This window comes from Spirosoma endbachense (genome assembly GCF_010233585.1).
Lineage (GTDB): Bacteria > Bacteroidota > Bacteroidia > Cytophagales > Spirosomataceae > Spirosoma > Spirosoma endbachense.
This window is the reverse complement of record NZ_CP045997.1, coordinates 6,029,001-6,086,360: the sequence shown is the minus strand read 5'-3', so window position 1 is coordinate 6,086,360 and position 57,360 is coordinate 6,029,001. Positions and strand designations below refer to the sequence as shown.

Annotated in this window: 61 protein-coding genes; 58 read left to right on the top strand and 3 right to left on the bottom strand. The window is 46.1% G+C overall.

The window, feature by feature from the left end:
* The first annotated feature begins 211 nt into the window (after window positions 1-211).
* The 5 genes from GJR95_RS41880 (at window position 212) to GJR95_RS24665 (ending at window position 4,977) form a co-directional block, all read left to right on the top strand.
* Window positions 212-592 (top strand): hypothetical protein, encoded by a 381-nt coding sequence (locus GJR95_RS41880; RefSeq protein WP_198424740.1) that lies wholly within the window; start codon window positions 212-214, stop codon window positions 590-592.
* 96 nt (window positions 593-688) lie between these two features.
* Window positions 689-1,459, top strand: a complete 771-nt coding sequence (locus GJR95_RS24680) for an alpha/beta hydrolase (RefSeq protein ID WP_162388412.1) — start codon at window positions 689-691, stop codon at window positions 1,457-1,459.
* 146 nt (window positions 1,460-1,605) lie between these two features.
* Window positions 1,606-1,788, top strand: coding sequence for a hypothetical protein (locus GJR95_RS24675; protein WP_162388411.1), 183 nt, complete (start codon window positions 1,606-1,608; stop codon window positions 1,786-1,788).
* A gap of 59 nt (window positions 1,789-1,847) precedes the next feature.
* Window positions 1,848-4,064, top strand: a complete 2,217-nt coding sequence (locus GJR95_RS24670; RefSeq protein ID WP_162388410.1) for a penicillin acylase family protein — start codon at window positions 1,848-1,850, stop codon at window positions 4,062-4,064.
* A gap of 547 nt (window positions 4,065-4,611) precedes the next feature.
* Window positions 4,612-4,977: a hypothetical protein gene (locus tag GJR95_RS24665; RefSeq protein WP_162388409.1), complete on the top strand. Its 366-nt coding sequence runs from the start codon at window positions 4,612-4,614 to the stop codon at window positions 4,975-4,977.
* A 65-nt stretch (window positions 4,978-5,042) separates the two neighbouring features.
* On the opposite strand, the gene GJR95_RS24660 is transcribed toward GJR95_RS24665, so the two are convergent.
* The gene (locus GJR95_RS24660) at window positions 5,043-5,807 is read right to left on the bottom strand and encodes a cupin domain-containing protein (RefSeq protein WP_162388408.1); all 765 of its coding nucleotides are present in this window, start codon (window positions 5,805-5,807) and stop codon (window positions 5,043-5,045) included.
* 89 nt (window positions 5,808-5,896) lie between these two features.
* Here GJR95_RS24660 and GJR95_RS24655 point away from each other — a divergent pair, with 89 nt between their 5' ends.
* The 48 genes from GJR95_RS24655 (at window position 5,897) to GJR95_RS24420 (ending at window position 46,707) form a co-directional block, all read left to right on the top strand.
* Window positions 5,897-6,898, top strand: a complete 1,002-nt coding sequence (locus GJR95_RS24655) for a helix-turn-helix transcriptional regulator (protein WP_162388407.1) — start codon at window positions 5,897-5,899, stop codon at window positions 6,896-6,898.
* A gap of 452 nt (window positions 6,899-7,350) precedes the next feature.
* On the top strand, window positions 7,351-7,899 hold the full coding sequence (locus tag GJR95_RS24650) for a tudor domain-containing protein (RefSeq protein ID WP_162388406.1): 549 nt from the start codon (window positions 7,351-7,353) through the stop codon (window positions 7,897-7,899).
* 635 nt (window positions 7,900-8,534) lie between these two features.
* The gene (locus GJR95_RS24645) at window positions 8,535-9,602 is read left to right on the top strand and encodes a cobalamin-independent methionine synthase II family protein (protein ID WP_162388405.1); all 1,068 of its coding nucleotides are present in this window, start codon (window positions 8,535-8,537) and stop codon (window positions 9,600-9,602) included.
* A gap of 57 nt (window positions 9,603-9,659) precedes the next feature.
* Entirely contained in the window at window positions 9,660-10,214 is a 555-nt protein-coding gene (locus tag GJR95_RS24640; protein ID WP_162388404.1) for a carboxymuconolactone decarboxylase family protein, read from the top strand.
* A gap of 123 nt (window positions 10,215-10,337) precedes the next feature.
* Window positions 10,338-10,916: a carboxymuconolactone decarboxylase family protein gene (locus GJR95_RS24635; protein WP_162388403.1), complete on the top strand. Its 579-nt coding sequence runs from the start codon at window positions 10,338-10,340 to the stop codon at window positions 10,914-10,916.
* A gap of 10 nt (window positions 10,917-10,926) precedes the next feature.
* Window positions 10,927-12,156: a DUF3179 domain-containing (seleno)protein gene (locus GJR95_RS24630; RefSeq protein WP_162388402.1), complete on the top strand. Its 1,230-nt coding sequence runs from the start codon at window positions 10,927-10,929 to the stop codon at window positions 12,154-12,156.
* A 47-nt stretch (window positions 12,157-12,203) separates the two neighbouring features.
* Entirely contained in the window at window positions 12,204-12,389 is a 186-nt protein-coding gene (locus tag GJR95_RS24625; RefSeq protein ID WP_162388401.1) for a hypothetical protein, read from the top strand.
* A gap of 417 nt (window positions 12,390-12,806) precedes the next feature.
* A complete protein-coding gene (locus GJR95_RS24620; protein ID WP_162388400.1) occupies window positions 12,807-13,349 on the top strand; it encodes a hypothetical protein in 543 nt (180 codons plus the stop codon).
* Window positions 13,350-13,673: 324 nt separating this feature from the next.
* Window positions 13,674-15,932 carry a CRTAC1 family protein gene (locus GJR95_RS24615; RefSeq protein ID WP_162388399.1) on the top strand — a complete coding sequence of 753 codons (2,259 nt, stop codon included), beginning with the start codon at window positions 13,674-13,676 and terminating at the stop codon, window positions 15,930-15,932.
* A gap of 417 nt (window positions 15,933-16,349) precedes the next feature.
* Window positions 16,350-16,607: a hypothetical protein gene (locus GJR95_RS24610; RefSeq protein WP_162388398.1), complete on the top strand. Its 258-nt coding sequence runs from the start codon at window positions 16,350-16,352 to the stop codon at window positions 16,605-16,607.
* A 46-nt stretch (window positions 16,608-16,653) separates the two neighbouring features.
* Window positions 16,654-16,968, top strand: coding sequence for a hypothetical protein (locus tag GJR95_RS24605; RefSeq protein ID WP_162388397.1), 315 nt, complete (start codon window positions 16,654-16,656; stop codon window positions 16,966-16,968).
* 267 nt (window positions 16,969-17,235) lie between these two features.
* Complete coding sequence (locus GJR95_RS24600; RefSeq protein ID WP_162388396.1) at window positions 17,236-17,688, top strand: hypothetical protein; 453 nt, start codon at window positions 17,236-17,238, stop codon at window positions 17,686-17,688.
* Between the two features lie 78 nt (window positions 17,689-17,766).
* The gene (locus tag GJR95_RS24595; protein WP_162388395.1) at window positions 17,767-20,682 is read left to right on the top strand and encodes a hypothetical protein; all 2,916 of its coding nucleotides are present in this window, start codon (window positions 17,767-17,769) and stop codon (window positions 20,680-20,682) included.
* Window positions 20,683-20,712: 30 nt separating this feature from the next.
* Window positions 20,713-21,120 (top strand): hypothetical protein, encoded by a 408-nt coding sequence (locus GJR95_RS24590; RefSeq protein WP_162388394.1) that lies wholly within the window; start codon window positions 20,713-20,715, stop codon window positions 21,118-21,120.
* Window positions 21,121-21,153: 33 nt separating this feature from the next.
* The gene (locus tag GJR95_RS24585) at window positions 21,154-21,576 is read left to right on the top strand and encodes a hypothetical protein (protein WP_162388393.1); all 423 of its coding nucleotides are present in this window, start codon (window positions 21,154-21,156) and stop codon (window positions 21,574-21,576) included.
* Window positions 21,577-21,582: 6 nt separating this feature from the next.
* Window positions 21,583-21,807: a hypothetical protein gene (locus GJR95_RS24580; protein WP_162388392.1), complete on the top strand. Its 225-nt coding sequence runs from the start codon at window positions 21,583-21,585 to the stop codon at window positions 21,805-21,807.
* A 35-nt stretch (window positions 21,808-21,842) separates the two neighbouring features.
* Complete coding sequence (locus tag GJR95_RS24575) at window positions 21,843-22,259, top strand: single-stranded DNA-binding protein (protein WP_162388391.1); 417 nt, start codon at window positions 21,843-21,845, stop codon at window positions 22,257-22,259.
* A gap of 408 nt (window positions 22,260-22,667) precedes the next feature.
* Complete coding sequence (locus GJR95_RS24570) at window positions 22,668-22,898, top strand: hypothetical protein (RefSeq protein WP_162388390.1); 231 nt, start codon at window positions 22,668-22,670, stop codon at window positions 22,896-22,898.
* Window positions 22,899-22,901: 3 nt separating this feature from the next.
* Window positions 22,902-23,117: a hypothetical protein gene (locus GJR95_RS24565; RefSeq protein WP_162388389.1), complete on the top strand. Its 216-nt coding sequence runs from the start codon at window positions 22,902-22,904 to the stop codon at window positions 23,115-23,117.
* Window positions 23,118-23,250: 133 nt separating this feature from the next.
* Entirely contained in the window at window positions 23,251-23,661 is a 411-nt protein-coding gene (locus GJR95_RS24560; protein ID WP_162388388.1) for a hypothetical protein, read from the top strand.
* A 1-nt stretch (window position 23,662) separates the two neighbouring features.
* Window positions 23,663-23,965: a hypothetical protein gene (locus GJR95_RS24555; RefSeq protein ID WP_162388387.1), complete on the top strand. Its 303-nt coding sequence runs from the start codon at window positions 23,663-23,665 to the stop codon at window positions 23,963-23,965.
* A gap of 145 nt (window positions 23,966-24,110) precedes the next feature.
* On the top strand, window positions 24,111-24,551 hold the full coding sequence (locus GJR95_RS24550) for a response regulator transcription factor (RefSeq protein ID WP_162388386.1): 441 nt from the start codon (window positions 24,111-24,113) through the stop codon (window positions 24,549-24,551).
* 72 nt (window positions 24,552-24,623) lie between these two features.
* A complete protein-coding gene (locus GJR95_RS24545; RefSeq protein WP_162388384.1) occupies window positions 24,624-24,863 on the top strand; it encodes a hypothetical protein in 240 nt (79 codons plus the stop codon).
* 606 nt (window positions 24,864-25,469) lie between these two features.
* Complete coding sequence (locus GJR95_RS24540) at window positions 25,470-25,994, top strand: hypothetical protein (RefSeq protein ID WP_162388382.1); 525 nt, start codon at window positions 25,470-25,472, stop codon at window positions 25,992-25,994.
* A gap of 51 nt (window positions 25,995-26,045) precedes the next feature.
* Window positions 26,046-26,642 (top strand): hypothetical protein, encoded by a 597-nt coding sequence (locus GJR95_RS24535; protein WP_162388381.1) that lies wholly within the window; start codon window positions 26,046-26,048, stop codon window positions 26,640-26,642.
* Window positions 26,643-26,659: 17 nt separating this feature from the next.
* Window positions 26,660-28,486: an SGNH/GDSL hydrolase family protein gene (locus GJR95_RS24530; protein WP_162388380.1), complete on the top strand. Its 1,827-nt coding sequence runs from the start codon at window positions 26,660-26,662 to the stop codon at window positions 28,484-28,486.
* A 110-nt stretch (window positions 28,487-28,596) separates the two neighbouring features.
* A complete protein-coding gene (locus GJR95_RS24525) occupies window positions 28,597-29,496 on the top strand; it encodes a S49 family peptidase (RefSeq protein WP_162388379.1) in 900 nt (299 codons plus the stop codon).
* A gap of 56 nt (window positions 29,497-29,552) precedes the next feature.
* Complete coding sequence (locus tag GJR95_RS24520) at window positions 29,553-29,996, top strand: hypothetical protein (RefSeq protein WP_162388378.1); 444 nt, start codon at window positions 29,553-29,555, stop codon at window positions 29,994-29,996.
* Between the two features lie 72 nt (window positions 29,997-30,068).
* Complete coding sequence (locus GJR95_RS24515; RefSeq protein ID WP_162388377.1) at window positions 30,069-31,055, top strand: hypothetical protein; 987 nt, start codon at window positions 30,069-30,071, stop codon at window positions 31,053-31,055.
* An 88-nt stretch (window positions 31,056-31,143) separates the two neighbouring features.
* Entirely contained in the window at window positions 31,144-31,839 is a 696-nt protein-coding gene (locus GJR95_RS24510) for a hypothetical protein (RefSeq protein WP_162388376.1), read from the top strand.
* A gap of 173 nt (window positions 31,840-32,012) precedes the next feature.
* On the top strand, window positions 32,013-32,612 hold the full coding sequence (locus tag GJR95_RS24505; RefSeq protein ID WP_162388375.1) for a hypothetical protein: 600 nt from the start codon (window positions 32,013-32,015) through the stop codon (window positions 32,610-32,612).
* Window positions 32,613-32,675: 63 nt separating this feature from the next.
* Window positions 32,676-33,107, top strand: a complete 432-nt coding sequence (locus GJR95_RS24500) for a hypothetical protein (RefSeq protein WP_162388374.1) — start codon at window positions 32,676-32,678, stop codon at window positions 33,105-33,107.
* A gap of 10 nt (window positions 33,108-33,117) precedes the next feature.
* Entirely contained in the window at window positions 33,118-33,570 is a 453-nt protein-coding gene (locus GJR95_RS24495) for a hypothetical protein (protein WP_162388373.1), read from the top strand.
* Window positions 33,571-33,802: 232 nt separating this feature from the next.
* A complete protein-coding gene (locus GJR95_RS24490; protein ID WP_162388371.1) occupies window positions 33,803-34,330 on the top strand; it encodes a hypothetical protein in 528 nt (175 codons plus the stop codon).
* Window positions 34,320-35,894, top strand: a complete 1,575-nt coding sequence (locus tag GJR95_RS24485) for a hypothetical protein (RefSeq protein WP_162388369.1) — start codon at window positions 34,320-34,322, stop codon at window positions 35,892-35,894. Before GJR95_RS24490 ends, GJR95_RS24485 begins: the two co-directional genes overlap by 11 nt.
* 299 nt (window positions 35,895-36,193) lie before the next feature.
* On the top strand, window positions 36,194-36,514 hold the full coding sequence (locus GJR95_RS24480) for a hypothetical protein (RefSeq protein ID WP_162388368.1): 321 nt from the start codon (window positions 36,194-36,196) through the stop codon (window positions 36,512-36,514).
* A 1-nt stretch (window position 36,515) separates the two neighbouring features.
* A complete protein-coding gene (locus GJR95_RS24475; protein WP_162388367.1) occupies window positions 36,516-37,823 on the top strand; it encodes a phage portal family protein in 1,308 nt (435 codons plus the stop codon).
* Window positions 37,804-38,790, top strand: a complete 987-nt coding sequence (locus GJR95_RS24470; RefSeq protein WP_162388366.1) for a DUF6712 family protein — start codon at window positions 37,804-37,806, stop codon at window positions 38,788-38,790. Before GJR95_RS24475 ends, GJR95_RS24470 begins: the two co-directional genes overlap by 20 nt.
* Before the next feature lie 36 nt (window positions 38,791-38,826).
* Window positions 38,827-39,639, top strand: coding sequence for a PRKR-interacting protein 1 (locus GJR95_RS24465; RefSeq protein WP_162388365.1), 813 nt, complete (start codon window positions 38,827-38,829; stop codon window positions 39,637-39,639).
* The gene (locus tag GJR95_RS24460) at window positions 39,558-40,229 is read left to right on the top strand and encodes a hypothetical protein (RefSeq protein ID WP_162388363.1); all 672 of its coding nucleotides are present in this window, start codon (window positions 39,558-39,560) and stop codon (window positions 40,227-40,229) included. The genes GJR95_RS24465 and GJR95_RS24460 overlap by 82 nt, the downstream gene beginning before the upstream one ends.
* Before the next feature lie 195 nt (window positions 40,230-40,424).
* Window positions 40,425-40,667, top strand: a complete 243-nt coding sequence (locus GJR95_RS24455; protein WP_162388362.1) for a hypothetical protein — start codon at window positions 40,425-40,427, stop codon at window positions 40,665-40,667.
* The gene (locus GJR95_RS24450; RefSeq protein ID WP_162388361.1) at window positions 40,664-41,065 is read left to right on the top strand and encodes a hypothetical protein; all 402 of its coding nucleotides are present in this window, start codon (window positions 40,664-40,666) and stop codon (window positions 41,063-41,065) included. Before GJR95_RS24455 ends, GJR95_RS24450 begins: the two co-directional genes overlap by 4 nt.
* 285 nt (window positions 41,066-41,350) lie before the next feature.
* Complete coding sequence (locus tag GJR95_RS24445; RefSeq protein ID WP_162388359.1) at window positions 41,351-42,211, top strand: hypothetical protein; 861 nt, start codon at window positions 41,351-41,353, stop codon at window positions 42,209-42,211.
* An 86-nt stretch (window positions 42,212-42,297) separates the two neighbouring features.
* Entirely contained in the window at window positions 42,298-43,263 is a 966-nt protein-coding gene (locus GJR95_RS24440; RefSeq protein ID WP_162388358.1) for a TIR domain-containing protein, read from the top strand.
* Window positions 43,264-43,364: 101 nt separating this feature from the next.
* Window positions 43,365-43,682, top strand: coding sequence for a hypothetical protein (locus GJR95_RS24435; protein ID WP_162388357.1), 318 nt, complete (start codon window positions 43,365-43,367; stop codon window positions 43,680-43,682).
* Window positions 43,683-43,688: 6 nt separating this feature from the next.
* Window positions 43,689-44,156 (top strand): hypothetical protein, encoded by a 468-nt coding sequence (locus GJR95_RS24430; RefSeq protein WP_162388356.1) that lies wholly within the window; start codon window positions 43,689-43,691, stop codon window positions 44,154-44,156.
* Complete coding sequence (locus tag GJR95_RS24425) at window positions 44,153-46,177, top strand: DUF5977 domain-containing protein (protein WP_162388355.1); 2,025 nt, start codon at window positions 44,153-44,155, stop codon at window positions 46,175-46,177. The genes GJR95_RS24430 and GJR95_RS24425 overlap by 4 nt, the downstream gene beginning before the upstream one ends.
* A gap of 2 nt (window positions 46,178-46,179) precedes the next feature.
* Window positions 46,180-46,707 (top strand): hypothetical protein, encoded by a 528-nt coding sequence (locus GJR95_RS24420; protein WP_162388353.1) that lies wholly within the window; start codon window positions 46,180-46,182, stop codon window positions 46,705-46,707.
* A 778-nt stretch (window positions 46,708-47,485) separates the two neighbouring features.
* On the opposite strand, the gene GJR95_RS24415 is transcribed toward GJR95_RS24420, so the two are convergent.
* Entirely contained in the window at window positions 47,486-48,478 is a 993-nt protein-coding gene (locus GJR95_RS24415; protein WP_162388352.1) for a hypothetical protein, read from the bottom strand.
* Between the two features lie 371 nt (window positions 48,479-48,849).
* Between GJR95_RS24415 and GJR95_RS24410 the strand changes: the two genes are divergently transcribed.
* From GJR95_RS24410 to GJR95_RS24390, 5 genes are all read left to right on the top strand, one after another.
* Window positions 48,850-49,296 carry a M15 family metallopeptidase gene (locus GJR95_RS24410; RefSeq protein WP_162388351.1) on the top strand — a complete coding sequence of 149 codons (447 nt, stop codon included), beginning with the start codon at window positions 48,850-48,852 and terminating at the stop codon, window positions 49,294-49,296.
* Window positions 49,297-49,364: 68 nt separating this feature from the next.
* The gene (locus GJR95_RS24405; RefSeq protein ID WP_162388349.1) at window positions 49,365-53,015 is read left to right on the top strand and encodes a hypothetical protein; all 3,651 of its coding nucleotides are present in this window, start codon (window positions 49,365-49,367) and stop codon (window positions 53,013-53,015) included.
* Complete coding sequence (locus GJR95_RS24400; RefSeq protein ID WP_162388348.1) at window positions 53,012-54,436, top strand: hypothetical protein; 1,425 nt, start codon at window positions 53,012-53,014, stop codon at window positions 54,434-54,436. The genes GJR95_RS24405 and GJR95_RS24400 overlap by 4 nt, the downstream gene beginning before the upstream one ends.
* Window positions 54,437-54,479: 43 nt before the next feature.
* Window positions 54,480-54,776: a hypothetical protein gene (locus tag GJR95_RS24395; RefSeq protein ID WP_162388347.1), complete on the top strand. Its 297-nt coding sequence runs from the start codon at window positions 54,480-54,482 to the stop codon at window positions 54,774-54,776.
* A 130-nt stretch (window positions 54,777-54,906) separates the two neighbouring features.
* Window positions 54,907-55,932, top strand: a complete 1,026-nt coding sequence (locus GJR95_RS24390) for a restriction endonuclease (protein WP_162388346.1) — start codon at window positions 54,907-54,909, stop codon at window positions 55,930-55,932.
* A 53-nt stretch (window positions 55,933-55,985) separates the two neighbouring features.
* Here the strand turns inward: GJR95_RS24390 and GJR95_RS24385 are convergent, their stop codons facing one another.
* Window positions 55,986-57,215: a site-specific integrase gene (locus GJR95_RS24385; protein WP_162388345.1), complete on the bottom strand. Its 1,230-nt coding sequence runs from the start codon at window positions 57,213-57,215 to the stop codon at window positions 55,986-55,988.
* Window positions 57,216-57,360: the final 145 nt, after the last annotated feature.

The following is a 57,360-nucleotide window of genomic DNA, read 5'->3' as shown; positions in this document are numbered from 1 at the left end:
CCGGGTACTGTTCATCTCAGTTATTCGGCGTAACACCATGGATCCATACCTAAGAGTCAGTTCTACCGGTGATTAGCCTACTATCTTCAAATTAATTTCGCGAATTAGTCAATAAATAGTATAAATACCGACTGAATACATCTTTATTCGCTGAATACCATCAGGAAAGCTTATTTTTACCATACGATTATATTGTTTACTACACTATCGTATGCCCCAAGCTTTCCGTCCCTATCATCCGTTACAGATCTATACGTTTTTATCGTTGCGGAGTCCTATCTGGTCGGTATCTGCCTATGGCCAGTCGCAGTCAAAAGCGCCCTCAATAAATACGCCCGAACTGATTGAAATCACGATCAGCGGTATCCACAAAGCTTTTCACGCAGGTTCTCTGGCGAGTGAACAGTTGGTCAATGCTTACCCGGAACGGATCCAAACCTACGATCAGCCAACCAGGCTTAACTCCATTAGTGTTGTCAATCCGGTAGCAATCTATACCGCCCGTCCACTGGATGCTGAAGTTCGAAAAACGCAGGAATATATCGGTCAATCAAGTGATTATTCAGACATTGTACGCGACGGGCTCGCCTAGCGTCAAAACGCATTCGGGTCGCGCCAATCCATAGTAGGCAATAAGACCGCCAACAAGCCAAAGACTCCTTATCAACTTTAAAAACATACACTAATTATGGCAAAGTCAAAAACTATCGTACTCATTCACGGAAATTTTGTAAACAACACCAGTTGGGCAGAATGGAAACGCTATTATGAACAAAAAGGGTATAGGGTTTATACACCTGCCAATCCCGGACATGAAGGTAATCCTGCTGAGTTGAGAGCAAAAGTTCATCCTGACCTTATTAAAACGGGGTTTATCGATATTATTGACAACCTCAGTCAATTAATCGATACCTTACCCGAAAAGCCATTAATTATTGGTCACTCTATGGCAGGAATGGCAACGTTGAAACTGGTAGAAATGGGAAAAGCAGCAGCTGGAGTAAGCATCGATGGCGCACCACCAAAAAATGTTTTTCCGCCATTTCAAACACTTAAAACGGTATTGCCAGCCTTTGGCTTTTTTTCTTTTAATACGTATTTTATGGGTAGTCGTAAATGGTACGATTATGCATTTTTCAATACGATACCTGATACAGAGAAAGAAAAAGCATTTGAAAAATTGGCGGTACCTGAAAGTTATAAGGTCAGTCGTCAATTAGTTTTAAATTCTTTTTCAAATATAGATTTCAAGAAACCGCACGCGCCAATTTTGTTTGTCGGTGGCGGCAGCGACCATATTTTTCCCCCCAATCTGACACAAACAATAGCCGACAGCTATAAGGATACAACGAGTCGGGTTGATGTAAAAATATTTGAAGGCAAAAGCCATTTCATTTGCGGAGAACCGGGTTGGGAAAAGGTAGCCGATTATATTTTAGATTGGTATGAAAATCAGTAATACTGCAGACAACATTGCATGGGCAATTGTATTTTTGCCCATCAATAGTTCCGGGTCTGGCAGAATATCAATGCCGCCACATCGCTGATACGGAACCGAAATTCCGTGTGGCCATACGAAGGGCTAAAGAGCTACCAGCCAACTGATTGCGCTCGCTATCGGCCAGCCTCCACGGTTCCAATTGGTTCACGACTGGCGATTTACCCGCTGGTATTCAGTTTTTAGGTCGTCTGTTGGCTGAACCAACCTTAATCCGGTTGACGCGTGCCTATGAACAGGAAACTCTCCGTCGGATCCCCCAAAAGCGATTTACGGCTGCTGGTCAATAAAACAAACCCTCTGTCAACCTAATGCATTACTATTTTTCACTACATCACATTCCTCGTCAATGAATCGCTTTATTTCCCAGACAATCTCATTTTTTATACTTCTCGTAGTCGCTCTATCTTCTTTTGTTGTCAAAGGCCAGCCGTTCAGCAAGGCCGAAATTACACGCTGGCAGCAGCATGCCAAACAGGTCACGATTACCCGCGACACCTGGGGCGTTCCGCACATTTATGGTAAAACTGATGCTGATGTAGTTTTTGGTTTACTCTATACCCAATGCGAAGACGATTTTGCCCGCGTTGAAGAGAATTATATCACGTCGACGGGTCGGTTAGCCGAAGTAGAAGGTGAGTCGGCCCTTTACCATGATCTGCGGGCGAGGCTCTTTATGGATAGTACGCAGGCCATAGCTATCTACAAAAAAAGCCCGGTCTGGATGAAGCAGTTGCTGGATGCCTTTGCCGATGGAACCAATTATTACCTCTACACCCATCCCAATGTTACCCCCAGATTGCTGAAACGCTTCCAGCCCTGGATGCCGCTTATGTTCAGTGAAGGCAGTATTGGTGGCAACATCAGCGTGGTATCCACCGAGCGGTTAAAGGCTTTTTATGAGCAGCGAAAATCAACGTCGTGGCTCAACAATTTCGACCACTACGAACGCGAATCAGTTGGATCGAACGGATTTGCCATCTCCCCTGCCAAAAGTGCTACCAAAAACGCGCTCTTACTGATCAACCCGCACACTTCGTTTTATTTCCGGTCGGAGGTGCACATGGTCAGCCAGAGCGGCTTAAACGCGTACGGAGCGGTTACCTGGGGCCAATTCTTTATCTATCAGGGGTTTAACGAAAATTGTGGCTGGATGCACACAACCAGCTATGCCGATTCGATGGATGAATATCTGGAAACGATCGAGAAAAAGAACAACGCCCTTTTTTATAAACATGGGAATGCGCTCAAGGCCGTCCGCACACAAAAAGTACGGTTACCCTATAAAGCAGGAAACGGAGTGCAATACAAAGATTTTACGATGTATTTTACCCAGCATGGCCCCATTGCTGGCGAAAAAGATGGTAAGTGGATATCGATCGATATGATGAATACCCCCCTGAATGCGCTGGAACAGTCGTATCTACGCACGAAAGCAACCGGGTATGCAAGTTTCAAAGAAGTCATGAAACTCAATGGCAATGCGTCCAACAATACGATTTTTGCGGATCGTGACGGTACGATTGCCTACTGGCATGGCAATTTCATGCCGAAACGAGACCCCAAATTTGACTGGAGCCAGCCAGTAGATGGCAGTAATCCCGAAACCGACTGGAAGGGTTTGCATTCGGTCGATGACATTGTTCAGGTAAAGAACCCGGCCAGTGGCTGGATTCAGAACTGCAATGCCACTCCATTTACTGTGTCGGGTACAAGTAGCCCCGAGAAAAACAAGTATCCGGCCTACATGGCTCCTGATGCCGAAAACTACCGGGGTGTCAACGCTGTTCGTGTCCTCAGCCGCAAATCGATGTTCACCCTCGATACCCTCATTTCCGCAGCTGACGACCCACACCTGGCTGCTTTTGATGATTTACTACCTGCATTATTGAGTGCTTATCAAACCGTTTCCAGCGATGCGTCGAATCAATCGAAAGACCTGACCGAAGCCGTTCAGATCCTGAAAGACTGGGACAAATCGTATGGTGTTCAGTCGGTCGGTCAGACACTGGCTATTTATTGGGGCGAAAAAATACAGAAACTGGCTCGTAGCCGTGCGGCTGCCGATCAGCGATTCGATAATTTGGGGCTTTCGGCCTTTACGATCAGCCAGACCTCCCCGCAGGAAAAAGTAGCGGCCTTAGCCGAAGTACTAACTGAGCTGACCCGTGATTTCGGCACCTGGAAAACGCCCTGGGGCGACATTAATCGCTACCAGCGGCTAACGGGAAAAATACAGGAAACCTACGACGACCAGAAGGCTAGTATTCCGGTTGGTTTTACGTCATCAGCCTGGGGGTCTTTGGCGGCTTTTGCAGCCAGAACCTATCCCGGCACCAAAAAGCGGTACGGCAGCGTGGGCAATAGTTTTGTGGCCGTTGTCGAATTTGGCAAACGCGTAAAAGCCCGTTCGGTGGTTACGGGTGGCCAAAGCAGCCGACCCGGCGAAACCCATTTCACGGATCAGGCTCCTCTCTACTGCGAAGGGAAATTTAAGGATGTTTTGTTTTACCCCGAAGATGTGCAAAAGCACGTTGAGAAGACCTATCATCCAGGGGAGAAGTAAATCGATCAGCTCCCTGGTTTCTTTATTAATAAGACTTTCGCCTGGAGCCGTGCCACGGTTAGTATGAATGGCATTAGTAACCCTGGCACGGCTCCAGGCGAGAGTCCTGACTAAATAGAACCTCCAAATCAATCGTCAAAAAAATGATTTACATAACTCAGTTAATCTACATTATAGAAGGCCAGGAGCATGTATTTCATCAATTTGAAGACATTGCCATTCCTACAATCGCAAAGTATAACGGTCAACTTTTGCTACGAGTGAGACCTTCAGACAGTTCTATCATCGAGTATCAAATTGATAAGCCCTACGAAATACACCTTGTGAAATTTGACTCAGAGCAGGATTTTGTAAACTTCATGCACGACGAAGAACGGAAGAAGTTTCTGCACCTTAAAGAACAATCAATTACTGCGTCAATATTAATCCAGGGGACAAAATTATAAGGTCGAAAGTTTTGCCAGGGTTGTTTATTTACGATAAATCACGCAGTTCGATAATCAAACAAAGTTAGCTCAATTGCCAGCCGCTAATCTTAATAAGTTGTATGGTAAAAAGAATAGTCGGAGTAATCGCAGGGTATGGTATTTTCGTCGTCTCATCCCTTTTGCTTTTTACCCTATCCGGTCAAAAGCCACATGCACAGGCATCCACTGGTTTTCAGTTGATAACCGCTTTATACGGTATAGTCTTTTCTTTTTTAAGTGGCTTCGTTGTACAGCTAATTGCAAAGCATAAAACGTTAGCAGTAAACTATGCGCTTGGGTTAATTATTGCAGGTTTCGCTACGTTTTCATTGTTCAAGGCAACAGGGAGTCACTGGACACAGTTATTGGCTATTTTTATTTTTGCGCCTGTTTCTATTTTAGGCGGGTTATTTTGGCTGAAACGCCTGGGCAAACAGTCATTGTAAGCAACTAAAGCATAATGCACCCGGCAAACGTTTGCCGGGTGCATTATGCTTTAGTTTTGCTGCCGTTACCGATAATACTTTTCCAGGTCTTTATCCTCTCCCTTCCATTGCGCAATTTGTGCCAGCGCGTTAACCAGAGGCTCCTGTATAAAGCCGGGGATGCCGGGAAGGTAAGTGCCACTATAGCCCAGCAACAGCGCCATATGCCACGGATTCTTCGTGATTTCGCCTTCAAACTGCCCGTCGTTTGCCAGGCCATAAGCTACCCGGATACTTTTTTCCAAGCCCCTTGCCGGCATGGCTTTAACCAGAAGGAGGATAGTAGAATCCGTTGGGTTTGAGAAATAATGTAGTGCCCCTTTGTGCGCAACGGCATTGCCGCCTTTTTCTATTCTGTATTCCTTTTCGCCATTACCCACCTGTGCGGTTCCTTTTAAAACAGTAAAGTACTCGTCGAAGGATTTGTGATAGTGCCATCCATTTCCGCCGTGCGGTTCCACTTCTACCTGTATCAATTCATAGGCTCCACTGGTTTCGTTGCCGGTTTTGAGAAAGGTTGATTTGTAATTTCCTCCGCTATTAACGATGGTACGATCGGTACGGTTGCCAACACTCATATCAAGTGGGGGCAGAAAAAAGGCAAACCCCGTAATAGCCAGATAGATGAAAATAAGCAGAAACAAAGGCAGGCCGACCAGTGTGTAAAGCAATCTGACCCAAAGGCGGTGATTACCTTTCCAGATGCGAACTACTCCGATTGGGTAAAATACAAGCGAGGTCCATTTCCATAAGCGAACTTTATTAGCCGCTGGTTCAAATATAGTGTTCATGTTGTCCATTTATGTTGTTTTTTGTAGTGCAAATTTTCACCTTAAGTCTGCGATACTGTTAAGGATAAACGGATTTTGGTTGCGGCAAAATGGATAAAATCGATAATCACAACTGGGGCAATATTTTCAGTGACATTTCGCAACAGGAAGTGTTCCGCAACGATCGTTATGTTGAGGTAATCGCCAACTTTAACGAGCCACATCTTGCCCATGCTCAAATCACGACTATCCAAACACCCGGAATCGAGTTGGTGTATGCCAATTTCAATACCGAACGAAAGCTTGTACTGGTTGATCCCGAAAATTCAGAAAGTATAAGCTCTTCGTTTATTTTGAGTGGCGAGGTAGAATCGCAATTCACCCTGAACAAAAATTCGGTGCACCATTGGGGCAATACACATGGCTTTCAGTATACGCCTGATTTTCAGGGCGAACACATCATCCTTAACCATAAGCTACAGGCCTTCTCGCTTTGCTACGACAATACGTATTTTAAAACCATAGCACAATCGGCAGGTGTACATTATCTGGATCAGGTTCTGAACAGCATGGAACGTGGGCAAACCTTGCTAGTGCCACCCGGCAAAATGGCCTTGCAGCCCCGTATGGCAGAGTTGCTGCATGCCATAGCGAAATGTAACTTTCAGGGCCTGACCAAATACCTGTTCATTGAAGCTAAAACGCTCGAACTATTTGCGCTGCAACTAGAGCAGCTGAATGCCGGTGCTGGCAATGGAAAAAACGAGAAATGGAGCCGTGCAGACCGGGAGCGGTTGAAGGCTGTGCATGATTTTATTAACCACACCTATCTGGAACCCTTAACCCTCACAGGCATTTGTTATCGTTTCGGCCTCAACGAGTTTAAGCTCAAAAAAGGCTACAAGCATTTTTTTGGGACTACTGTTTTTGGCCACATTCACACATTACGCATGCGGGCCGCGCAGCAATTACTGACTTCGGAGCAAATGAACGTTTCGGAGGTTTCTTTCCACATTGGCTACAACAACATCAGTAGCTTTTCCGCAGCGTTTAAAAAACATTTTGGTTACCTGCCCGGAACAATACGATTACATACAACTGCCTTTTATTGATCCTTGAATTCCCCAGAAAAGAAGTTGATGTGGTGATGTGGTGTCAGTTTCTTCAAACTGACACGGAGAGGTTTCTTAAAACCGGCACAGAGAGGACGGTTCGTCGATGCGATGGTTCGTCTGCGATTCTCCAAAACCTTGCCATTAGACTTCTCAAACCACAGAGGTTAGCCCGGCCAATTTAAACCTATAAGCCGGGCCGCCGATGCGCCGGGCCGCCGATGCGGTTTTTGAAACCTTATAGGTTTGTCAAATAGAAATTGGCAAACCACTAGTACGATTAATCTTGCTAAATTTAAAAGCGAACAGATCAAGGTTGGTCGTTTATAGCGAGAACGGACATTCCAGCCATGATCAGATCAGTAAACTACTCACGAAAATAGTTTACCTGAACAGCAATACTATTTTTTCTAAAAACGATTACATTTGAGCCATATTCTTCACTACCAACCGTGAAACGTGTTGTCGGCTTAGGTTTATTCCTGCTTTTACTTTACCACACACTGGGATACGTGCTCGTATTTATCAGTGTCCAGTGGCAGGAACAGCATGACCTGTCTAAACAGCTGATTGTGTACCGATCCGTCGACAGCATCGTTGAATTCCAGATTCCTCTGAAGGACAAACTGAACGGAACCAACCTGATCGATGCAACAACGAATGGTTTTGGTTACCGGGGCCGCTACTACGATGTGGTAAGTCTGCAAATTCAGGGAGATACCCTGCTTATTGCTGGTCTGGAAACGAATAAACGATCGTTTTGGCAAAGCGATCTGCTAACCTTTTTACACGATCACCTCACCAATTCCGATGCGGCCAATCGCAAGGCCAGCCAATGGCTCAAGTTTCTGCTAAAAGAATATTCTCTTACCTCCCAAATTGTTCTTCATTTCCCGGATTACGGCTGGCGCGAAGCGGTACTGATACCCGATCAGGCCTTCGTTATTCCATTGCGCTCGTTACCGGTTCACTCGCCCCCTCCAGAAACACGTTGCTGTTGATTCTTCTCGTTTACATTGGCTTATGGCGATAGATTAATCGTGTAACTTATGCACGTTTAAGCCTGCCGATGATTTCGGCTCAATCGTTTTGATGGACGAAAACGCTGAATAGGCGCAGGCAATAGTTGCCGGTTCTTTCAGCACTGGTTCACGGTTGTTTTATGCCAGGCATCGCTTCTGGTAACCCGACCAAAGCGCAAGTTAAACGAGCGTCAACACATCCCCTTTGACCACAAGCGACCAACTGATGTTGGTTGACATGGCATTTGTGTGCGAAAATTCCATGTCGGGTAGCTTTGCCGCGGCTTTATCACCTTAAAAAGCAGATTCGGGATCGCACCCGCTGATACTGCCGGCGAATCCTAACGCATTTTTGATGGTATAGCTCCCTTATTACTAGGACTTTGGTCTCAAGCCACGGTCCGCCGTGCGGTGCCACGGTTTGTTTGCGCATCAGTAGTAACCACGGTCCGCCGTTGCGACCGTCCGCGGCTGCGACCGTCCGCGGCTGCGACCGTCCGCGGCTGCGGTGGCACGCTTCATAGCCGAAGCCCTTATTCTGTTTGACAGCCATCCTTATCGATTTGGGGCTTGGTCAAACTGCACATTCATAAATTCTAAAATCCTGTAAAGCGATGACAATATCAACGGAACCAATTGGCAGTATTCCACGGCCATTATACCTGCAACAGGCTATGGCCGCTTTTGCAAACGGACAAATTAAAGCAGACGAATTAGAGAAATTAGTTGCGAAGGCCACTCAGGAAACCATACAGGAACTCGAAAAAACGGGCTCTCCGGTACTTTCTGACGGTGAACAGGCCAAGCCAAGTTTTGTTACCTACCCGCTTCAGGGTTTAGCGAGTCTGGCACCCGATGGCGTAATTATTCCGTTTGCCGATGGGCATACCCGCCAACTACCCAAACTAACGGCTGGCCCGTTTCACTACACGGCCTTTGCCAATTCATACCTTCGGAAAGCACAGCAATATTCGGCCCTTCCAATAAAGCAGGCCGTAATTTCCTGTTCGGCAATTAGCTTACTGTATCCACAGGATGGAATCGAGGGCTATTCACGGGACCAGTTTTTAGCCGATCTTGTCGACGATGCCGAAGCCGATATCAGAACCTGTCTGAACAATGGGGCTTATAAAGTGCAAATTGATTTTACAGAAGCACGACTCGCCCTTAAATTAGATCCTAGCAAACAAATACTGGCGGCTTTTATTGACCTCAACAATCAGGTTCTTAATCGGTTTACCGCCGATGAAAAAAAGAAGATTGGAGTCCACTCATGCCCCGGTGGTGATCACGACTCGACCCATAGCGCCGACATTAGCTATAGTGATTTATTGCCTTTTCTGTTTCAACTGGAAGCCGATAGCTTTTATCTGGAATATGCGGCCGAACCCAATAAGAAGGCAGTACTCGAATCCATAAAGGAGAACCTGAAGTCCAATCAACAAGTCTTTCTGGGCGTTACCAACGTGCTTGATCCTCGGGTAGAAACAGCCGAAGAAATCAGAGATTTAATCCTTGAGGCTGCTGCTGTCATTCCTATTGAGCAGCTTGGCACTACCGACGATTGCGGGTTTTCACCTTTTGGAGACGATACATCGACAGCCCGCGAAATTGCATTCGCAAAAATTCGTGCCCGGATCGATGGAACAAAATTAGCGGAAAACGAACTGGCCTCCTCTTAGTCCACATTCGATCTGAGCGACTTCATAAGCATATTTCAACCTCAACAATCAGTAACTATGGCACATATCCAATTACCCGAAGGATTACCAGGCATTTTAGGCCCAATGGCTTTTAGCCCCGAAACAACCAAGCCGCTAAACCAACTGGCAGAAGTACTGCTCCGAACGAGCGATACGCTGACCCATGCCGAACGGGAGCTCATTGCATCATTCACGTCACGCCGTAATGACTGCTTTTTCTGCTCAACCAGTCATGGTGCAGCCGCAGATTACTTACACGGAAGAGAGGCAAATGTTGTTCAGCAAACATGGGATAACTACCAGACTGCACCTATTTCATCCAAACTAAAAGCATTACTCGCGATCGCAGCCAGTGTACAGCAGGGCGGCAAACACGTTACGGCCGAACAGGTTGAAGCGGCCCGCATGGAGGGAGCCACCGACAAAGACATTCACGATACGGTGCTGATCGCGGCTGCATTCTGCATGTACAATCGCTACGTCGATGGTCTGGCAACCTGGGCACCACAAGATCCAGCGGTTTATGCAGATATGGGCGAGAAACTGGCAAATCTGGGTTATGTTCACTTCAATGAACCACAGCCTGCTTAACATTCCGGATAACCATACAAAAACCGTTTCGGCGGCTTCATAACGATTTCATCATAGGTTAGCTACATATACCCCGGCTGCGTTGTGGCCGGGGACATATTGTAAAACACTGAACTCATCAATATGGCACACATTCAATTACCAGAAGGACTGCCCGGCATTCGGGGGCCAATGGCTTTTAGCCCAGAAACGGCTCATCCACTCAATGGTTTAGCCAACGCGCTGCTCCGCCCCGATGATCCGGCAGGGTTGAGTTGGGGAGAACGAGAACTGATTGCCACCTACGTATCGTCCCTTAATGATTGTTTTTTCTGCCAGACCATCCACGGAGCGGTGGCCAGTCATCACCTTGGCGATAACGACTGGAGTTTGGTCAAAGCCGTAAAATCCGATTACCAGCAAACATCCATCAGCAGCAAGCTCAAGTCGTTACTGGCCATTGCCGCCAGTGTACAACAGGGCGGCAAACACGTTACGGCCGAACAGGTCGAAGCGGCCCGCATGGAGGGAGCCACTGACAAAAACATTCACGATACGGTGCTGATTGCCGCTGCATTCTGCATGTTTAACCGATACGTCGATGGTCTGGCGACCTGGGCACCCGACTCCCCAGATCTGTATCGCTACCGGGCCGAACGAATAGCAGAAGGCGGCTACGTTTCGGGCGATGCCTATATGCCACCTGCCGAATTAACTACCTGATCTTTTATTTATGAAGCGCTCTTTTTTATTCTTTCTGCTCCCGGTTTTACTGCTTATTGCGGTTGAGGTGCTGAGTGTCTATTTCATCATGCCGTTTCCGGGTAGTCAACTTGGGCTCGCTATGGGCAGTACGGATCAGGCATCACTCGCTCGGGTTGAATTGGCTTACTGGCTCCATAACAACATCAGCTGGCTGCGGGCCGTCGGTATTCTGTTGTTAGCCTATCCAGCGTTTTGGCTCCTGACCAACCCTGGTCGGGCCTGGCACCGCTACGTTGGAGTAGGGCTCCTGGCAGTTTACGGGGTGGTGCTGTATATGGTCAACAGAGAGATGATGGCTGACCAAATGTTTAAGCAACCCATAACGAAACGGGTGGTTCCGATGAGTGAGAATAAAATCCCACTTCATAAGCTCGTGCTGGGTTTCGAATCAGTTGGTGAGGCTACGGCGTACCCGTTGCAGCTAATTGGCTATCATCATCAGGTACGTGACACAGTAGGTAACCAGCCCGTTATGATAACTTATTGCACAGTTTGCCGCACGGGTCGGGTATTTAGTCCAATGGTAAAAGGGCAAGCCGATGAATTCCGGTTAGTCGGTATGGACCATTTCAATGCTATGTTCGAAGATAAACGCACCGGAACCTGGTGGCGGCAAGCCACCGGGGAAGCCGTAGTCGGACCTTTGCGCGGGCAAACGATGCTCGAACTATCCGCCCGCCAGATGACACTTGGCGAGTGGGCTGCCGAACACCCCAACACGCACGTGTTACAGGCCGATCCGGCTTTTGCCGACGAATTCAAGAGTATGAAGACCTACGATCGTGGCCTGTCGAAGGGAAAACTCACCCGACGCGATTCGGGTTCCTGGCAGCCCAAATCGTGGGTAATTGGTATCGAGCGGGCTGGGTTCACCCAGGCCTACGACTGGAACCAGCTCCAAACAAATCGTATCCTTAGCGACGTGGTGGGTGGCGAACCCCTGTTGTTAGCCATGGCCCCCGATAGCGTATCATTTGGGGCATGGAGTCGACGCTTAGGTGTGCAAACGCTTAACTTCCAATACACCAACAAACGGCTCACTGATCTTGAAACGCACTCCGTCTGGACATGGCGCGGTCATTGTATAGCTGGTCCGCTGGTGGGTCAACGGCTTGCTCCGATTCCGAAGGCGTATCAGGAGTTCTGGCATTCATGGCGTAGCTTCCACCCCAATACCAGGCAGTATGATGAATCCTAGACCAGCTAACTTTTGGACTATAAATCAGACTGATAAACCACTAGGTAATGAAAACAAATCGATGGAAAATGGCCATATTGGCCTGGACTGCCATGTTTTCGTTCAGCACATTGCTACCCTATAGCTTTTCGCAGGTTTCGTTTACGGCGTCTTGTGCGGACTTTGCTGCAAACGTGCATTTTGCTACCGTACGTGATTTTCCTAGTATTTCTGTTTCTGAACCAGTATTTTAAAAGTGGCTGGAATAGAATCCTGCCAATGTCATAAGTACCGAATCCACTTACCAGAACAGTTGGCTGTTGAGAGCAAGAAAGGCTGACATATGTTGCGGTTTCAGCCTTTCCCAAAGAGTTGCGATGGTACGTAATTTATGCTTCGCCAGCTATCTCTAACAGACTGAGATAGTTGCATGATTAGCGATGATTGCATACAGGTTTGCCTGATTCTTCCAATAGTTGCCTGGTAGAATGCTGGTTTTTAACAATTGTATCCTGCTTGTCCAAAATCATTTTCTGGTCAGCCCCTATAGCATTGGTTTACAGCAAAATTACGACACAAAATCGTCTAGTTGCGATTGCGGCATTATCAACATAAAAGTTTGCATTGCTCTGTGAACTAGTCAAGTATTCACTTTAGACAAATTCTGTACATTGAAACGCCTTGTTTCTGTTGGTTTGCTCGGTTTGCTGCTATGCCATACACTGGCCTATATGCTGGTGTTTTTGAGCATGAGCTGGCAGGAAGAGCGCGATCTTACCAATCGACTGACGGTGTACCGAACGGTGGATAGTATTGTTGAGTTTTATGTTCCATTACGCGAAAAGACTGCCGAGCCCATTTTGCCCCAACAGTCAGCCGAAGGGTTTGCCTATAGAGGTAGTTTCTACGAAATTGTTCGATTAGAAGTACACAATGATACACTACATATTTTAGGGCTCGCTAGTAAAACCCGAACACTCTGGAAACAGGATTTGCTCAGCTTTATCGACCACCAATTTATTAGTGAATCCAGCAAGTCGCAAAAGAAAGCAAACCATCTTCTGAAAAATTTGCTGAAAGAGTACTGCCCGTTCTGTCGGTCAGTTGTTGATTTAATTCCTCCTCAATGGCGCGACAACGAGCGCATCCCGTCCCTGTCGCTATTCCTGTCTGATCGGGATATACCCGTTCATTCGCCACCCCCCAAAGCCTGAATACGGCTTTCCATCGACCCTTGGTTGATTTCATAACGCTGCTCCGACTACGCTTCTGGAGGCTCTTACCCTGCTTTTGTTTAGAGCAGAGTATGCCCGTACGCAGTCCTGTTGATGGCATGCCCTCTGTATTCGTAGGTCGTGTCCATTAATCGGTTCATCTGGCATTGTCATGACTCAACGAAGTCAGCGCATACCCTATTTCTGAGACTAAGTCAGGCTAAAGTCACCAAGGCGCTTATAAATCCTTGATAATTAGCCGCTTATTTGTTCCAAATCCATCCTTCACCGTGTGCTGAAGGATGCAAAATCACTTATAGCCAAATGAAAAAACTAATATATATCGTAATCAGTTTGGTTACGTTTCTGGCAATACTGGCAGCCTTTCATTCACGAACCAATTCTCAGGAGCAAATGGTTGATCTGCTCAAAAAGATCAATCATACGTTTCGGGACTATCGAAACGATTTCAGTCCTGAGACGCAATTGGCTCATATCGATTCTACGATGGGGCAATCAGGCCAAATTGAGGTGGATATGTACGTAAAAGCCAACACGCTGCTCAAATTGGGCGAAGAAGAAAAGGCCATTGTTTTGCTGAATGGACTGATTCAAAAGCTCAAGTACAGTAATCCTACAGCGACTCAACTAGCAATGGGCGATTTGGCACTGGCTTATCTGCGGCTGGGTGAGCAAACAAACTGCGTAGCAAAACACTCGGCAGAATCCTGCATTTTGCCGATTCAGGGGGGAGGGATTCATTCAAACCAGACTGGTTCACAGAAGGCGATCGCCTTGTATGAAGAAATCCTGAAACAGAGTCCCGACGATATAGAAGCCCGGTGGCTACTTAATCTGGCTTATATGACGCTGGGAAAGTATCCACAACAAGTTCCTAAGCCCTGGCTCATTCCAAATATGGTCGATACGACAACCGCTATCAATCCCTTCCAGGATGTTGCTAAAGGACTAAAACTGGATGTTAACAACATGGCAGGAGGTAATATCATCGAAGATTTTGACCACGACGGGTACCTCGATGTTGCCCTGTCGGCCTGGGGGCTTGATGAACCGATGCATTATTTCAAAAATAACGCAGACGGCACCTTTACTGATCGGTCTAAAGAGTCAGGTCTGCAGCAGTTAACAGGTGGTCTGAACATTATGCAGACAGACTATAATAACGATGGATTTGCGGATATTTTTGTCTTACGCGGAGCCTGGCAAGGCTTCTTTGGTAACCAACCCAATTCGCTGCTCAAAAACAATGGCGATGGCACGTTTACTGATGTAACGACCATCAGTGGCTTGCTTTCGTTTCACCCAACCCAGACGGCTACCTGGACTGATTTCAACAATGATGGCTGGCTAGATGTATTTATTGGCAACGAAACGGCCAATACGTTTCGGGAACCTGGTGGAAAGCTACACCCCTGTGAGTTATATATGAACAATCAGGATGGTACATTTCGGGAAGTAGCGGACCTGGCCAACTGTAACATTATTGGCTACGTCAAAGGCGTTACATCGGGCGATTACAATAATGATGGCTGGAAAGACTTGTTTCTATCCACGATGGATGGCAATCGGTATCTGCTGAAAAATAAGGGGTTACGCAACAAAGAACCCCATTTCGAAGACGTATCGGCTGAGGCCGGTTTGCGAGATGACACAGCTAATACGTTCACAACCTGGTTCTGGGATTACGACAACGACGGTTGGCTGGATCTATTCGTCTGCGACTACACGTTTCAGAAATCGCTCGCTTATTATGAAGCCGCCGAGGCTCTGAAACAACCAATTGGCAGGAACGGAACCATTTATCTGTACCATAACAATCATAACGGTACATTCACAAATATGTCAACCAGTGCGAATCTCCAGAAAACCACCTTTTCGATGGGCGGTAATTTTGGGGATATCAATAATGATGGCTTTCTCGATATGTATCTGGGTACGGGCAATCCCAACTATAAATCACTCGTTCCGAACAAGCTGTTTCTCAACCAGAATGGAAAAACATTCGCTGACGTAACCACGTCGGCTCGGGTTGGACATGTGCAAAAGGGCCACGGGGTAGCATTTGCCGATCTGGACAATGATGGCGATCAGGATGTGTATATCGAGATGGGTGGGGCCTATGTCGGCGACAGTTACGCCAATGCGCTCTATCTGAACCCAGGACAAAGCTCCAATAACTGGATTTGTTTAAACCTGCATGGAACCAAAACCAACCGTCTAGCCATTGGTTCACGCGTGAAAGTAACGTTTCGGGAGAATGGTGTTCGTCGGAGCGTATACCGGGATGTTAATTCGGGTGGTAGTTTTGGCGCATCTCCCCTGCGTCGTGAAATTGGCATTGGCACGGCCACTCTTATTGATGAAGTCGAAGTCCGTTGGCACGGTTCCAAAACGATTCAGGTGTTTCGAAACATTAAGCCCAATCAGTTTCTAGCCATTACTGAAGGCAGCGACAAAATCGAACAGGTAACGCTCAAAGCCCTCAACTTTAACAAAGAGACAGCTCCGGTTTGCCGGACGCCACCACCAATTGCCATAACGTCGGCCGCTCGGAAGCCTTAAGAACGATTATTTTCTGAAAGCCAGAATAGTCAGAACGCTGGATATTCTGGCTTTTTCACAAAAAACCATTCGTAGTCCGCTCGTTGTCATTATTACTGACCAGATACAGGTAACCATCTGATTGTCGGCAACCTCTTTAGTCGTCTCTTTTGCAGAATTCGTTATCGTTCATTGAATTATTTCGTAAATTCGATGTTTTTTACGCAGACAATCTTATTTACTGATGTTACGCCACCTTTTGGATGGCTGGTTTAATTTTGAGTATGCAGACAACCCTCGACCTCTATACTGACTACTTACTTAGTAGTTTTGGCCAGACTACCGCGACTGGCTTGTCACGGCTGACATACTGTTGTAATGTTGTGTCATAATTGACAATGTACATTTTAACAGTGTCAAAAACAACCGCGTAAATGTATGAACAAACCGGCGCTTTACCGGCAAAAGCCTGATAGACACTTTATTGAACGGATAACTTCTGCCAAATCGGTATTACTGAATACACGTTGGAAAAGTCGGTTTCTGGAATTGAATCCGGATTGGGATAATGCTAAAGATTTGGACTACCTACAACGGGTTTACATTGGCCGCACTGCGGATGTCTTTGTCACAGAGGAACTTGAACGGATTGCAGAAGAATTTAAAGCTACCAACAACAGTCCGGTCAACGCTTAGAATTGCAGTACTTTTTTGATGTTTAACCATATAACCAGTTAAAAAGATGAGTAATGAAATGGTTGCAGAACCAAGCCTTTCTGAATCGGTAAAAGACCGAATTCTGAAAGATGCACACTTCAACACACATGACGCGTGGAAAGATGGTGAACCCAACGTCATAGAAGGCTATACGGACGAATATGGCCAACGCTGGACACCGTTAAACAGCTATCAGGATTTATTGGACATCTTTGATTGCTTACGCCCGGAATCACAACATACAGTTAAGGCGGAAAAACAATTACTGACCCTTGAAATTGCCGCCGGTGTTACGTTCGGCTTTTGGATGGATAAGGGGCAATTACGTTTTGATCGTTAAAACAATGAGTATTCAGGAAGCCATGGAGTTGGACGATTTTAGTCCGCTTGCCAATGAATCAGACGTTGTTTTGACCAAGCTGTTGACCCGGTCCCAAACGGTTGTCACCGCCTTCAGATGTGTCAATCAACCTTTCCAGCTTAGTGAATTGTGTTGGTTTTACAAGACCAAACGGTTGGCCACTTTTCTTCAGCATTTATTGAACACTCGTTACGGGTGCAATGACTAACACAGTCAATTCAATCACATCTTAAAAACTTTACTTCCATGAATTTAATGACCGCGTTGAATCCGCGGACGGTCAATTTTTTGACGTCCGTGGGTAAGGGAAACTTATTGCCAATGAAGGCTGAAATGACCATTCCGGCAACGCTGGATTGGGTTATCCGTCAACGAATGTTTCAAGTCTGGCAACTTCAGGGAACAGGGGCGTATGAGTCTGAGACAAGCCGGGAAGACCTCTATAAGCTATACCAAACCTTTGGCCCGTTTGAACGGTCTTGGGATTACAAAATGACATTGTACGGCTTTGAATGGAATCTTCTTTATTCGTTCCTTCTGGAACAAGATCAATGGTTTTTCGTGTGGGCGTCAGATGTCATTCCGCCTTATCTGCAAGCCAATGTCAAGAAAGAGCTGGCCACGTTCATTCAGGACTTGGAAACGGTTTGCATGGTGGTTGACGTGTGGGCTTCCCGTCCAATTATAGGCAATGGTTAAGGGTTAAACTTCGGGACTTCCGCCGGTCGCATGGTTGGCGGAAGCTTTGTCTTCTACCCATTCATTTAGCCATTTGCCATGAGTAAGCATATTGAAATTAAAGAGTTGTTAGCCATAGACGGTGGGTTGGCGTATATATTTCACCGTTACCCAGACGCCCGGGGAAGTGAAACCAAAAAATCCCGGAAGTTCAAAGTAAGAGGGGACGAAAAGACCGCGTCCGCCGGGTTAAAAAAGACGGAAGACGGAACATGGATTGTTACTGATTTCGGCGGGGAAGGCAAGGGCAAGAACGCGGTGGCTATCTGCCAAGCGGAAGATAATTGTGACTTTGTTACGGCGCTTAGAACCGTGGCCGCATTCTATCAATTTGAGGGAAGCGAATTGCCGGAAGCCAAGCCGGGATATAACAGTTGGGCGGCAAAACCTGATGAATCCCAAGGCTTAATGACCTTTGATGAAAAGGAATTTGAAATCCATGACGTCCGGACATTGTTTGCTGATGGAGCGTGGAAGGCCCTTGGTCGGGACGATTCAAGCCGGTTGGCGTCCGCGGTCCGGCTTTGTACCTACTACCATTTAAAATGCCTGAAGTCCTACACTTACACCACAAAAGGCGTTACCCATGAATATACTTCCAATGAGTTGTTCCCAATCTTTCTTTGGGATGAAGGGGATTGGAAGAAGCTTTACAAACCCAAGGCTGAAAAACAATACCGATTCCAAGGCTATGGCACAAAGCCGGAACACTTCATTCATGGGTTAGACCAAGCCCAAAGGAAATACGCTGAACTTCAGGCCAAAGCGGATGCCGATTATGACCCGGATGACGAAGACGCGGAAGACAAACGGAAAGATAAGAAGCTTCCGGAAGTCATACTTTGTACGGGCGGAAGTGACGCGTTGAACGTTGCTGCCCTTGGCTACCAAGTGGCTTGGATGAACAGCGAAACAGCCCAACTTCAGGCCAAAGACGTCAAAGAATTCTTCCGGATTGCGGATGTTGTTTATAACCTTCCTGATATTGATTCAACCGGATTGAAGGAAGCCCACAAATTAGCCATGGAATTTTTGGCTATCCGGACCATTTGGCTTCCCGAGTCATTGAAGACATTCCGGGACGGGCGGGGCAATGCCTGTAAAGATGTCCGGGATTTCCTTAGACACTTCCGGAAATTTGATTTTGATGAATTACGCCGGATTGCGCTTCCCTATCAGTTTTGGGACGAAAATATCAGCCGGGATGACCGGACAGGCAAACCCAAAATCCGCTTTGGCAAGCCACTGGTGAAGTATGATTTCAACAACGTTCATGGCTACAATTTTCTATTTAAAAACGGGTTTGGTCGTATGCCTTCCCTGAAGGAAAAGGAAGGCTTCATGTTTGTTCATGTCCACAATAACATTGTCAAACCGATTGACCCGGGCAAAGTCAAAGATTTTATCCATAGCTTTTTAGAAGAACGAAAAGCTAGTACGGACTTACGGAATACCATGTTCCGGACTCCCCAATTGTCAGATTCCAGCTTGGGCAATTTGCCCATATTTGTGGGCGACTTTAAGACCTACGGACCCGATTATCAATATATGTTTTTCCGGAAGTCAGCTTGGCGGGTGACAGCCGCCGGGGTAACTGAAGAAAAGGGTGGTACACTGGATAAAGTCATCTGGGATCATAAGGTAATTTCACACAATGCCAAGCTTCTTGGCCCTATGTTTTCCATAGCAAAGGACGCGTCCGGCGCTTGGGACATTGACATCAAAGACAAGTCCTGTTTGTTCTTCAAATTTTTGATTCAGACTTGCCGGGTCCATTGGCGGAAGGAATTGGAAGAACGTCTGAAGCTGTGTGACATGACGCCCAAAGCCCGGGCGGAATACGCGGAACAATACGGGTTCAATGATGAAGAAGTCCGGCAAATGTTAGCCCACAACACGGCGGAAATTCAGGCCATTTACAAAAAGGAAAATCAGTTTTCCATTGATGGTGGCTTGCTTCTTCCGGAAGAAGTGGCCGAACAAAAGCTTCATTTAATAAACCGGATTTTTGCCATTGGCTATGCCTTACACCGCTATAAAAATCCGGCCCGTCCGTGGGCGGTCTTTGCCATGGATAACAAGCTATCTGATGACGGTGAAAGCCACGGCGGAGCCGGAAAGGGTATTGTGGCCAAGGCGCTGTATAAGATTGTCACAAAGGTCCAATTGGACGGACGAAACACCAAGTTGACTGAAAATCCGCACGTCTTTGAAAACGTGGATACTGATACGGATTTGATTCACATTGAAGACGCCAATGAGTACCTGAAGTTTGACTTCTTCTTTGCGCCATTGACGTCTTCCATGACTATCAATCCGAAACAGAAGCGGTCATTTGAAATTCAGTTTGATGACTCGCCAAAATTCTGGTTTGATACCAACTTTGGAGACCGTATGACGGACCCGTCATCATTACGCCGTAAGCTTTATACTGTCTTTGGCGACTATTACCACGAGAACAACGGGGATTATAAAAGATCTTGGACGCCCAATGATGACTTTGGGAAAACCCTGTTTACAGACTTCACAGAAGCCGAATGGAATGCCTTTTACAACTTCATGGCTCAATGTTTAAGCTTCTATATGTCATGTGAAGAAAAGATTGCACCGCCTATGTCGAACGTCAGCAAGCGGAACTTAATGTCCGAAATGGGGGACCATTTCCGGACTTGGGCGGAAGTGTATTTCAGCCCTGAAAGTGGCAATCTGGACAAGCTGATTTTGAAAGAAGATGCCATGAAGGATTTTGAAAATTCAACCAAGCTTAAAACTTTTTCTTCCCAACGCTTTCTGAAGGCGCTAAAAGCTTGGACCAAATTCCACGGCTACAACTTAAATCCGGATGAACTTCTGAACAGCCAAGGGCGCATTGTCCGGCGTCCGAATGGGACGGGAACGCCAAAGGAAATGGTATATGTCATGACGCCCGGAAATGAAATCAATGAACTTTTATAACTGATGTTTAACCATAACCAGCTTAGTACAATGAATCATTTAGCCTATATCATTATTGGTCCTGACCCGGAAGAACGGGCGGAACGGGCCAAGAATCTGACTTTTGGTTGCTCAGGTGTCCGGGTGAATGTTGAAGGCATAACAGACATTACTATTTCTGACCCATGCACAAATAGTTATTCACCGCTTTTTAAAGACTGTCAGCTAAATACGGAATATCTGATTCTGGAAAATGCGTCAGTGAATCAATTGTCACTTTTGGCTTCACTTGTTGGCCGGGAGATCGTAATAAATCCAATGGGGAAGCGGCCCTTTGTCATTTTGCCAACGCTCATCATAACGGCTTCATGTAGGGTTCAGGACCTACCCAAAGACAAATCGTTTCATCGCCGGGTCACAATCCTTGATGGTTGGGACGATGACGATACCGAAGAGTAAGTGCAATTGATAGATTTCTAACCATACAATATCATGAAAATCAATCCTGAAAATCACGTTTCATTAAATCTGGCTTGGCAGTTGAAAAGCCTTGGATTTCCTCAAAACAACCTTGTTGGTTTTGATATGTTTGACGAACTGACGCCAATTTCCATGGACGAAAAACATGGACTTACCGTGGACGCGCCAACCGTTTCAGAACTCTTTGAAGCCCTTCCAATTCCGTCTTCCGGTCATCGTGTTCCTGTTCTTTACGTTGGGATTAGCCGCGGGTTCAAAGCACCCACTGAACCGGGTGAAAAATATTACTGCATGGTCACTAATTGGAAATCTTTCCAAGCCAACAAAATGGCGGACGCCGTGGCCAAGGCAATTGTGGCATTGGTCCGCAAAGGAAGCCTTGTTTTTAACTCGGATTTAAAGCCAGCGGTGGACAATGGACCGCTTTTGTACTAAAGGGACATGGAAGCTAAAAGCCTAAAAGAATTGCTTCAGGACATTGAAGACCTTAAAGCAGAATACCGCCAAGCCCAACTGAAACTCAACACTATTCCGGTTCAATCAGAAGAATTCGCCAAAGCCCAGAAAGACCTGTTTGCGCTTCATAAGCGGCTAAAAAAGGCTAAAGCCAAGGAACTTCTGATTTTTCAACAAGCCTTTGCCAACGCCGGATTGCTTGCCAAATAACACAACTATTTTCCATTTATAATTCTTAAAAAACAATGCAACAAATTCAACTCATTGGCCGGTTAGGTCAGGACGCCAAAATGATTGACCATTCAGGAAAAAAGTTTTTATCCTTCAGTGTGGCCGTTGATGACGATTACAAAGACCAAGCCGGAACGAAGATTGACCGGACAGTTTGGTATGACTGCAACATGGACAATACGGCGGTTGCCCAATACCTAAAGAAAGGAACCCAAGTATTTATCCAAGGCAAGCCAAGGGCGGAAGTTTACTTCTCTGACCGGGATAGTAAATACTATCCAAAATTTAGGGTTGCCGTAAACCGGCTTCAATTACTAGGTGCGGCCACTGACCGTCCGGCGGGAAATGACCTTCCGCCGGTGGCCACGCCAGCCGGACAACCAGCGACAACCGGCGTCAGTGGTGATGACTCCAATGACCTTCCATTTTAATGGATTTACTACGCTGGATACTCGAAAGCGAAGGCCGGACGGACCGGGCGGTCTTACTGCTAATCATTCTAGTGCTTGGCTTGGAATGGATAGTCAAAGCCGCCCGGAAAAAGTAAGATGAACAAACCGCCGGGACGCGTTCCCGCCGGAATAATCTTCTGTTTTCGTCGAGATCCACAGTTCAATTTTCAAAACATTATTCTGACAAACGCACAAAGCAACCCAAATCAATGGAAACCGTGGATATTTTCCAGCTATGGACATTTGATGACTACGGAAGCCCGGATTTCCCGTTTGTGCTTCCCTTTAATTCGCTGTTTTGGACCGTGTTGGTCACTGGCTCAAACAGCAAATTGCTAGTCATCCGGCTAGGGGTAAACTGAAGATTCACCGATAATATTAACCAGTATGTTAGCCTACGAAACAAAAGAAGAAGTTGACCTAATGATTGACAAGGTTGCGGAATTGACTTCCCAATTGAATGACTATCAGGTTGAAGCGGAAGACGCCTTGGGAGACCTTGAAAAACGGTCTGAAGAATACAAACTAACCGCCTTCAACATTAAGGAACTGAAGTTGGCCCAAGCCCAACTTGACAAAGTGAAGAATACACTTCAGGGAATTGTAAACCAGAATTAAGCCATGATGAATTTGAAAACTGTCTTACTGATTTCGGCCCTTTGGGTCATTATTCCGGCGCTGTATCTGTACATTCTTTTTCCCATAATGTCAACGGTAGCCATGGCCGTTAAGGAACTGTCATTGGTGGCCAATATCGCTTTCCTTGGGATGTCATCAACCTTCATTCTTTGGGGCGTCTTCATGCTGATTAAACACTTTTCAACACCAAAGTCATGAAGTGGCTGTTGCTTCCCTTGCTACCGTTGGCCATAGTGGTTGGCGTGGCTATCCTGCTAATTAATCCGGGCTTTTTGGATGCCTTCAGCCCTTCAGAAAATCAATTAAATAATCGTTTTAACAAGTGGAACCGATGAATCAAACAAACAAATCTTCCGTAAATACACGGCCCGTCATTGGCCAATCATTGCTTCAATTAGGGGCAACCAAAAAGAAGAATACAGTGGTGAATTATTTGCTTCTGAACATGGCCAAGCTGATGTTGACCAGTGTGGCCGCGGATGACAAGTTCACGTCCGCGGTGAAGGAAGCCGCCGATAAAACCAAAGCCCGTCTTTTGGCTTCCCATACAGAAGAAGAACTGAAGCCAATTCAAATCATGAATGACGTGGCCATTCAAATGGTCCGCAAGTTAAGCCAGTGTGAAAGCGTAGATTCATTAAATGCCTGTCGGCATTACATGGAAGAATTAGCCAACAATCGGGTCATGATCATGGAAAACGTGGAGAATCCGGAAAAGTATGGCTTAAATCCTAACGTCTGACATGGCCACAAATGAACGCTTTGTTCAACTCTTTACGTGGTGGGTGACACCTTCAGGAAAGCGCCAATTCGCGGTTGTTGACAAGACGGGCGCTTGGATAGACGAAAACCGCCCGGGTGGTGTTGTTAGTATCTATCGGACCACTCAGGTTAAAATTCTGGAAACACTGACACCCAATCCAGTAACGTATGACCTGGAAGATTTTTGGGACTTGGTGGACCGGCAAAAATTGGTTGAATACATTCCGGGCGTGACGCCAATTGAAATCACGTCAACGGCGCAAATGACAAGCCCGGTCATTTAAAATAAAAAGGCCCGTACTGAACAGCTTGGCGGCAACAGTACGGGCATAAACATCAAACGTTTCTGTCAAATGTTCACACTGCAAAACTATGCACCACTATTGATGGATGCAACCATTTTGACGGGTGGCCGTAAATCTGCCCGTTATGAAACCAATCCGTAATTTAGATAATAGTGCCTTGTGGGCGCTGAAAACGGCGTTGGATGGTCTTCAACGCTTCCATTCGGATGAACAGACGTCCGCGTATTTCAAGCGAATTGTTGACGCTTTGGTTGGCCCAATTGATAGCCTAAACGTTTGGGCAATCCGGGACCAAATCAATGAAGAAGACCAACGCAGAAGCCGCCGGATAGCGGTGAAGGTTGCAGACCTGAACGCCTATCACGGCGTTGAACGCTTGGGTGAACAGGAACTACGGGTCCTGAAGCTGATTGGGGAAGGTCATCATACCAAAGATATTGCCAACCTTCTTTCCATCAATGTCCGGACCGTGGCCAACCACAAAAACCACATTACGGCCAAGCTTGGTTTGTCCACGGCCAAAGACCTTGTCAAGTTTGCCGTAAATCACTTACACTTCCTTTAAACCGCGTCAGCGGACACAAAACACACATCCGCTTTACTAATCCGTTGCCGGACGTATAACCGGCCCAAAACGATGACTAAAGAAGAAAAACGCTTGGCCGGGATAATCTACGCCTTTGCTTCTGTTGCGGCTTTGGATACCGGCGGAACCGAAACCAAGGAAGAAACGGATGTTGTCAAAGCGGCCATTGACTATGCCACGCGGCAATTGGGGAAGCTTGGATTGACGCCAAATGACGTTTTAAGCCTTCAGGCTTGCATTGACTACATAAAGGGTATTAATACAGCGTCAAAAAAAGATAAGGCTTCCTGATGCAAATGTGAAAACTTAGGAAGTTACAATTCAAAAGGCCCGGAAACGGGTCTTTTTTTTGCCCAATCCGACAGCCCTTTGGTTTCCTTGCAACCTTCCATCAAAAAACTTACAGTTTTTTGTAACATTGTATCAAGACCATGAGAGTAGGGTCTATTAGTCTCGGAATCAATAGATAAGGTTTTATTTATTATTTGTTAACAAGTATAAAATGTTACAAAAAATAAAAGTCAGACTAAAAGGAGGGGGGGACCCAAAATGGCCCCAAACTGTCCTGATACAAAAAAATGTTGTAATTGATACAGTTTTTAGAAGGGCAATTGTAGCACTATAAGACGCTGAAAGGCAGTGAATTGATTAGTAAAAAAGACACTGTTACAGAGTTACAAAAAAAACGATCTACAACCCTGTGTTGTGTTGGGTGTTGTGTTTGGCTGTGGCTGGATTTTATTCCATTTCTTCCTGAAGACAACCTGTAAAAGTGCAATTGTTGGGAAATGTTAATTATACGGTGTAAAAAACAACTATATGTTGTGAAATACATTGAAAAATTACTTAGTGGCCGTATATTTAAGCGTTAAACCACTAAACATTTTTCAGACTCCAATGACGTTGTCCGTCCCTGTAAAACCACACATTAAAGAGTTTTTTCAGAGTGCCGAAATGTTCGGCCCAGAACCCATTGAAATCCGGCGCAATTCCCGATTAGGTGAACTGGTAGCCGCGGTCTTTAGTCAGTATCCACTTAGGGCGGAAGACTTGGAAGATTTGGAAGCCGTGGAACTGCTAGTTCCGGACCGGCTAAACCTAAAGTTGAAATTCGAGCTTCAGACCCGGTTGGTCACGGATGGAAAGTTGCTTCAGTTTGGCAAAGTACTGGAAACATTTTTTGAACTCTATTCCATTGCCTTTGTCAAGGGGCGGATGGACGTTTACCCAACCATGAACGGAGCCGCGGACCGATTCGTCAAGGTTCACCAAATTTCAGATGAACACTATTCGGCGGATGCTATCCGGAAAATGGTTCAGCGGAGCCGTTCCGCGTCGGACCCGTTCTTCACAAAACTATCAGTAAGTGAAAAACGAAATGTTGTCCAACTTTCAGCAAATCCTGTCCAAAAAGCGGCATAACCTGTCCAATGGAGGGGGTGTTTTGTCCAACGGTTTTTTATCTCAATTTTCATGGAGTTACCTATCCTTTTAGACGTTGCCGGACTTGCTTTTCCAGAAGGGGAAAGCAACGCCGGGGGCGTTCGACGTCTGCGACTTATACCGGCGTCCCAACTTAAACTGATTCATCCGGAACGCTTCCCGTTTCCGGAATTAGGGGGCTATGCGGACCATACGGTTTCAAGCCAACACTTGATTTTCAGCGCCGGGGCTTCCCTGTCGGAAATTCAGGTTCTTTCCAGCCTGTGTTCATTTTCGGATGACATGGAAACCCAACCCAATGGGGAAGTCTTTAAACATCTGATTCAGATTATTGTCCCCAAGGTCCGCTTGGACGTGGTGGCATGGGTTCAGAAATACAAGGCCGTTGCTTGGGTGGCCTTCCTTCAGGACCGGAACGGATTCAATAGAATGGCCGGAACGCCGGACCAACCCTTAAGAATTGCCGTAACATTTGGGCAACCCTTGGGCAATGGAAACAACCAAACAGTTTTGACCTTCGCTTCATCGGTCGAACATCCGGCGTATTTTATAAGTGGGATTGAAGATACTGACTTGTTGGTTTCTTCCCCTTTTGACGGTGCGTTTGGGTTTGCATTCGACGCGTAAAAACTTCCAAACTTATTATGGCCACTATTAGTCAGATTCTTCAACGAATCACAACAACGGTGAAAGATTCACCGCCAAGAAACATCACGCCGGTAACGTTACGGCTGTTACTGTCTGATATTGTCAATTTCCTTCAGGATTCAGTAAATCAAATCCTGCTGTACAACAATTTCAAGCCAATTCACAGTTGGAACGGGACGAAATTGAAGCTTCAGAATCCAAACGGAACCTATGGGCCTGAAGTTGATCTACGGGGACCGCTTCCCAATTTGGGACTTGTCGTTGGCAAAAACCTGTTTAATCCACTGAGTACAAGCCTGACGGCGAACAAGGCCGTTGATACGGGCGGCAATGGCCAAATTTATGATTTTGCCAATTACATCAGTTCCGAATATATGCCCGTTGTGGCTGGCGACAAATACACCTTTTCGGGTATGGCCACAACAAAAGGACTACGCTTTGAAGATGCAGCAAGGGCGCTTGTGTCAGGTGCATCATTAAGCGGTTCCGCGGCTACTACGGTCACGGTTCCGGCAAACGCGGTTTGGATGATTTTTACCGTCAAGACAACGTCTGAATCAGTCATTCCGGCCACTATTCAGGTTGAAAAAAGCGCCGTGGTTACATCCTTTCAGCCTTATCAAACCGTTGTAACTCAGATTGAAAACAGTCCAATCAAGGCGTCTTTATTGGCGGACAATACAAGCTTGGCGGTTGTTGGAAATAACCCGGATTCAGTCATGAATAAAGCCGGGGTTCAGGCGGTAGTTGCCGCGGGTCTTCCTTCATTTGGCCTTCGGATGAACCCTAATTTATTCAACCCGGCCAATGTTCAGATGAACGTTGCCATTAATCTAGGCGGGAACGGAACGATTTATAACAATTTCCCCAACTGGATTTCTTCGGAATGGATGCCGGTTGTTGCTGGCGAGAAATACACCTTTTCAAACGTAGTCAAACAACGGGGAATCCGGTTTGAAAATGCGGCCCGGGCGCTTGTCTCGGGCGCGGTTGCCGTGGCTTCCGGCGCTTCAACCGTCACGGTTCCGGCAACTGCCGTTTGGATGTGTTTTGCTGTGAAGGATGACACGGAAGCCAGTATCCCGGCCACATTCCAGGTCGAGAAAGGGACGTCAGCTTCTTCCTATAATGCTTATGGAACCGGCCAACTTCATTCCATTAATGGCAATCCATTGGTTCCTTATTACTATCGGGAAACGACCGGACTTAAATTCTTGATCTTTGGGGACAGTATTGCAACCATGTGGCCGCAATATATACAGATGCCGTATTGGGGAAAGGTTGATTCATTTGCCACGTCAAGCGCGTGGATAAAGGACAAACCCGGCGCAACGGTAGCCAGTGAAAGCTTTAGTGTACAGTTGCAAATGGCCATAGATCAGGCTGTAAGCCCGGACGTCATTGGCATATTCCTTGGGACCAATGATTCCTTTTCTTCCAACATTGGGACGTATGAAACGGCCATGGCAAAAGCCACACTTGCCGACTTGGACCGGGCGGGAAGTCTATATGAATCACTGCGTTATCATTATTGGAAGATTTCAACCCAATGGCCAAACGCCAAGGTCTTTCACGCAACGCCTTTGCAACGGGCGGACCGGACCATTGACCAAATGAAGACCATCACGGACGCAATCAAGCGAATGGCCGCGACCTATTGCGTCCGGGTAATTGATGCGGAAGCGGAATCCGGAATTATTCGTCAGTTTGAAGTGGCGGCTGGTGCAGGACGTTATCTGACGGACGGTGTACATCCGGGAACGGACGGACGGAAAATGTTGGCAGACTATTACATGAAGCGAATTATTCGGGGTTTAGTCTAACCGAGTGTAAGCATAAGAAAAGCCCGGGCGGTTATCGTCTGGGCTTTTTTATGTCCTATTGGTTGGCGGTAAGGGGCAATATCGTTGCATAACTTTTTCATCCTGCAACAATGTTGAACCTAATTTTTTCCGCAAAGTGGGCGCTAGATGCCGCCTATCATGACCGTATGGCCGCGGTTGCATTGCGCCGGATTGATAGGGGGATGACGCCGTTTGATGTCATCAAAGCTGACGACCGGCAAGCACCCTATAAAGTGGAAGTTCCCGGCAATGATGCCAGTCCGGAAGCTTCCGCCAATGGCTATAGTTCATTGGGTCGCGCACAGACCAAGTCCGGCAACGTGGTGGTCCTGCCTATGATTGGCGCAATAACCCGTTACGGGGATTGGTGCAGTTGGGGCGCTGAAGACTACGCGGCTTGGATTATGGAGCTAAACGCGGACCCGTCCGTTTCAGCCGGTGTTGCCTACATCAATGGTCCGGGTGGTGAAGTGGACGGAATTGAAATGTTGGGCGAAGTCATCCGCAATTCTGAAAAGCCAATTGTGGCCTTTGTTGCAGGTTGGGCGGCTTCTGCACACTACTGGATTGCTTCCCAATGCCGTGAAATCATCATGGAATCTGAAACCACGTCTTCCGTGGGTTCCATTGGCGTCTTGGCCATGCACGTTGACGCGTCTGCTTTCTACGAACAGGAAGGATTGAAAGTCACAATCATCCGGTCTGAAGGAAGTGAAAACAAGGCGCTGTTTAATTCTGTCGAGCCGTTGACGGATGAAATCCGGGCGTCTGTGGTGGCTGAATTGAATATCATCCGCGGAACCTTCATTCAGAAGGTACTATCCAACCGGCCCAAGATCAAAGACACCGCGGATACGCCCGGTGGCGTCTTCAGTGGCAAAATGTATCATGGCAAATTGGCAATCAAAGAAGGCTTGGCGGACGGGATTGGCTATTTGGGGGATGCTGTAGCCCGGGCGGATTCATTGGCCCGGAAACAAGCCGCCTAATGCCCTAACGTTGGGGCAAAATTCATTTGCAATCATTTAACAATCAATCTAATACCATGTCAAAAGTACGAATCAAATTGGCGGATTTTTTTCGCAAGCAAGCCACGGAAGAAGGCAACAGCGGGACCCAAGAAGGCGGGTCTAAAGAAGGTGAATCTAAACAGGAAGAAGGCAATGGTGAAGACAATGCTGACGCCGGTGAAGGAGAAGAAGGCGATGCCGATAAAACCGGGGATGACAAAAAAGACGACGGTGAAAGTGACGCCAAAGTCATTGAAATGACCGCGACTGAATTCCGGACGATGAAAGCCAACGCGGAATCATACGGCAAGATCAAAGCTGAATATGATACGCTGAAGGCTTGGAAGGCGTCCATGGATGGTCTTGGCGGTGGAAAGGCCAAGGAAGATCAAAGCAACAAGAACGCCAAAAAAGGTCCGTCAATTCTGGATACTCCTTGGAACCAAGCGGCCATGAAAGCCGCCGGAAAAGCGGAGTAAACCCGTCCTATTGGTTGGCCGGACATTCTTCAAAATTCGATTCGCAAACGCTAAAATCTTTTATCAATTACTATGGATTCGTTAAATCTTACGGCTTTGGCCGATTCTTTGGAAACCTACGCCCGGGACAACCAAGAACACATCTTCCTTCGGGCGCTGGTTCCCGGTGTGGAAGCGGGGATTGAAGGGTCATCCATTGTTCCCATTGCGGACTATATGACCACGATGCAAGCCACGGATGAAGTGGTCTTGACCAATCTGGAAGTGGGTGACGTTGCCCAACCCGGCGGCAAAGATACCTTCAACCCAACGGCCAACGCGGTCAATTTCAAGCCGCGGGTGGGTAAGGTTCGCCAAGCCAAGGTTGATTTGCAGTTCAGCCATAAGCAACTTATGGCGCTTTATAAGTCGTATTTGGGTCAGGTTCGCGCCAAACGAATTGACCCGGAAGTTCTTCCTTTTGAAGAATACATCACGGCCCGGGTGGTTGCCAAGTTCCAAGAAAACATCCGCGTTAAGACGCTTTTCAATGGGGTGTACAATGCCGCCGGAACGGGTCCGTTGGACATTGCGGACGGTTTGAAAACGCAACTCTTAGCGGCCATTGCTGATGGTTCAGTTCCGGCGGGAAACATCATTGATACGGCAGTCATTACGTCTTCCAATGCCGTGGCTGAAACGGAAAAAATCTTGGCCGGTATTCCGGACGCGGAGTTTTACGGGGATATGGTTTGTGTGTGTTCGCGGCAGTATAAAACCAACTATGAGACTAATTACCGGGACCGCTTCACTAGCCTTCCCTATAATTCGTCCCAATTGAAGCCAACTATTCCCGGGTCGGACGTTCCCTTCATTGTTGAACCCGGTTTGACTGGTTTTGCCCGTCCGATTTTCACCAAACGCGGCAACTTGGTTTATCTGTATGATGACCTTTCCGGCGCTGATACGTTGGCCGTGGATTACCAGAAACGGACCCGTGACATTGCTTGGGTTATGGACGCTCAGGTTGGGGCAGGGATTGCCGTGGCTGAACTGGTTTGGACCAATGACGGGGTTTAGTTTTTAGTAAACCCAACCGGGTCTGAATGATCTTCAGGTCCGGTCAATTTCTTCTTCTTCTACGTATTTACTTCAATCGTTTATAGCAGTGAAAACAAGCAAATTTCTTTATCTGTTGGGCGTAGCAATCGCCTTGTTTATTGCCGTGGTATTGCCCAATGAAGTGGCCGCAATGGTGCAGGATGTCAACGTCCATGATTTGACGGTTCAAACGCCAACGTTGGGCTTAACTGCCTTGGTTAGTCTGGCCAACATTGATGGTTCGTCAGAAGGGTCCCCAAATCCGGGCGGAATGCGTAAACTATATATCATTCATGCCAAGGACATTGTGGGCGTGTGGCCGAAACTAGGGGATATTGTGGACGGTGAAATCACCATTCTTCCGGAACTGGTAGAAGACGCGGGTTTGGCGGAATATGCCTTTCCGGATGGAACCTTCAGCGTGACCGATGCAACCGATGGGGACCCGGGCTATATGTCTAATAAACATATGGTTGGTTTCAACTTGGCCGGATTTCGTAAAGAACTGACTAAGGAAATTCAGAAGCATTTGAACGCCGGGTCAGTGGTTATTGGGCAAATGAATGATGACCAATACGTTGTTGCTGGTTCATCGGACAATGCCATTTACATCAAATCCGCCTTTTCATCCGGCGGCAAAGGTTCGGATAAACGTGGGTACACCTGCAAAGGGGAACAGGACGGATTTATGTGGGGTGTGACGCCGTTGAAGACTTCGCTGGTTGCAACGCTTCCATTGCTTCCACTGCCTGAAGCGCCTTAGTCGGTGAATCATGCTGACAAAATACGAATTGGTCAACGTTCCGGTCCGGGGCGTTGACCATTTGGTTGGAGATCGACGCTATTCCATTACGGAACGCCTAACCGACCAACAAGCGGAAATTCTAATCAATGCCGGATTGTCAAAGTACTTCCGGCCAAAACCAATGACTAATCATGGGGACAAGACGGAAAGCCCAACCAACAACGCCCAACCCGGCAAACCAACAACCCGAAAGCGTGACGCCTTCGGAAGATTCGTCAAAGGCTGAAATTAAGCCCTTGGACGCGCCAAATGTTCCGGACGCACAAATAGAGCCGGAAGGCGAGAAAAGCCCGGAAATAAAAGACTTGGGACCGATAGCACCAAGTGAAGGCGAGTCAGATTATATGTCGTTTCTGTTGGCTCTATTGGCCGAATCGAAAGACCCGGATGAACAGGACGCCTTGACCCAATTGATTGATTTGGTTCGGGCTAATCCGGACCATGAATCCCTACTTATTGGCATGACCATTGAAGCCGCAAAAGAGCAATGGGAAGCGGCCAAGGCTAATTTAGTAGGGGAAAGCGGAACGCTCAACTATGACGTCAATCCGGAAAAAGGTTTAATCGTATCCAAGCAGTCTGAAGCGGAAACGGAAGAAGAACGGACAAGCCGAATCCGGGCCAACGCGTCTTCCGAATTGGACGAGCTGAAGCAAGAGTCCCGGAAACGTCAGGAAGCGGCTGAAGCAGCCCCAAAAGTGGACGTTGACCGCAAGAATCCGCGGGAATAGGGTTCCATCATTCATCCAAGGAAAACCGGCCACGTCCGGTTTTTTTTGTGTCAAACAAATCCTATGGAAAAGCCTGAATTTTTCCCAAGCTTGGCGGAATACCTGTCCGCTTACGACATCAAACCGGACATCCTGATAATGGCAATTGCCGGGTATCTGGAAAATGTGGAAGACGTCATGAAGATTGATTATAACCACTATGAAGACCCGTTTGCTTGGATTTTGGCTGAAGGATACCGGCAACAGATTGACGCATTTTATAAACTCTTGAGTGATGACAGAAGCAGAATGGAAGATGCAACGCAACAAGGCAAAGGCCAATTGGGAACTTCTTCAAATGAAGAAGACATCCGGGTTGGTGACAGCCGCGGACGTGGAAGCCGCCAAACAGATTTATCAAGCCTTGGCCACTTTCCAGCCGGAACCAGACGCGCCAATCCGGATGACATCCCAACCCGGACCGGAACCAAAAACACAACCAAACGCCGGAATTGACCTTCCGGCTATGGCCGTTGGGGACTTTACGCGGCTGTTGGAAGAACTCACCCTTCAGCGTTCCGAATTTCATAAACTAATGTGTCTGAAGTCAAATCAACTGAAGGACATTCCGGACCATGAATCCGCCAAGACATTGGTGGATGAAATTGAAGACTATTATGAAAAGCGGAATGAAGTAGCTGTGAAAATCAACTACCTGAAGGCCAATAGGCGCTTGCCTGAAGATGTGGGCAAAGAGTCGGACCCGGAAACGCTGAAGCTAAAGTTTGTGGAAAATCTTCCGGTCGATAAATACGAACTTTCTAAGAAGCTTCAGTTGGCGTTGCCCAATCTTTCCAAAGCCCGGACCAATCTTCAACGCGCCAAGGACCCGGTGACAAGGTTGAAATATAGTCAGAAGGTGGCCAAGCTGGAAGCGGAAGTTGCCTTGATTCGTTCGGCCATGAAGGGGATGGACTGACAGAACAATATTTGGAAAACCTTGCTTCATGGGCGCATATTTTCGGAAGATAATTTTGCTGTAAGTCAAAGAAAGCCCGAACGTAGGACGTCCGGGCTTTAAATAATCCTTTGATGTTTAACCATAGGGTAAGCCATGGCCAAGTACAAAGCTACAACGGGGTGGTCTAAATCCGTCCTATTCTGCCGGTTGATGTACCTGTAAACTTGTCAAAACAGCGAATTAAACGGCAATGTCAAAGAAGATGTCATTGGTCAGGATGAAGAATAAGCTTCAGATTGACCCGGATAAAATGGATAAGTATTTGGAGCATTACCACAACGGGACGCCCTTGGACGGGGAAGGCGTCATGATGCTGGAACGCTACCGGAAGGCTTGGTCATGGCTATCCATGGGAAGACCCTATGAATCCATTATTTCCATGTTGATGAAAGAATATGGCCTTCAGGAACGCCAAGCCCGGTACATCATTTCAGAATCCGTTTTTCTTCATGGCAACGTCAATCACTTGGATAAAGCCGGAAAGAAGGTGGCTTCAGCCAATTTCTTCCGAATGGTGGCCAACCTTGCCTTGATGGAACGGGACTATGACGCGGCAACAAAGGCTTGGGAAAAGGCGGACAAATTGGAAGGCTTGAATGAGGAAGAAGAAGCCGGTTGGGACCCGGACGCTTTCAGTAAGCCGTCTAAAATTGTCTTCATTAACAACGTCAACGTCCTTCAACAGCACTTAAAAAAGCAGATGGAAGATGACGAATAAGAAAGAATCCATTCACCAAGTTTACGCCAACGCTAAACAACTCAAATTCATGAAGTCCCGGGCGGGACGGAAGACGTTTTTGGGTGGCCGTGGCTCGGGCAAAACCACAACGTCCGGCTATACGGTTGGGCAAATGTTTGAATTTTTGCCAAGGGCCAAGATTGTCTTGACCGGATTGACTTACGTTCAGCTTGATTTGATTGTTCTTCCTGAAATCAAGAACGCCTTGTCCCGGATGCGTTACGTTGAATATACCAAGTCAACACCATGGGGTGTCTATGTCATTGGACAACAGCCGCCGGACAATTGGCCCAAGCCCTATTCTTCGCCCGGAAAAAGAGGTTGGCAATACTGCATTTCCTTCATTAATGGATTCTGTATTCAACTGGTTAGTCAGGACCGCCCGGACTCTCAGCGGGGTATCAATTCAGACGGGGTCATTGCTGACGAATCGGCAACGCTTTCTGAAGATTTTTTAAATAAGATCATTCTTCCCGCCAAACGAGCCAATAAGTTAGCCCCATTCGCCAAAAGTCATCTACACCTTTGCTTCTATGATTTCACGTCCGCGCCTTGGACCGTGGAAGGTGGTTGGATGCTGAAGACGGAAGACGCGTGGAAGGCTGAATTGGAAGTTCGCGCCCGGATGACGGAAGATGAAAAGCTGAAGTCTCCCCCAAAAAATCTTTTCCTAGAAAGTACGTGGGAAGATAACCGGGACGTATTGCCAGACAACTATTATGCTGATTTAGAAGCCACGTTGGACGCCTTAACGTTGGACGTGGAAGTCTGGAACCGGCGTTTTACCCAACGCCCGGATGGGTTTTACCATAGCTTCAGTACCAATAAACACTGTTACGTTCAATCATACAGGTATGAATTTGATGACAAAACAAAGCTTCATCTTCATCAAACCAATGATTATAGGGAAGACCGGAAGTTAGAAGTGTCATTGGACTTCAATGCGGCAATTTGCTGGTTGGTCATCTGTCAGGAAATTGGGCGGGAATTCCGGACCATCAACAGCATATTCAAGAAGCCAGCGTTGAACGTTCAAACCAACCTGATTATCCAGTTGGCCCAAGCCTTTGACGCTACCTATGCCAAGCATCCAATCAAGGAAGTGGACGTGTGGGGGGACCCAAACGGGAAGTCCAAGAACGCGGCTACTTCAGACTCTAACAGGCCCTTCCTTGAACAGTTCTGTGACCATCTGATTAAGCAGGGTTGGCGGGTCAATAGAAGATACACTGGTTTCCTGTACCCAAGCCATAAGAACAAATACCTATTGATTAACCATCTATTAGAAGAAGGGTCAGAACGATTGCCAAAGCTTCGGTTTAATCAAAACCTTAATAAACCTTTACTTATAGCTGTACAACAGACCCGTATCACTGGTGACTTCAACAAGGACAAGGGAAGCGAGACAACAGCCAAGAACCGGGAGTATGCCACGGATGGAACAGACGCCTATGACTACATAGTATGGGGTAAGTACAAGAAGCTGATGCCAAGCGGGGTGAAGCGTGGCTTTAGCAACTCCATTGTCATCATAAGCCGGTAAAAAAATTCAGTCAAATTGTTACAGAGGTTTCAGCGTTAACGGCGTTTTATATTCCGTTTTTCAGTGTGGCAATTGCCATCGGCGGTAAAGGGCGGGTTGGGCTACCGTGTTTGATTGGGCTTGAAATTTGGGAAAACGGATTCAATGGTCTGTTTGATAGGATTTTGCAAATATTTTGACTGCAAAACCCTAGCAAACAGACCGTTTTTGTTGCCAAAAAACCGTCCTATTGTGGTCAAAATGATGGATGTAAGCTTGCATTGAATTCAATTGAACCGCCAAGGCGGTGGACCAAAGCAATGGCAGACGGAAAACAAGTCATTACCCTGAAAACCGTACTTCATGAGATTCAGGAAGCCGGAACGGAATTCAGCTTGAAATTCCGGAAAGAAGATGGGAGTATCAGCTTCAAAGCCCGGGTCAAGAAGAATCCGTCAAGCGTTAAGAATAAAGCTGCCGGATTTGTTGCGCCGGTGAAAAAAGACCTGCCAACGCTTCAGCGGAATATGAATAAATCCGGGGCGTTGATGCTGTATGACTGCCAAGCCGGAAAGACGTTTGAAGCCAAAATCCGGCGGTTGGTTGAATTCAATGGTATGATCATTTTCCATAACTATTGACATGACCAACATCCGGAAGTTAGGTTCCAATTTTTACGCCATTCAATCCGGTAAAGTCGGGGCGGTGGTTACGTTTGGCAACGCGGACACGTCTTATTCTGCCAAATCCAGTGGGGGCGCTGGAAGCCGTGGTGACTTTGTGCCATGGGGTCCTAAAAATGACCAATTGGCAATCATGCACCTGTTAGCGTCGGATTCGCCAAACAAGTGGCGATTGGTGAAGACGCGCCGTGACTTTGTCATTGGCCGGGGCATTTATACCCACATCGAAGAAAAAGCCGGACAAGCTTCTGACACGTTGTACGTACCAAGAAAGTTTGACGACTTTGAGACTTGGCGGCTTCTGACTGATTGGGACCGGGTTTGGATTCGGATGAATTTTCAGTTTGCATTCTCGGGCAACGTCTTTGTTAAATTCATCTTTGGGACGGACCGGAAGTTGGCTTCCATGGAAATTATTGACGCCTTCAAAATGAGAACCCGGAAGCTGAAGCCGGGTGAAACCCGAGTTTCAGCCTTCATCTTCAATGCCAACCACGGAACCAAGTGGTATAAACCCAAAGAAGATGAAATCATTCCGGCGTTTGATGCGGCCAACCCAACCCAATATCCGGTCTGTATTCTTCACCTTCATGATGACATTCCGGGTCAAGATTATTATGGGTTTGCGGAATGGTGGTCAACGGCCCAATGGACGAAAGTGGCCAACAAAATCCCGGTTTTCCATGACTCGGGCTTGGATAACGGCTACAATCTGAAGTATCATATTTCGATTCCGGACACCTACTTTGACCGGGATGACCAAACGGAAGAACAGAAGGAAGCCCTAAAGGTGGCCACGTTGAAACAGATGGGGGACACCTTGGCCGGAATTGACAACACGGACAAGGCGTTGGTGACGTTCCACAACGTTGACATCAACGGCAAAGAGATTGCCGGGGTAAAGATTACACCCTTGGACAACAAGATGTCTGATGACGCCTACACCGCTTTGTTCAATACGGCCAACGTTGCCCAAGCGTCCGGACATGGCATTTTGCCCACACTTGCGGGCATTGATACCGGCGGCAAATTGGGCGGGTCTGGCAAGGAACTGGAAGCCGCGGCCAACTATAGTCAAAACTTCATGACCTACGTGGACCGCTTCATTTTAACGACGCCGTTACGGATTGCCAAGGCAATAAACGGTTGGCCTTCCGAAATGCAATTTGACGTCCGGAACATTCAGCTTTATAACTACGATGTTACGCCAGCCAAGGCCGGTTCCAATCCAAATTCATCTGACAGTAATGACGAAAATGCTAATTAATTCGATGGAAGAACTGAAGGCCATATTGGGTGGCATTCAGAAAGCAATGTATTGGGCAACGTGGGAATCTTACGTCCGCCAAGCCGAAATGAAGTACATCATTCCGGCCATTGGTCAGGAATTGTATGACGAACTGACCGCCGTGACGGAGCCAACCAACGCCCAAAAGCCTTTGTTGACTCGGCTGAAGAATGCCGTGGCCTACTTCGCCTATATGGAAGCCCTTCCGTTTCTGGTAACGCAAACCGGGGACGCTGGGATAGTGATGTCAACACCGCCAAACACGGCCAACATTTCCAAATGGATGTATGTGGTTATCAATAAAGAAGTGTCGGCAAAGTCAGACTTCTGGTTAGAAGATTCACTTCAATGGCTGGAAAATCATGCGGCTTTGTTTGTGACGTGGACCGCTTCAGAAGCCTACACCATTAATCAGGGGCGCTTCATTTCATCGGCAACCCAATTGACCACGGCATTTCCAGCGGCCAAGAATTCCCGGCGGCTGTTTCTTGAGTTTCGCCAATACCTGTTCAATGAAGAAGACTTCCTTCAGACGGTCTTGGGGAGTGACTTCTTTGAATCGCTACAAACGCGGCTGACGAATCCGGCCAATGTCTTCACGCCCAAGGAAAGTACTGTGTTGCGGCTTGGCCGGAAGGCGTTGGCTCACCATGCGTTCATGAAGGCGCTTCCGTATTTGAATCTAAACGTTGATTACCGGATAGTTTCAGAAACGGACGGGATTGTCAACGAAGATGAACTGCCAGATTCCCGGTTAAATATGATTTTGGCGGATTGCCGGAAGGTTTCAGGGGATGCCGTGGCCGAACTGACTAAGTATCTGAATGCCAACGCGTCTTCCTTGATTTTTCCGGAATGGTTCAATTCTGAGCGTTACCGTCCGCCGGTGGCCTTACCCATGGAACGCTTCCCCAATACGTCAACGAATCCATTTTTTGTCCTGTAATCAAGATTTTCAAATCAATTTATCAACATGGTAGCCATGAATGAAGCCAGCAAAAGCCCGTTTACAGTAGTGAAATCAGAACAATCAACGCCCGTTCCCATGAACGGAAAGCCGTGGACACAACCAAACGTTGAAGCCGCCGGACTAACGGACGAAGAAGCCGACCTTCAACGGGAAGAACAACTTCTTCAGGAGAAGCGGGAACAAATCCGGCTAAAGAGAGAACAGGAAGCCACGGAAGCCCGGAACGCCCTACTTCTGAAACGGGACAAGGCCAAGGGAGCCGCCCAAAACTTCCGTCAAGAAGCGTTGAAGGCTACCAGTGAAGCGGATAAACGGTCCCTGTATGAGTGGGCAACGGAAGCTGATCATGAAGCGGCCATGATTGAAGCGGAATTGGGTATTGTGTCAAAAGCCGCCCAGGTTGCGCCGGAAAAACAACCCTTCCTGTTGCGCAACAAGGGAATTATGGCATTGCTTCAGGTTCTTGGCGTCATCTTGGCCATTATCTACTTCCATGGTCTGTTTGAAGGCTTTGGTTTAGATATTGCCGCCGACAACCTGAAGTTGCCTATTGAAAAGCAGCTTCAGCCGTATGACGCAACATCCATTCAAAAGCTGTTTTATGAAAAATTGGTAGTGTTTGTAGACCTGCCAATTGCCCTTCTGATTCTGTTTTTAGTCTCGCCGTTTGTCGGTTTTTATGTCCTACCATTCGTGAAGTCCAAGAAGGATTTTTACACCGAATTCTATGAGGACTTAACACCATGGCAAAGAACTTGTATTACTACAGCCGTTTGTTTGGGCTTATTATTTTTCTTGGCGTTGTCTCACAACGTCAAACCCTAGGGCAATCCAAGAAAGCTTCTTCAAAGCCGGTTGTTGCCCCAAAATGGAGGCAAAGACCGGCTTTGACGTTTGCGGATGAAACGGCCATGAGACAGGCGGTTTTTGATTCCGCGGCCCGTTTTGTTGGGATGACCGAACGAACCAACAACAATGATGCAACGTGGATAGCCATTATTAACCAATCCAATGGCCTTCCGGACCGGGCGCATTATTGCGCTTCCGCTTTCAACTACTGTCACGCCTTGAATGGAATCCGGCTTCCTGTTGGGGATGGAATTGGGATGGTCCGGTCATACTTCAGCAATGCCAAAACCATCATTTACCGGCGGAACGCCCGGGGCAATCAACGCAATACCATCAAGCCCAAGCGGATGGACGCGGTAAGTCTTTTTTACAGCCACATTGAAGGTATTGCCCAAGACGACTTTGACCCGGATGAAGATGACCGGGTGAAGTGTATTGGGTTCAATACGACCGGCGGGAAAGGCACAAAGGGCGGTTGCTACGTCAATTGGCGTAAAACCCGGGAAATCAAGCTGATTGCCAATCTTTTAAGCCCGTACTGGCAAAAATTGCACCCAGACAAATGACTAATTTTTTAAACGGCGGGGTCAATGATGACTTGTTTTTGGGCGGCTGCTTTGGTTTTGGGCTTGCCTGTTTTATCACGGCTTTATGCCTGATGTGGCCATTCAAATCAACGCCCGGGTTTCCGCCAACCAGTCCGCCCGAAATGCCGCCAAGAAAGAGTTTTCCAGTTCCAACCAATCAAACCAGTCAAACCAATGAACGAAAAATTGACACTACTGCAACGCCTTCAGTCCCCAACGCCAAGCTTCTATCAGAAAGCAACAAAAGTAGGTGTAATTGTGGCCATAGTTGCCGCCGGATTAACGGGGGTAAGTGACTACATGACAGAACATGAAATGGCAGTTCCGGGCTTGTTATCTGAAGCCATTAAAGTGGTTGGCTGGATTTCCGCCGGGATTGCAGGGTTTTCACGGTTTGGCGTCCGTTCTGAACAATGATATTGGCTGTACTGTCCAAGGCCCGGGCGTGGATTGCTCGGGATTGGAAACGGTTTGTGTGGGAAGTAGCCGTTGCCGGTGTGTTGGCAAGTGTCAGTTGGGGTGTTGGCTATTTCCTGAACAACCGGACGCTTCAGTCCTGTCAGGATGAACGGGAAGTATTACTGAAACAGGCTTCCGAATTCCAGCGGGTTAATGATCAGCTTTTATATGAAGGGCTTCTGAGTGCAAAGGATATACTAATCAGTGAAAAAGATGACGAAATATTGGCGCTTAAGCGGAAGGTTGCTTCTGACAGTATTCAGCATATGTCTGACATTGACGCTATCCGGGCAATCAATCAATACATCAAAGAAGGCAACGCCGGTGGCCGTGGAAGACAGCGTGAACCGGGTTAGGGAATACGTGACCAACGCCCGGGCGGTGTTGGATTCATTGAATCATTACGAGTTTTTAAAGGTCCGGACTGTACAACTACGGTCCGACCTTCAGAACTCCCAGAAAGAAAAATTGGGTCTAAAGCTTCAGGTTATCCGGGCGAATGTTCGGGCGGATAGTTGCCAGAAGGAAAACAGCCGGTTGACGCCCAAATTGAAGGCGTCCAAAGCGGAAAATTGGGTTTGGCGGTCTGCCGGTGTTTTGGCCTTGTTAAGTCTAACCGCCCAAGTGTTAAGCGTTTTCAAATGAAGAAAATCCGGATTGAATCAGAGTCATTTTTGATGCCCCAATGTTGGGGCGAAACAACCCAAGAACAGAAGTTGGCTTTGCTTCCGCTTCAGTTGGTTGATTTGAACGAAACGGGGGACCCGTCCGGCGCTGGAAGGTTGAAAGCGTTGGCGCTGAAAGTCCTATTGCCCGGGCTTGGCAAGTACGTTGACCGGATGGGAGATGACCAAATGTTTGCCCTTGGGCGGTTAGTGAAATGGGTTTGGTCAACCAAGATCACGGAAAAGCCCTTTGAATCATTTGCCATTGAAGATGCCAATGGCCGGTTGGTTACGTATCTACTTCCGGAAGATAACTATGCCAATACGTCCGCTATTGAAATTGCCATGGCTAACATTCATTACTTGGCTTTTACGCGTCCGGGAAAGCCAAATCCTTTGGGCGTGTTGGCCCTTATTGCGACACTTTGCCGACCGGCCCGGGCGGATTTGAAGAAGTTCCGGAAGTCGGTAGACTGGAATAATGACGCCCGGGAAGAATACAACACGGTGTTGGCTGAAGAACGGGCGGTTCAGTTTGCCAATTTGCCCTTTGGTGTGGTCATGGCCATAACCCAATATTTTGAAGCCATGAACGGACGATTCCTGAAGGCTTATAAAGATGTCTATGACCCGGACCCATTGGCGGAAGATGAACCGGCCATGTATCATAACGGGGAAGGCTTGGTAACAACACTGATGGATATTGCCAAGGTGGGCGTATTTGGGGATTTTGAAAAGGTCTGCAAACAGAATGCCCACACGGTTTGGCTGTATCTGCGTGACAATAGTTTGAAGATTAAACGGGCGAATGCTCGGGCGGAACTTCAAAACGACTGATATTTTTTTGTTGAGTGGGTAATCTAAAAAAACGGCTGAATTTCAGTCGTTTTTTTTAGTTTTGAAGAAAACTAAAAGTGAATAAAATGAACCACGGCCAACTCATTTGCCCATTTACAGATATTAAAGTTGATAAACGTAATCATGCCGATTCTTATCTATATGAAATACCTGTTGGAGAAAAAACATTGAAAGTTATGTTGCCTTCCAACTTTTCTAGTTGGAAGGCAATGCCTTTTTTTAAGGATAATAGACACATATTCGCTGGGTTATTTCTAAACGGACAGATTGTTGATTTTGATGATAACTACCCAGGTATAACAGTTAATCGTTTAGAGGAAGTGCTTTTACAAGGGCAATTTCCTAAGACTAATCAAGAGAAGTATGATAATTTATTTTTCCAATTATATGGGATGCAGGGATATGATGGCCAACCCGTAGCTTTCTATGATGTTGAAGATGTAACTAATCCATTCAATTATAAAAAATTGTTTTTTAAAACGCCCGGAGAGTTATTGTTTTACACAAAATCTTTAGAATTTGATAATTTAATTTTGTGTGATCATTCCAGAACTAAAGATAGTCCCATCTTTTATCTCGATGATTATAGCATTACGTTTAAGGGGCTTTCATATGCCGTGAGATTAGAAAATGAAGGTTCTAAGTCTAAAAGTTGCTTTATTGCTATGTCATTTGGTAAAGAAATGGGGCCAATAAGGGCGGCAATAAAGGAAGCTTGTATTGCAACTGGATATTCTCCTGTTGTTATTGACGAAGTTCATTTTGAAAGTGATACTACTATAAATGATGCCATTATAGCAAACTTGCGAAAAAGCAGATTTTGTATTGCCGATTTTACAGAACAAAAAATGGGCGTTTATTTTGAGAGTGGTTTTGCATTGGGTCAAGGAAAACAGGTTATATACTCGGTTCGCAAAGATTGGGCGGATAGATCACATTTTGACACTAATCATTTTCCCCATATACGATATAATGATCCTGAAGAATTAAAGCAGGCTTTAATTAATAAAATTCGAGCTTGGATTAGATAAGTTTTAGTAAGTGAATTTAAACCCGATCATTAAAATGATCGGGTTTTTTTGTGTCCTATCGGTTGGTGTTAGCGGCTTCTACCTTCAGCAAAAAAACAATAATGAGATACTACTGCCGATACGTACAAGGGTGGGCCATAAGAATGGACATCTACGCCAACCGGACCCGGATTGAAGGTCAGGTTGCCGATTTTGTTGAATGCGCCTTCCGGCCAAATACGACTATAGATAAGCTGAAGGCGAAAATTGAAGGCTACATCAAGACGCTTCCGGAAGCCGAACAAGCCAAGTTTAAAGTGACAAAGCAACGCAACGGGTCAATGAATACTTCAGACGGTGTTGTTGAATGGTTCCGGGTGTGTGTGCAGTACAAAAGCCGTTGGGTTATTAGTGTTCGTGAGCCACTTACTATCTTATAAGAAACTATGTTAACCGGCGATTTAAGAACCTTCATTGATTACTTCCGGACCTTCTGTACGAACCATCCGGATTTAAAATTCTTCATGTTTGGCGGTGTTGAAAAAGGCATAGAAGCCGCCCGGTCCTTCCCGGATTTTGATTACCCATTGCTATGGCTGGAAGAACCGATTATCAACACCACGGACAACACCATGAACCATGTCAATGACAAGTTCATGGTGGGCGTAACGGCGCTTCTGAGAGCGCCCGGGGATAACTTGGAAGCCCAAATTGACGCCTATACCAAAAGCCTTCAGATAATCACGGACCTTCAGGCCAAGCTACGAAAGGACAGACGAGCCGGGTTGATTCAGGTTGAGTTGGAAGGTCAACGGAAGCTTCCCGTTTCCCAATTGTGGATTGATGGACACTACGGGTTCAGGCTGGAATTTGGAATGGATTTGAATATTAACGCAACAATCTACGGGTCATGAGTACGTCTTATCTACCATTGAATTTGGCGCAAAATCCTATTGTGGTCAATGTGGATGCCGCAGACCCGGTGTTGATTACCGCCCGGGCGGGATTGCGTTATTATCTTGAATTGATGGTTCCGGATTTCTATGGAGCCAACACCTTTAGCCAGTTGGTTGAATTTGAACAAAGTGAAATTCCGCCGGAAGAAGTGGCCGGTGGTGTCATTTACCGGGGGGCGAATTTTGAACTTCAGGACCAATTGGATTCCTTGTTGTTCCGGAACGCGCCGGTATTTGATCAAACCGGGATTCGGGTGTGTGATGGACTAGTAACACCTTATTACGTTCATGCCCGAATTACCAATAATGATGATGCTGTTTATGAACACAACTTTCCGGTTGAATTTGCGATTAAGGCCGGGATTGCGGAACGGGACTTTTCCGTTTTTAAGAGCGATTTTTTCACGGCCTATATTGGCGTTAGTGGGAAGTTTCTGACGTGGTCTGAAGATGGAAAACGGGTGCAGATGAATCAACCCGAATTCCTGTATTGGTTAAGTAACTGTTCACCATTGCCTTCCCAATTGGCGCTTCGTTGTGAAGTGATTTATGCCAGTTTGAACACGGACCCGGAAGTCTTCACCGTGACCACTCTTTCCGGCGTGACAGCCATGACGGTGTATTGTTTGGCGGTTGGCCCGTCGGCGTTGGGGCTTATAGAAAAGGCGCTTCCTGTGGCTGGATACAAGGTTTGGTTGGAAGATCAAAATGGGGCTATGCTTTCAGAAGTTCGGACGTTCCGCGTTGACCCGGAATTCCGGCGGAATGTTCGTATTGTTCTGTTTGCCAATTCCTTGGGCGGTTTTGATACCATTTGTTTTACAGGTCAGGGGGAAGAATCGGTGAAGTTTACGCGTTCTGTGTCGGACCGTTATCCGGATTATGCCTTTGAGCCGCAATACTCGGAACAGATAATCAACGGGGTAACGGGTGAACGGGAATTGGCTGTAAATACGGGTTGGCTGAAGCCATATGGCCGGACCTACCTTCAGGAATTGTTGTTGTCTAAGGAACTCTACATTGTAACAGACCGGGCGTTTTTGCCACTGGTTCCGGTCACGGATTCCTTCCGGGCGGCTGTTGATGATGAAGGCCCAATTGGGCGGGAATTAATCTTCCGGTATGCCAACCCGGAACGCAACTTTTCCAGTCTTCCCAAGCGGGAATTTATCACGGTCAGGCCAACGGCTTGGCGTCCCAAGGCCACGGCTTGCTTGCTGGATAACAATGGACGCCGGACCGGAAAGAAGGGCGTCATGTTGCTGGAGAAGTACTATTTGGATGACAATACGCGGGTTCGGGAAGCGCCAATTAAACCGAATGTTCCCGGGACTGAAGGCTATATTGCGCCGGATAATTCGTTGGACTGTCAAGTCACGCCCTTTCTGTCTGCGGGGATTTCCCGGGCAACCACTTACGACCGTTCCAACTGTCCCAATGGTCAGGTTGGGGGACCGGCCATGATTGTCATTGCCGCCGGAACCTATGGCAGTGAATTAAGTCAGGCGGATGCTGACGCCAAGGCGGAAGCTGATTATAAGCGCCAAAACACCCAAGCTTATACGGACATTAACGGGACCTGTGTGGTTGCGCCAGAAATTTATGATTGGGCGGTTCCGGCTGGAAAGTGGCACTATAGGACCGGCAAACCGTCTAAATTGGATATTGTCTTCCGGGACACAAACAACTATCCGATTTGGGGCAATAGCTATTTCCTGCAAAATCAAGGCGGGGCCAATGTCTATCCATTCGGAAGCAATGATTTGGATTTTCCAGTTGGGGGAAGTGGTCATTGGGACATCCGGGTTTATGGCAATGCCGGAAGTAGTAAGCGGGTCCGGACCTACCGAAATGCGGTGTTGGTCAATACGTCTGACGTTACCTTAAATCAGGATGGTTATGAACAAGTGTCATGGTTGCCCGGTGGGTTCACCTTCAATTCAGGAGACAAATTATATATCCGTGTAGATGACTTATAAGGATGGATGAATTTTTGGAAGACTTTACAGAAGAAGCGGTTGAAATTGCCCGGGAAGCCGTGGAAGCATTCCGGCGCAACATTGAAGCCGCCGGACTGGAATTGACCGACGAACTAAAGCAGGATTTTCAATACCATGTCTTACGCTCGGTCAATATGCTAACCATGGAATTTGATTTCCGTCATTATGGCCGGTTTAAGGATATGAGCCAATTAAGATGGGGAATTCATATGCCGCCGGTGGAAGCCATGGAATTCTTTATTGAAAAGGTGGGCTTGGGTAAATTCGCCTATGTCTACGGCTATGAAGGCAAACAGGTTCCCACGGTCAAGAACGCAACCCGGCGGCTTGCTTGGGCCATTGCCATGGGAAGACGCCGGGTTCCTTCCGTAAAGCGGGACTACCGCGGAACGTGGTACAATGACGGCAAAATGAAGGTCATCAACGCGGCCAAACAGCGGGTCCGTTGGCGGGCTTCAGAATGGATTGCCTTGAATTTGAAGAAGCAAATGGAAGCGAAAGACTTGTAATAAAAAGGGAGCTGACTTTGGTAAAATACAAAATTGGCTCCCTGTTAGATGTTGTACTTTTATTAGTAGGGTTCTATAACTAAGAATATGTTAAGCGATTAAAGTCAGAATAAGCCAACCAGGGCTGTATTAAGAAAAATCAATAATTTACAATTTTCCTGTCAAAGCCATAGACAAAAAAGCTGGAATCAAAAGACTAAGGAGAGAACCTAAAAAGACAACGACGTATTTGAATATCTTACGCCTGACGATACTCCTCATTTGATATTCGTCTATTGATTTTACTTCTACTTTTTGGAGTAAATACCGGCTTATTTGATAATAAGGGTAGAGTACCAGAAGCCCGCAGATTAAGTACGTGAGAATATTTTTAGGTAATTGAAAAAGAGGTTGGTCGTAAGTGAGTAAAACAACGATAATACAAACCACTGATATGTAGTAGCCTAAAAATAAGGCTTTGAAACCAAAATTAAGATGCTCCCTCGCTTGAGAACGCCCTCTTAATTTGACGAGAAGAAAGTAATACCCCTCTCGTAATTCTCCCAAAACGCCCTCCATTTCTTGTTATATAAGTGGCATTATGTTATGTGAAATTTCTCAGATCAACCACTCTATAAGAGGCCTGAAAACAGGCAAAATTGTCCTTTGGAAAGGGGAAAAGAAAGTCTGGTATCATATAAATTGGCCTTATAAATTGCTAAAAGTACCTCTAAAAACGACTATTCAGTTAACTCGAATCCCATGTTAGTGGCAGTAAATATTCTTCGACTCACTTTTATCAAATGTCATACACTTGTTTTACACTCTTATTTCTTTTGACAAAATAGATAAGTAGAATTGAAATAAGCCCCAATATCATAAATATATCTCTATATAAATGATAGCTTAGCCATTCATCTCTTATAATTTTCCAGTTGGTTGGTATGGTTGTTGGCGTCCATGTAAGAAATAGGTCATTTATAGGCCTATTGTATTGCAAAGCAATATAAGTGTCGCATAACAGAAAAATCAATACGGCTATAATAAGCCATCCTTTAGTCTTGCTCTTTTCAATAAAGAAAAGAGCAGCAAGTAGTACTTCTAAAGAAACTATGAATGTGAATAATATTGGGCCAATTATTCTAATAGCTAAATCTAATGGACGGTGCATTTCAATTAAAGTTACCCCTGAAATTTCATACGTAATAGGGAAAAAGTAAAAATCATACAAACGTGCTGCACTAAGTCCCATAACAAAGGTTAGAAAAAATGCCAGCGCATTTTTTGAAAAATTCAGAAATCGGGATAGGCGTTTCACCTCCGTATTTTTCCCCTCAGATACAAAGTAAGTTATGACAAAACAAAGCCAACCTAATACACCCATCAAACTGTGAAGCCCAATATATTTCAACCAATCATCTTTTAGGCTAACCCAATCTGAAGGTACTTTGTCTGATGTCCAACCTACCATTTGGGAGGCAATTGGGTAAGCGTACTGTATGACCAAGAATACTCCGATAAGATTTGCCAGCAATGCAAGTAGAGTAAATAAACCTTTAATTTTCTGTCTGTCTTTAAAAAACAAAACTGCCTGAATGGTGAGAAAAATTACTGGAATCAGATCTAAGACAATAAGTCCCTTTACATGTACATATTTCTCTGCATTATTGAACCAATCAAGAAATGTTGCGAGATTGACCTTACCTTTTAATGAATCAGGCTCCCCATAGCCTGTGGTAGCGGATGTAGCCGTTAAGATAGTAGCTATGAATAGGAAAGTTTTTTTTAGCATATGTTGGGCGTGTTAGCTACCCCTATTGGCTGCTACTTCTTTGGTGATTTTTCGCCGGAAGGATCTCCGACCATCAATAGGAAGATAATTGTCGTGATTAGTTTTTTATTGGTGGTTGTTTTCGGGGCAATCACAAAAAACTTATAATACTGACTTTAAACTCCTTATTAAGCGGTAATTTTCTGTTCTATAATTTGCTATATGTTAACCCAAGGGCATTTAATGGCCTGATTAACGAAGTGAAAGTAATTATTTAGAATTACTTAGCAATAATGAGCTAATAATTAGGCACATATAAATTGTGTAAAAGGCGTCCTTCTGTGAGCGCGGGTTGGTGCTGAAGTTTGCTTCAGTATCAACCCGTTTTTATTATGGCTTCACGAAGTATTAATGACCTTCATCCATTGCTTGCCTATGCGTATGGGAAGGCGGAAATGGAATGGAAATTGACCAATCCCAAGCGGCCGGTTCCGTATCTGACGGCCACGTTTCGTTCCATGGCTGAACAAACGGCATTGTACAACCAACCGACCGATAAGCGGGACAACGATGGGGACGGCAAGGTTGACGAAGCTGACGAACGAGTGACCAACGCCAAGGCCGGGCAAAGCCCACACAATTTCAATCCGTCCTATGCCTTTGATGTGGCCTTCCTTGATAGTAAAGGGAATTCGGTATGGAGTGACCTGACGCTATTCAATGACTTTGCCAAGCTAGTCTTGAAGACGTCCGGAATCACTTGGGGGGGGAACTTCCTGACCTTGAAAGACCGGCCACATTTTGAGTTAACCGGGTGGGCAGGTATGCCCAAGAAATAGGCCAAAATGCTGTCCTATTATGGCAAAAAGCTTCAGTTCAACTTGACTGAAGCTTTTTTCATTATGCCATGAATAACACAGAAACAGCCAAGTTGAAGGTGGAAATTGAAGGGGATGAAGCGGATAAAACCCTTCTTTCCCTTCAGTCAGAAGCCAAAGAAATTAACAAGGCCCTTCGGGATATGAAGGCCGCCGGGGAAGAAGGGTCCGATGCGTGGAAGGAGTTGAAACTACGCCAAAAGGAAGTCAGTGAAGAAATTCGGGACATGGTGAAAAACGTGGACCTGAACAACGCGTCAATGGCTGAACTTCAGGCTAGTTCACGACTTCTAAACCGGGAACTTCGGGATCTGAAAGTTGGGTCTGATGAATGGATTGATAAAATGAAGGAGGTTCAGGAAGTGGACAGCCGGATTGAATCTGTCCGTAAAGAGGTCCGCGGACTGAAGGATGATGCAGAAGAACAAACCGGCGTTTGGTCTTCTTTTAAGGCCGGGTTTGCCGGTGCATTTACGTTTGAAGCCATTAAGGAAGCGGCTGAAGCGTTGTATGATTTTGGTCAGGATGTCTTGGAGACAACGGCCAAATTTGAGAAGTACAACGCTATTTTGGAAACGACCTTGGGCAGTTCGGAAGCCGGAGCCGCGGCATTCCAAATGCTTCAGGAGTTTGCCGCCAAGACCAACTTTGGCGTTGATGAACTGACAGATTCTTACATCAAATTAGCCAACCGTGGACTTCGCCCAGGTCAGGACGAATTGATGAAAATGGCAGATGTTAGTAATGCAACGGGTCATACTATGTTGGAGTTGACGGAAGCTATTAATGACATCAATAACACGGACCGTTGGAATAATATTGGCATTAAGTGTCAAACGATGGGGGACCAAGTCCAACTTTCCTTCAAAGGGATGACCCAGACGGTTGACCGGACTGAGGAAGGGGTTATGAAGGCCGTGGCCGCGTTTGGTGAAATGGAAGGCGTTGTTGGAATGACAACCAAGATTTCCGAAACCTTGGACGGTCAGTTGTCCAATATGGAAGACAACTTTGACCGGCTGAAGACAACGGTGGGCGGGGATTCCACGGACGCCTTCAAAGCCATGATTGGCGTAGGCAATGAACTGATTGACGCGTTTATTGACATCTGGAAGGGGACAACACCACTACGGGAAGGGCTTAGTGATGTGGTTGACGTTGGGGTCAGATTTGGGCAATCCATTGAAACCCTTATCCGGACACTGTTTGGCTATGATGACAAGGCCAAGGGAACAACCATTGTGGTTGATGCCATTACCGTGGCCTTCCGGCTGGTTGGGGGCGTTTTGATTGCGGCTGTGTCCGCCGTTGGGACAATGGTTGACGCTCTTTCCATCCTGATGAATAAGGGAAAAGAAGTGGCTAACTTCTTTGGCGCTGATTTTAAGATCAACCCGAAAGCCAACTTTGACACCCTGAAGGATAATATGGATAAGAACGCCAAAGCCATTGACAAGCTTTGGAGTGATAACGAAACCAAGCGGGAAGAAACGACCAAGAAGGCGGATGCCAACATCTTGAATAATACGGTCAAAAGTCAGCAAACCATAACGGCGGAAGCCAAGAAGGAAGCCGAAAAGAAGGCCCAAGCGGTTGAAAAAGCGGAAGCTGATAGCCTGAAGAAAATTCAGGATATGCAAGTCAAGGCCATTGCTGATGAACAGACCCGGAAGATTGCTGAAATCAATCTGCACTATGACCGGGAAGACGCGGCAATTAAAAAATCTGTTGCCAGTCAGAAAACCAAAGATGAACAGTTGGCGCTTTCGGCTAAAGAGCGAGAAACCAAAATAAATCAGACTGAAGAAGATTTCCGGAAGAAAAAGGAAAAGGCGGATGCTGATACGGAAGCCAAGTTGGACGCCCTTAGAATCAAAATGATTGCCGATGAATCGGCCCGGAAAATTGCCGAATTAAACGCACAATACGCCAGGGATAAAAAGTACATTGATGACCATATAACCGATACGGCCAAGCATGATGAAGCCATTAAGCTTTTGAATGACAAGCTGACGTTGGACATTACGGCAGTTAATGACAAACACCGCGCAGACGAACTCCAAAAAAACAACAAGAAACGGGATGACGAATTCCGGGCAACCAAACAGCTTTTTGATAATGAATTCAAGGAAGCGGTGGCTTTGTCTGATGCCAAGTTGGTCAATGCCAAAGACAATGCCAATGCCATTTATCAGGCTAAGTTGGACCGTTTACAAGCGGAATGGAATTACAACCGCCAAAAACTTCAACAGGAAGCGGCTGAAGAAAAGGCAAAGAATGAAGCCATGATTCAGGATGCCGATAGGCGAGCCAATGCAAACAAGGCGATTGATGACCGGCTGAAGGCTCAATTGACCGCCAATGACGTCAAGTATGAGTCTGACAAATCGCGGCTTCTGGATGAAAATTTGGCCAAGCGGAAGGCCAACACGGACCAGTTCTTTAGCGCCGTTGAATCGGCTATGGATGGGGATTATACCAAGTTCATGGAAATCCTTAATAAGAAGCTGAAGAATGATTCAACGGCCAATGATGACCGGCTGAAGAACTTCAGTAAGTCATCTGTGGCCATTTTGGATATTGCGAAGGATGCAACGGATACGCTGATGAAATTGAATCAGACGTATTTGGATAGTCAATTGGCCAAGATTAAAAAAGAAAAGGATGCTGAATTGGCCAAAGTCAAAGAATTGTATGACAAAGGGTTGCTTAGTAAAGAAGAATATGAATCGAAAACCGGCGAAATAAACGCCAAGTATGCAGCCATTGAGAAAGAAGAAAAGCTGAAAGCTTGGCGTCGTCAGCAAGCCTTGGCCATTACCCAAGCCATTATTGGCGGGGCGCAAGCGGCCATTATGTCACTGGCAACAATGGGTTGGCCCTTGGGCTTGATTGGTGTGGCGGCTGCTGCTGTGGCCGTGGCTACCCAAGTTAGTACGATTAAAAAACAGCAACCGCCCGACTATGCCAAGGGGGGCAAAGGCTACGTTAAAAATGCCGGTGTTGTAAAAGGGGACCGGCATGGAAGCCGGTACGGGGACGCCGGAATTGTCATGACTAACCGCCGGACGGGTGAAGAAGTTGGAGAGATGGAAGGGGATGAACCGTTCATGATTCTGTCCCGGAATACCTATAAAAATAATAAGCCGGTTGTTGATATGCTGTTGCATAGTTCGTTGCACCGCAATGGAGCGCCTATTTATGGCAACGGTGGAACGTATGGTGATTTTGTAGGCCGGACGCCTTCATTTGGCAAGGGTGGCTTGGGTGGCCGGAAGATGTATGTGGACGGGGGGATGGATTCAATTGATGACGGAAGCGGAATCCAATCCAGTCCACAATATCAGGACGCGTCAACAAGTACGGAGCAAACCCAAGCCCAAATTGAAAAGAGTCAGCGGTTAATGGATGACATTGCGACCAATACGGAAAATACGGTCATGAAGCTAAAAGACATTCAGGCGTTTTTGGCCGGTCCGTTTTTGACTACGCTTCAGAATCAAAGTGACGAATTTAGCAGCAACATAAAAGGTCAGGTTGGGTCCATGGTGGGTGAACAGAAAACGGCCAACGGATTCTTGGCCACAATTGCGGCCAAGGATTTAAGTGTTTCGGTCCATAACGTTGTCAATGTCATGAACCAAATCAATGTTGTTATCAACAAATCTGACTTTCAATGATTGATATACGAATAGAAGGGGAAAGTGTTGACCTGTTTAACGGGACCCGGTTGACCTTGGAAGGATTTAACCCAATGTTAGATTTCACCAAGGTTCCCGGGTCCCGGGTGTATGGCTTCAGCTTGCCCGATACACCCAAAAACCGCCGAATTTTAGGCTTCTTCAATCAAGCCCAAATCCCATACGTAAACCGGAAGTTTTATGCTGAAAAGTACGTCAATAGTCAGCTAATAGAACGCGGTTATGTAATGATTCAGGACGCGCCAGCGGGAAGCTATAATCTGTACTTTACCCAAAATTTAGGGGAAGTATTTGGCGATCTTCAAACGGCGCTGTTGCCAGACATCAACTTGGGTTCCATGGTTCTTCCGGCCACACTGGAAACCAATCCGGACTTGGCCACGGCGTCCGCGGTTTTCCCCATGATTGAAAACCCGGCCATGTATGGCAATCAAGGCGTTGGCGGCTTTAATGGTATCATAAATCGCTTTGATAACGGGCAATATGACACGGTTGGCCGGGTTCCCATGATGCCTTTACAGTGGCTACTAAATGCATTTGGCGAATTGACGGGTTGGCAGTTTGGCGGAAGCTTTCTTCAGGATGCCGACATCCGCCGGTTGTTGCTGTATAATCTGTATAGTTTGGACGGTCCGGGCGGTTCCGTCAATACCATTACGTTTCAGAATCACTTGCCTTTGTTGACCTTCCCGGGGATGGTTATGGCATTGCGGCAACTGTTCAATCTGTACATTGAATTTGATGTCCGCCGGAAAGTGGCTTCCATGGATTTGGTTGATGACTTGCTGAAGGCTGAAGTGAAGTTGGATTGGTCGGCAAAAGTTGCGCCCGAACATACAAAGGTTCCGGACCTCCAAAACAGGCTTGAACTTTCGTATAACATTGACACCAATGACGCCTTCATGAAGCCGATTCCGGCGGAATTCGATAAATACACCACGGCGGAAACCGCCCAAACCCTTGGGGGAAGTGTCACGCCAATCCGGTCCGCCTTTAGTACGCTTCTGACCAATCCGGCCACTGGCTTGGCCATGACATCCCAACCGGGCATTTCGCCCAATAATAAAGACAATACGAATCCGACCGGGCCAAAGCTTCTTTTCTTCAATGGCTTGGTTGACGGAAAGCCAGTGGCCACAAATGCCAGCGGTGGGAAGGCGCTGACATGGAGTGGACCGGGCAATCTGGTAGATACATATTGGCGGCAATTTGAACGCTTCAAAGCCAACACGTTCCTAATTCGGAAAGCGGTGGTTTGGACTCCGGCGGATTTGGCCCAATTCCGTTTCCGGAACAAAGTCCATATTCGGGGCGTGAATTATATGGTTGGCAGTTACAAGGCGGTATTGGGTGTTGATGCCAACGTCATTCCGGCGGAACTGGAACTTTGGAAGATATGAGGATTGTTTTTTAGTCTCAACTAAAAAATAAAACTTATAAGAGATGTTTATCGACGTAAAAGAAATCGGAACAAATAGGGTATTGACCCTCAGTATTTATGACCCTAATAATGAGTACATTAACTTATGGTTTGAGCTTCGCAAAGACCCTGATTTTGATGTGAATATAGCCTTGCTGCGTTGGTGGTCTAAAGTGCCGGATGACGCTAAAAATCAGGCATTTGCTGGTTATGAAGGAAATGAAAAAACTGATCCTGAATTAGCCATCTTAAAGCAAAACTTTGAGCCTAGATGGGTTGAAAACCATCCCAAACAACTTTTTTTTGTTGGTATTGGATAGCTTAATAAAAGCCCTTCCAAGTAGGGAGGGCTTTTATTCCATATAAAAGATAGCCTAACATAGCGACAACTACAGGTAAAAGCTTAAGTTGTATTTCTTTAAATAGCCGTATTGCATAGCATAAATTCTAATGAAAAAGAATGATACAGGTGGATGCGGAATACTAATAATTATATTTTTAGCCACTTTCCTAATGGCGATTGTTGCAAAATACCCATGGTATGCTTTATTAATTTTCGGTTGCTTTTTATTGATTTCATATAATTGGAATACTATTAACTATCACTTTTTCATGACCGAAGTGCAGAGACAAGCGCAGAGACAAGCTGAAGTTGAAAGGAAGGAATTAGAACAGAAAGAAATTAAAAAGGACGCTAAAAGAAAGAAATTGCTAGATGATAAGTCAGCATTACAACAGGAGTTAAGTGCGATACAAGAACGTAAGCGTCAGCTAAATTATAGTTATAATTTGGTAGAGCATTCTATCAATAGAATAGAGAAGGAGGCATTAGATATTTATAGGTGGAATCATTATAACGCTATTTATAATGAGATACATATCATTGATGAATACGGGGGTAAAGAATTTGAAAATTTTATTGCGAGACTATATACTAAGCTAGGCTATACTATTGATTTTCAATCTAAAGGAGCTGACCAAGGCGCAGATATAGTCATAAAGAAGCAGGGGATAAAAACGGTTGTTCAGATTAAAAGGTGGAAAAGCAAAGTAGGAAATAAAGCTGTGCAAGAGGTGTTAGGTGCAAAGCATTTTTACTCATGTAGTGAAGGGATTGTTATAACTAATTCTTTCTTTACTAAAGAAGCCATTGCATTGGCTAATTCTGCTAAAATTAAACTGATAGATAGAGATGCCCTAGCAAAATTGGTGTATCAATTTTCAGACAAGAAAGATGTGATTGTTCCCTTTGATAGGTTTAAGTATACTAACATTGAAAAACTTGTGAACCATATAGAAGCGAGCAAATTTCAATTGAAAGAAATAATCACTATGGATTTAGGTAAGATTGAAGAAATTAATCAACTATATGTTGAAACATTAAAATATAAACAGATATTAACTGATATCCAATTAGAAATGGATAGTCAGAATGAAAAGTTAAAAATGAATAGAATAGCTATAGATTTATTGTAAGAATATAAATCCACAAAAAAGCCCTTTCAACTTGAAAGGGCTTTTTTGTGGATTTATATTTGATTCTCGTCACCTTCTTGGGCGGTGTTTTCCAAAGATTGCTTTGATTTCTTGGAAGGTCGCCGGAAGCGGTCAAATACATTGATTTGTTCCTTCTTCCGGTTTTCACTAATATGAACATACTGCATGGTTGTTTGAATCTTGGAATGACCCATGTAGTTCTTGAGCGTTATGACATCCCCGCCCAATTCAATGAAGTTGGTTCCGAATGTATGACGGGCGGTATGAGTTCCCGGGCTAATATTCCATTCCATATGACGGGCAATGTCTTTTAATAGGTCCCGGGAATGTTGCTCTGAAAAGGTCTGAAACAACTTTCCGGCGGTCTTTTCGATGAATGATAAGGCCACGTCATGAAGGGGTATTGTGACGGGCTTAATCTTCTTATTGCGCGTTTTGTGCGGAACGATTACCAAGCAACCATCTTGAATGTTTTCCGCCCGGACACGTTGAATGTCGCTGATGCGTAAACCCGTAAAACAGCTAAACAGGAAGTGTTGTAAAACCCTACGCCAGTTGTCCGGCGTTTCTTGATCTTCATAAAGTTCAATCAGTTTTTCAACCTGTTCAATGGTCAGTACTTCAGGCAGGGTTTCAAATTGTCGAACCTTCACTACTTTGAAGGGATTGTCCATGACTATTCCATCCTGAATGGCCAGATTCACATACGTCCGTAAATCCTTTACATTCTTTTCTATGGTGTTTGGTGAATTCTTCAGCTTACTTTTCATCCAAGCCTTCCAATTCTCTATCAGCTTAGGGGTTAATTCATTAAAGGTTAACGATTCTTTATACTGCTTTAATTTGCTTAACGCTGCCTTCTGACTGGAATAAGTGGATTCTTCAATCTTCTTCCGTTTACGTCGATCTTCCAATTCATTGGCCCAAAAGACCAAGAAGTCCTGTTTGGTACGCCAATTATAGAAGTCCTTCTTGAGTTGATCAACGGACAATTCTTTTTTGGAAAGTCGATAGTGCAGGAAGATTTCATTGACCCGGCCAACTTGGGAATTAATGATTAATTGATAGTCATTGAATTCTTTGTCCGGGTTGCTTCTTGGCTTCAATTTGCCGGAAGTTTTGTCAAAATAATCCGGTGGCCAATTGATATTCAGGGGGAAACGCGTCATCTTCTTTTCAATAAATACCTGAAGATAAAGCGGACAGGTTCCATCTTTCTTTATGTAGTCATCCTTGATGATGACTTTGATAGAAGTCTTCATGATTGAGGGTAAACATCAAAATTTTTGTCGGAGAAAATTCGGAAATGTTTGTCCGTTTTGGACCATTCGGAAGTGACCTAGGAAAGTAAAAACCCGCATAGAAGGGCGCTATGCGGGTTTTTTGACTGTTGGGCGGTCCGGACGG

What these genes read in the sequence shown, in the direction of transcription:
- GJR95_RS41880 (WP_198424740.1), top strand. Translation starts at nt 212, where the DNA reads ATGCCCCAAGCTTTCCGTCCCTATCATCCGTTACAGATCTATACGTTT.
- GJR95_RS24680 (WP_162388412.1), top strand. Translation starts at nt 689, where the DNA reads ATGGCAAAGTCAAAAACTATCGTACTCATTCACGGAAATTTTGTAAAC.
- GJR95_RS24670 (WP_162388410.1), top strand. Translation starts at nt 1,848, where the DNA reads ATGAATCGCTTTATTTCCCAGACAATCTCATTTTTTATACTTCTCGTA.
- GJR95_RS24665 (WP_162388409.1), top strand. Translation starts at nt 4,612, where the DNA reads ATGGTAAAAAGAATAGTCGGAGTAATCGCAGGGTATGGTATTTTCGTC.
- GJR95_RS24660 (WP_162388408.1), bottom strand. Translation starts at nt 5,807, where the DNA reads ATGAACACTATATTTGAACCAGCGGCTAATAAAGTTCGCTTATGGAAA.
- GJR95_RS24655 (WP_162388407.1), top strand. Translation starts at nt 5,897, where the DNA reads ATGGATAAAATCGATAATCACAACTGGGGCAATATTTTCAGTGACATT.
- GJR95_RS24645 (WP_162388405.1), top strand. Translation starts at nt 8,535, where the DNA reads ATGACAATATCAACGGAACCAATTGGCAGTATTCCACGGCCATTATAC.
- GJR95_RS24640 (WP_162388404.1), top strand. Translation starts at nt 9,660, where the DNA reads ATGGCACATATCCAATTACCCGAAGGATTACCAGGCATTTTAGGCCCA.
- GJR95_RS24635 (WP_162388403.1), top strand. Translation starts at nt 10,338, where the DNA reads ATGGCACACATTCAATTACCAGAAGGACTGCCCGGCATTCGGGGGCCA.
- GJR95_RS24630 (WP_162388402.1), top strand. Translation starts at nt 10,927, where the DNA reads ATGAAGCGCTCTTTTTTATTCTTTCTGCTCCCGGTTTTACTGCTTATT.
- GJR95_RS24625 (WP_162388401.1), top strand. Translation starts at nt 12,204, where the DNA reads ATGAAAACAAATCGATGGAAAATGGCCATATTGGCCTGGACTGCCATG.
- GJR95_RS24615 (WP_162388399.1), top strand. Translation starts at nt 13,674, where the DNA reads ATGAAAAAACTAATATATATCGTAATCAGTTTGGTTACGTTTCTGGCA.
- GJR95_RS24610 (WP_162388398.1), top strand. Translation starts at nt 16,350, where the DNA reads ATGAACAAACCGGCGCTTTACCGGCAAAAGCCTGATAGACACTTTATT.
- GJR95_RS24605 (WP_162388397.1), top strand. Translation starts at nt 16,654, where the DNA reads ATGAGTAATGAAATGGTTGCAGAACCAAGCCTTTCTGAATCGGTAAAA.
- GJR95_RS24600 (WP_162388396.1), top strand. Translation starts at nt 17,236, where the DNA reads ATGAATTTAATGACCGCGTTGAATCCGCGGACGGTCAATTTTTTGACG.
- GJR95_RS24595 (WP_162388395.1), top strand. Translation starts at nt 17,767, where the DNA reads ATGAGTAAGCATATTGAAATTAAAGAGTTGTTAGCCATAGACGGTGGG.
- GJR95_RS24590 (WP_162388394.1), top strand. Translation starts at nt 20,713, where the DNA reads ATGAATCATTTAGCCTATATCATTATTGGTCCTGACCCGGAAGAACGG.
- GJR95_RS24585 (WP_162388393.1), top strand. Translation starts at nt 21,154, where the DNA reads ATGAAAATCAATCCTGAAAATCACGTTTCATTAAATCTGGCTTGGCAG.
- GJR95_RS24580 (WP_162388392.1), top strand. Translation starts at nt 21,583, where the DNA reads ATGGAAGCTAAAAGCCTAAAAGAATTGCTTCAGGACATTGAAGACCTT.
- GJR95_RS24575 (WP_162388391.1), top strand. Translation starts at nt 21,843, where the DNA reads ATGCAACAAATTCAACTCATTGGCCGGTTAGGTCAGGACGCCAAAATG.
- GJR95_RS24570 (WP_162388390.1), top strand. Translation starts at nt 22,668, where the DNA reads ATGTTAGCCTACGAAACAAAAGAAGAAGTTGACCTAATGATTGACAAG.
- GJR95_RS24565 (WP_162388389.1), top strand. Translation starts at nt 22,902, where the DNA reads ATGATGAATTTGAAAACTGTCTTACTGATTTCGGCCCTTTGGGTCATT.
- GJR95_RS24560 (WP_162388388.1), top strand. Translation starts at nt 23,251, where the DNA reads ATGAATCAAACAAACAAATCTTCCGTAAATACACGGCCCGTCATTGGC.
- GJR95_RS24555 (WP_162388387.1), top strand. Translation starts at nt 23,663, where the DNA reads ATGGCCACAAATGAACGCTTTGTTCAACTCTTTACGTGGTGGGTGACA.
- GJR95_RS24550 (WP_162388386.1), top strand. Translation starts at nt 24,111, where the DNA reads ATGAAACCAATCCGTAATTTAGATAATAGTGCCTTGTGGGCGCTGAAA.
- GJR95_RS24545 (WP_162388384.1), top strand. Translation starts at nt 24,624, where the DNA reads ATGACTAAAGAAGAAAAACGCTTGGCCGGGATAATCTACGCCTTTGCT.
- GJR95_RS24540 (WP_162388382.1), top strand. Translation starts at nt 25,470, where the DNA reads ATGACGTTGTCCGTCCCTGTAAAACCACACATTAAAGAGTTTTTTCAG.
- GJR95_RS24535 (WP_162388381.1), top strand. Translation starts at nt 26,046, where the DNA reads ATGGAGTTACCTATCCTTTTAGACGTTGCCGGACTTGCTTTTCCAGAA.
- GJR95_RS24530 (WP_162388380.1), top strand. Translation starts at nt 26,660, where the DNA reads ATGGCCACTATTAGTCAGATTCTTCAACGAATCACAACAACGGTGAAA.
- GJR95_RS24525 (WP_162388379.1), top strand. Translation starts at nt 28,597, where the DNA reads ATGTTGAACCTAATTTTTTCCGCAAAGTGGGCGCTAGATGCCGCCTAT.
- GJR95_RS24520 (WP_162388378.1), top strand. Translation starts at nt 29,553, where the DNA reads ATGTCAAAAGTACGAATCAAATTGGCGGATTTTTTTCGCAAGCAAGCC.
- GJR95_RS24515 (WP_162388377.1), top strand. Translation starts at nt 30,069, where the DNA reads ATGGATTCGTTAAATCTTACGGCTTTGGCCGATTCTTTGGAAACCTAC.
- GJR95_RS24505 (WP_162388375.1), top strand. Translation starts at nt 32,013, where the DNA reads ATGGGGACAAGACGGAAAGCCCAACCAACAACGCCCAACCCGGCAAAC.
- GJR95_RS24500 (WP_162388374.1), top strand. Translation starts at nt 32,676, where the DNA reads ATGGAAAAGCCTGAATTTTTCCCAAGCTTGGCGGAATACCTGTCCGCT.
- GJR95_RS24495 (WP_162388373.1), top strand. Translation starts at nt 33,118, where the DNA reads ATGGCCGTTGGGGACTTTACGCGGCTGTTGGAAGAACTCACCCTTCAG.
- GJR95_RS24490 (WP_162388371.1), top strand. Translation starts at nt 33,803, where the DNA reads ATGTCAAAGAAGATGTCATTGGTCAGGATGAAGAATAAGCTTCAGATT.
- GJR95_RS24485 (WP_162388369.1), top strand. Translation starts at nt 34,320, where the DNA reads ATGACGAATAAGAAAGAATCCATTCACCAAGTTTACGCCAACGCTAAA.
- GJR95_RS24480 (WP_162388368.1), top strand. Translation starts at nt 36,194, where the DNA reads ATGGCAGACGGAAAACAAGTCATTACCCTGAAAACCGTACTTCATGAG.
- GJR95_RS24475 (WP_162388367.1), top strand. Translation starts at nt 36,516, where the DNA reads ATGACCAACATCCGGAAGTTAGGTTCCAATTTTTACGCCATTCAATCC.
- GJR95_RS24470 (WP_162388366.1), top strand. Translation starts at nt 37,804, where the DNA reads ATGACGAAAATGCTAATTAATTCGATGGAAGAACTGAAGGCCATATTG.
- GJR95_RS24465 (WP_162388365.1), top strand. Translation starts at nt 38,827, where the DNA reads ATGAATGAAGCCAGCAAAAGCCCGTTTACAGTAGTGAAATCAGAACAA.
- GJR95_RS24460 (WP_162388363.1), top strand. Translation starts at nt 39,558, where the DNA reads ATGGCAAAGAACTTGTATTACTACAGCCGTTTGTTTGGGCTTATTATT.
- GJR95_RS24455 (WP_162388362.1), top strand. Translation starts at nt 40,425, where the DNA reads ATGAACGAAAAATTGACACTACTGCAACGCCTTCAGTCCCCAACGCCA.
- GJR95_RS24450 (WP_162388361.1), top strand. Translation starts at nt 40,664, where the DNA reads ATGATATTGGCTGTACTGTCCAAGGCCCGGGCGTGGATTGCTCGGGAT.
- GJR95_RS24445 (WP_162388359.1), top strand. Translation starts at nt 41,351, where the DNA reads ATGAAGAAAATCCGGATTGAATCAGAGTCATTTTTGATGCCCCAATGT.
- GJR95_RS24440 (WP_162388358.1), top strand. Translation starts at nt 42,298, where the DNA reads ATGAACCACGGCCAACTCATTTGCCCATTTACAGATATTAAAGTTGAT.
- GJR95_RS24435 (WP_162388357.1), top strand. Translation starts at nt 43,365, where the DNA reads ATGAGATACTACTGCCGATACGTACAAGGGTGGGCCATAAGAATGGAC.
- GJR95_RS24430 (WP_162388356.1), top strand. Translation starts at nt 43,689, where the DNA reads ATGTTAACCGGCGATTTAAGAACCTTCATTGATTACTTCCGGACCTTC.
- GJR95_RS24425 (WP_162388355.1), top strand. Translation starts at nt 44,153, where the DNA reads ATGAGTACGTCTTATCTACCATTGAATTTGGCGCAAAATCCTATTGTG.
- GJR95_RS24420 (WP_162388353.1), top strand. Translation starts at nt 46,180, where the DNA reads ATGGATGAATTTTTGGAAGACTTTACAGAAGAAGCGGTTGAAATTGCC.
- GJR95_RS24415 (WP_162388352.1), bottom strand. Translation starts at nt 48,478, where the DNA reads ATGCTAAAAAAAACTTTCCTATTCATAGCTACTATCTTAACGGCTACA.
- GJR95_RS24410 (WP_162388351.1), top strand. Translation starts at nt 48,850, where the DNA reads ATGGCTTCACGAAGTATTAATGACCTTCATCCATTGCTTGCCTATGCG.
- GJR95_RS24405 (WP_162388349.1), top strand. Translation starts at nt 49,365, where the DNA reads ATGAATAACACAGAAACAGCCAAGTTGAAGGTGGAAATTGAAGGGGAT.
- GJR95_RS24400 (WP_162388348.1), top strand. Translation starts at nt 53,012, where the DNA reads ATGATTGATATACGAATAGAAGGGGAAAGTGTTGACCTGTTTAACGGG.
- GJR95_RS24395 (WP_162388347.1), top strand. Translation starts at nt 54,480, where the DNA reads ATGTTTATCGACGTAAAAGAAATCGGAACAAATAGGGTATTGACCCTC.
- GJR95_RS24390 (WP_162388346.1), top strand. Translation starts at nt 54,907, where the DNA reads ATGAAAAAGAATGATACAGGTGGATGCGGAATACTAATAATTATATTT.
- GJR95_RS24385 (WP_162388345.1), bottom strand. Translation starts at nt 57,215, where the DNA reads ATGAAGACTTCTATCAAAGTCATCATCAAGGATGACTACATAAAGAAA.